General features: G+C 61.7%; 57 protein-coding genes and 1 other RNA gene (2 of these 58 cut by a window edge). 39 read left to right on the top strand and 19 right to left on the bottom strand.

The genetic code is table 11. The annotated features are described in order from the left end of the window. The 3 genes in view from ACQ4WL_RS16915 to ACQ4WL_RS16905 are tightly spaced (at most 33 nt apart) and all read left to right on the top strand, a layout consistent with a single transcriptional unit that may run on beyond the window. Window positions 1-2,405, top strand: partial view of a tubulin-like doman-containing protein gene (locus ACQ4WL_RS16915; protein WP_436510780.1) — the 3' portion only. The gene continues 1,294 nt to the left of window position 1, outside the view; only the last 2,405 of its 3,699 coding nucleotides appear in the window; its start codon lies off the left edge, out of view; it ends in the stop codon at window positions 2,403-2,405. Between the two features lie 33 nt (window positions 2,406-2,438). After that, the gene (locus tag ACQ4WL_RS16910; RefSeq protein ID WP_436510779.1) at window positions 2,439-3,677 is read left to right on the top strand and encodes a hypothetical protein; all 1,239 of its coding nucleotides are present in this window, start codon (window positions 2,439-2,441) and stop codon (window positions 3,675-3,677) included. Window positions 3,678-3,692: 15 nt separating this feature from the next. Continuing rightward, window positions 3,693-4,439, top strand: coding sequence for a hypothetical protein (locus tag ACQ4WL_RS16905; RefSeq protein ID WP_436510778.1), 747 nt, complete (start codon window positions 3,693-3,695; stop codon window positions 4,437-4,439). Here the strand turns inward: ACQ4WL_RS16905 and trmL are convergent, their stop codons facing one another. Further along, the gene (gene trmL / locus ACQ4WL_RS16900) at window positions 4,440-4,910 is read right to left on the bottom strand and encodes a tRNA (uridine(34)/cytosine(34)/5-carboxymethylaminomethyluridine(34)-2'-O)-methyltransferase TrmL (protein WP_436510777.1); all 471 of its coding nucleotides are present in this window, start codon (window positions 4,908-4,910) and stop codon (window positions 4,440-4,442) included. It lies immediately after the preceding gene. Window positions 4,911-4,952: 42 nt separating this feature from the next. After that, the gene (locus ACQ4WL_RS16895) at window positions 4,953-5,702 is read right to left on the bottom strand and encodes a double zinc ribbon domain-containing protein (protein WP_436510776.1); all 750 of its coding nucleotides are present in this window, start codon (window positions 5,700-5,702) and stop codon (window positions 4,953-4,955) included. Window positions 5,703-5,759: 57 nt separating this feature from the next. On the opposite strand from ACQ4WL_RS16895, the gene ACQ4WL_RS16890 reads away from it, so the two are divergent. Continuing rightward, the gene (locus ACQ4WL_RS16890; protein WP_436510775.1) at window positions 5,760-6,683 is read left to right on the top strand and encodes a methyltransferase domain-containing protein; all 924 of its coding nucleotides are present in this window, start codon (window positions 5,760-5,762) and stop codon (window positions 6,681-6,683) included. Between the two features lie 164 nt (window positions 6,684-6,847). Here ACQ4WL_RS16890 and ACQ4WL_RS16885 read toward each other — a convergent pair whose 3' ends face one another. Then, the gene (locus ACQ4WL_RS16885) at window positions 6,848-7,069 is read right to left on the bottom strand and encodes a hypothetical protein (protein ID WP_436510774.1); all 222 of its coding nucleotides are present in this window, start codon (window positions 7,067-7,069) and stop codon (window positions 6,848-6,850) included. Window positions 7,070-7,147: 78 nt separating this feature from the next. Here ACQ4WL_RS16885 and coxB point away from each other — a divergent pair, with 78 nt between their 5' ends. Genes coxB through ACQ4WL_RS16855 form a run of 6 tightly spaced genes read left to right on the top strand, consistent with a single transcriptional unit; the run spans window position 7,148 to window position 11,824 of the window. Next, the gene (gene coxB, locus ACQ4WL_RS16880; protein WP_436510773.1) at window positions 7,148-8,356 is read left to right on the top strand and encodes a cytochrome c oxidase subunit II; all 1,209 of its coding nucleotides are present in this window, start codon (window positions 7,148-7,150) and stop codon (window positions 8,354-8,356) included. A gap of 13 nt (window positions 8,357-8,369) precedes the next feature. Next, window positions 8,370-9,962: a cytochrome c oxidase subunit I gene (gene ctaD / locus ACQ4WL_RS16875; protein ID WP_071079424.1), complete on the top strand. Its 1,593-nt coding sequence runs from the start codon at window positions 8,370-8,372 to the stop codon at window positions 9,960-9,962. 54 nt (window positions 9,963-10,016) lie between these two features. Beyond that, a complete protein-coding gene (locus tag ACQ4WL_RS16870; RefSeq protein ID WP_216350353.1) occupies window positions 10,017-10,133 on the top strand; it encodes a cytochrome oxidase small assembly protein in 117 nt (38 codons plus the stop codon). 13 nt (window positions 10,134-10,146) lie between these two features. Next, on the top strand, window positions 10,147-10,707 hold the full coding sequence (locus ACQ4WL_RS16865) for a cytochrome c oxidase assembly protein (RefSeq protein WP_436510772.1): 561 nt from the start codon (window positions 10,147-10,149) through the stop codon (window positions 10,705-10,707). Window positions 10,708-10,716: 9 nt separating this feature from the next. Then, window positions 10,717-10,923, top strand: coding sequence for a DUF2970 domain-containing protein (locus ACQ4WL_RS16860; protein WP_034749002.1), 207 nt, complete (start codon window positions 10,717-10,719; stop codon window positions 10,921-10,923). A 40-nt stretch (window positions 10,924-10,963) separates the two neighbouring features. Next, the gene (locus tag ACQ4WL_RS16855) at window positions 10,964-11,824 is read left to right on the top strand and encodes a cytochrome c oxidase subunit 3 (protein ID WP_071079556.1); all 861 of its coding nucleotides are present in this window, start codon (window positions 10,964-10,966) and stop codon (window positions 11,822-11,824) included. A gap of 123 nt (window positions 11,825-11,947) precedes the next feature. On the opposite strand, the gene ACQ4WL_RS16850 is transcribed toward ACQ4WL_RS16855, so the two are convergent. Next, entirely contained in the window at window positions 11,948-12,148 is a 201-nt protein-coding gene (locus ACQ4WL_RS16850) for a twin transmembrane helix small protein (RefSeq protein ID WP_436510771.1), read from the bottom strand. Between the two features lie 36 nt (window positions 12,149-12,184). Between ACQ4WL_RS16850 and ACQ4WL_RS16845 the strand changes: the two genes are divergently transcribed. The 6 genes from ACQ4WL_RS16845 to ACQ4WL_RS16820 are packed head-to-tail and all read left to right on the top strand — an operon-like array spanning window position 12,185 to window position 17,356. Beyond that, window positions 12,185-12,940, top strand: a complete 756-nt coding sequence (locus ACQ4WL_RS16845; protein WP_436510770.1) for an SURF1 family protein — start codon at window positions 12,185-12,187, stop codon at window positions 12,938-12,940. Further along, the gene (locus ACQ4WL_RS16840; RefSeq protein WP_436510769.1) at window positions 12,921-13,550 is read left to right on the top strand and encodes an SCO family protein; all 630 of its coding nucleotides are present in this window, start codon (window positions 12,921-12,923) and stop codon (window positions 13,548-13,550) included. The genes ACQ4WL_RS16845 and ACQ4WL_RS16840 overlap by 20 nt, the downstream gene beginning before the upstream one ends. An 18-nt stretch (window positions 13,551-13,568) precedes the next feature. Further along, window positions 13,569-14,744: a COX15/CtaA family protein gene (locus tag ACQ4WL_RS16835; RefSeq protein WP_436510915.1), complete on the top strand. Its 1,176-nt coding sequence runs from the start codon at window positions 13,569-13,571 to the stop codon at window positions 14,742-14,744. Further along, the gene (cyoE, locus tag ACQ4WL_RS16830; protein ID WP_436510768.1) at window positions 14,745-15,644 is read left to right on the top strand and encodes a heme o synthase; all 900 of its coding nucleotides are present in this window, start codon (window positions 14,745-14,747) and stop codon (window positions 15,642-15,644) included. Next, entirely contained in the window at window positions 15,641-16,234 is a 594-nt protein-coding gene (locus tag ACQ4WL_RS16825) for an SCO family protein (RefSeq protein WP_436510767.1), read from the top strand. The genes cyoE and ACQ4WL_RS16825 overlap by 4 nt, the downstream gene beginning before the upstream one ends. Window positions 16,235-16,276: 42 nt before the next feature. Beyond that, window positions 16,277-17,356, top strand: coding sequence for an AI-2E family transporter (locus ACQ4WL_RS16820; protein WP_436510766.1), 1,080 nt, complete (start codon window positions 16,277-16,279; stop codon window positions 17,354-17,356). Here ACQ4WL_RS16820 and ACQ4WL_RS16815 read toward each other — a convergent pair. From ACQ4WL_RS16815 to nhaR, 3 genes are all read right to left on the bottom strand, one after another. Continuing rightward, entirely contained in the window at window positions 17,353-18,693 is a 1,341-nt protein-coding gene (locus ACQ4WL_RS16815) for a hemolysin family protein (protein ID WP_436510914.1), read from the bottom strand. The genes ACQ4WL_RS16820 and ACQ4WL_RS16815 overlap by 4 nt on opposite strands. Before the next feature lie 120 nt (window positions 18,694-18,813). Beyond that, on the bottom strand, window positions 18,814-20,148 hold the full coding sequence (locus ACQ4WL_RS16810) for an MFS transporter (protein ID WP_436510765.1): 1,335 nt from the start codon (window positions 20,146-20,148) through the stop codon (window positions 18,814-18,816). 124 nt (window positions 20,149-20,272) lie between these two features. Beyond that, window positions 20,273-21,187 (bottom strand): transcriptional activator NhaR, encoded by a 915-nt coding sequence (gene nhaR / locus ACQ4WL_RS16805; RefSeq protein ID WP_436510764.1) that lies wholly within the window; start codon window positions 21,185-21,187, stop codon window positions 20,273-20,275. Window positions 21,188-21,302: 115 nt separating this feature from the next. On the opposite strand from nhaR, the gene ACQ4WL_RS16800 reads away from it, so the two are divergent. The 5 genes from ACQ4WL_RS16800 (at window position 21,303) to ACQ4WL_RS16780 (ending at window position 24,778) form a co-directional block, all read left to right on the top strand. Beyond that, window positions 21,303-22,382 (top strand): DUF475 domain-containing protein, encoded by a 1,080-nt coding sequence (locus ACQ4WL_RS16800; protein ID WP_436510763.1) that lies wholly within the window; start codon window positions 21,303-21,305, stop codon window positions 22,380-22,382. Between the two features lie 131 nt (window positions 22,383-22,513). Then, window positions 22,514-23,089 (top strand): TerD family protein, encoded by a 576-nt coding sequence (locus ACQ4WL_RS16795; RefSeq protein ID WP_102292953.1) that lies wholly within the window; start codon window positions 22,514-22,516, stop codon window positions 23,087-23,089. Window positions 23,090-23,162: 73 nt separating this feature from the next. Continuing rightward, window positions 23,163-23,858 (top strand): TIGR00266 family protein, encoded by a 696-nt coding sequence (locus ACQ4WL_RS16790; RefSeq protein WP_131689886.1) that lies wholly within the window; start codon window positions 23,163-23,165, stop codon window positions 23,856-23,858. Window positions 23,859-23,897: 39 nt separating this feature from the next. Further along, window positions 23,898-24,479, top strand: coding sequence for a TerD family protein (locus tag ACQ4WL_RS16785; protein WP_436510762.1), 582 nt, complete (start codon window positions 23,898-23,900; stop codon window positions 24,477-24,479). An 80-nt stretch (window positions 24,480-24,559) separates the two neighbouring features. After that, window positions 24,560-24,778 (top strand): YqaE/Pmp3 family membrane protein, encoded by a 219-nt coding sequence (locus ACQ4WL_RS16780; RefSeq protein ID WP_086139074.1) that lies wholly within the window; start codon window positions 24,560-24,562, stop codon window positions 24,776-24,778. 70 nt (window positions 24,779-24,848) lie between these two features. On the opposite strand, the gene ACQ4WL_RS16775 is transcribed toward ACQ4WL_RS16780, so the two are convergent. The 5 genes from ACQ4WL_RS16775 to ACQ4WL_RS16755 all read right to left on the bottom strand — a co-directional run bounded on the left by ACQ4WL_RS16775 (window position 24,849) and on the right by ACQ4WL_RS16755 (window position 31,372). Further along, window positions 24,849-26,501: a patatin-like phospholipase family protein gene (locus ACQ4WL_RS16775; protein WP_436510761.1), complete on the bottom strand. Its 1,653-nt coding sequence runs from the start codon at window positions 26,499-26,501 to the stop codon at window positions 24,849-24,851. Between the two features lie 72 nt (window positions 26,502-26,573). Beyond that, window positions 26,574-28,892, bottom strand: a complete 2,319-nt coding sequence (locus ACQ4WL_RS16770; RefSeq protein ID WP_436510760.1) for a CPBP family intramembrane glutamic endopeptidase — start codon at window positions 28,890-28,892, stop codon at window positions 26,574-26,576. Next, complete coding sequence (locus tag ACQ4WL_RS16765) at window positions 28,889-29,620, bottom strand: ABC transporter ATP-binding protein (RefSeq protein WP_436510759.1); 732 nt, start codon at window positions 29,618-29,620, stop codon at window positions 28,889-28,891. Before ACQ4WL_RS16765 ends, ACQ4WL_RS16770 begins: the two co-directional genes overlap by 4 nt. Window positions 29,621-29,683: 63 nt before the next feature. Next, the gene (locus tag ACQ4WL_RS16760) at window positions 29,684-30,538 is read right to left on the bottom strand and encodes a DUF3667 domain-containing protein (RefSeq protein WP_436510913.1); all 855 of its coding nucleotides are present in this window, start codon (window positions 30,536-30,538) and stop codon (window positions 29,684-29,686) included. Window positions 30,539-30,676: 138 nt separating this feature from the next. Further along, a complete protein-coding gene (locus ACQ4WL_RS16755; protein WP_436510758.1) occupies window positions 30,677-31,372 on the bottom strand; it encodes an ArsR/SmtB family transcription factor in 696 nt (231 codons plus the stop codon). Between the two features lie 76 nt (window positions 31,373-31,448). Between ACQ4WL_RS16755 and ACQ4WL_RS16750 the strand changes: the two genes are divergently transcribed. Continuing rightward, window positions 31,449-32,564 carry a cytochrome P450 family protein gene (locus ACQ4WL_RS16750; protein WP_436510757.1) on the top strand — a complete coding sequence of 372 codons (1,116 nt, stop codon included), beginning with the start codon at window positions 31,449-31,451 and terminating at the stop codon, window positions 32,562-32,564. Then, window positions 32,561-32,929, top strand: a complete 369-nt coding sequence (locus ACQ4WL_RS16745) for an antibiotic biosynthesis monooxygenase family protein (RefSeq protein ID WP_436510756.1) — start codon at window positions 32,561-32,563, stop codon at window positions 32,927-32,929. The genes ACQ4WL_RS16750 and ACQ4WL_RS16745 overlap by 4 nt, the downstream gene beginning before the upstream one ends. Here the strand turns inward: ACQ4WL_RS16745 and ACQ4WL_RS16740 are convergent. Next, window positions 32,904-33,356 (bottom strand): hypothetical protein, encoded by a 453-nt coding sequence (locus ACQ4WL_RS16740; RefSeq protein ID WP_436510755.1) that lies wholly within the window; start codon window positions 33,354-33,356, stop codon window positions 32,904-32,906. The genes ACQ4WL_RS16745 and ACQ4WL_RS16740 overlap by 26 nt on opposite strands. A 178-nt stretch (window positions 33,357-33,534) precedes the next feature. Between ACQ4WL_RS16740 and ACQ4WL_RS16735 the strand changes: the two genes are divergently transcribed. Further along, window positions 33,535-33,801, top strand: a complete 267-nt coding sequence (locus ACQ4WL_RS16735; protein WP_071079406.1) for a hypothetical protein — start codon at window positions 33,535-33,537, stop codon at window positions 33,799-33,801. Between the two features lie 90 nt (window positions 33,802-33,891). On the opposite strand, the gene rpoH is transcribed toward ACQ4WL_RS16735, so the two are convergent. The 5 genes from rpoH to ACQ4WL_RS16710 form a co-directional block, all read right to left on the bottom strand. Further along, window positions 33,892-34,785: an RNA polymerase sigma factor RpoH gene (gene rpoH / locus ACQ4WL_RS16730; RefSeq protein ID WP_436510912.1), complete on the bottom strand. Its 894-nt coding sequence runs from the start codon at window positions 34,783-34,785 to the stop codon at window positions 33,892-33,894. Between the two features lie 422 nt (window positions 34,786-35,207). Next, window positions 35,208-36,128, bottom strand: coding sequence for a permease-like cell division protein FtsX (ftsX, locus tag ACQ4WL_RS16725; protein ID WP_436510754.1), 921 nt, complete (start codon window positions 36,126-36,128; stop codon window positions 35,208-35,210). Then, on the bottom strand, window positions 36,125-36,868 hold the full coding sequence (locus tag ACQ4WL_RS16720; RefSeq protein WP_426074516.1) for a cell division ATP-binding protein FtsE: 744 nt from the start codon (window positions 36,866-36,868) through the stop codon (window positions 36,125-36,127). The genes ftsX and ACQ4WL_RS16720 overlap by 4 nt, the downstream gene beginning before the upstream one ends. Before the next feature lie 8 nt (window positions 36,869-36,876). Further along, a complete protein-coding gene (gene ftsY, locus ACQ4WL_RS16715; protein ID WP_436510753.1) occupies window positions 36,877-37,935 on the bottom strand; it encodes a signal recognition particle-docking protein FtsY in 1,059 nt (352 codons plus the stop codon). 164 nt (window positions 37,936-38,099) lie between these two features. Then, entirely contained in the window at window positions 38,100-39,050 is a 951-nt protein-coding gene (locus ACQ4WL_RS16710) for a MerR family transcriptional regulator (RefSeq protein ID WP_436510752.1), read from the bottom strand. Window positions 39,051-39,252: 202 nt separating this feature from the next. On the opposite strand from ACQ4WL_RS16710, the gene ACQ4WL_RS16705 reads away from it, so the two are divergent. The 10 genes from ACQ4WL_RS16705 to ACQ4WL_RS16660 all read left to right on the top strand — a co-directional run bounded on the left by ACQ4WL_RS16705 (window position 39,253) and on the right by ACQ4WL_RS16660 (window position 48,934). Continuing rightward, entirely contained in the window at window positions 39,253-40,566 is a 1,314-nt protein-coding gene (locus ACQ4WL_RS16705) for an NAD(P)/FAD-dependent oxidoreductase (protein WP_436510751.1), read from the top strand. After that, window positions 40,556-41,353, top strand: coding sequence for a DUF1365 domain-containing protein (locus ACQ4WL_RS16700; RefSeq protein ID WP_436510750.1), 798 nt, complete (start codon window positions 40,556-40,558; stop codon window positions 41,351-41,353). Before ACQ4WL_RS16705 ends, ACQ4WL_RS16700 begins: the two co-directional genes overlap by 11 nt. Before the next feature lie 68 nt (window positions 41,354-41,421). Then, window positions 41,422-42,591: a class I SAM-dependent methyltransferase gene (locus ACQ4WL_RS16695; protein WP_436510911.1), complete on the top strand. Its 1,170-nt coding sequence runs from the start codon at window positions 41,422-41,424 to the stop codon at window positions 42,589-42,591. Between the two features lie 2 nt (window positions 42,592-42,593). After that, window positions 42,594-43,142: a chalcone isomerase family protein gene (locus tag ACQ4WL_RS16690; RefSeq protein ID WP_436510749.1), complete on the top strand. Its 549-nt coding sequence runs from the start codon at window positions 42,594-42,596 to the stop codon at window positions 43,140-43,142. Then, complete coding sequence (locus tag ACQ4WL_RS16685; RefSeq protein ID WP_436510748.1) at window positions 43,139-44,419, top strand: MFS transporter; 1,281 nt, start codon at window positions 43,139-43,141, stop codon at window positions 44,417-44,419. Before ACQ4WL_RS16690 ends, ACQ4WL_RS16685 begins: the two co-directional genes overlap by 4 nt. Beyond that, a complete protein-coding gene (locus ACQ4WL_RS16680) occupies window positions 44,407-44,967 on the top strand; it encodes a DUF3833 domain-containing protein (protein WP_436510747.1) in 561 nt (186 codons plus the stop codon). Before ACQ4WL_RS16685 ends, ACQ4WL_RS16680 begins: the two co-directional genes overlap by 13 nt. Continuing rightward, window positions 44,964-45,731 carry an SDR family NAD(P)-dependent oxidoreductase gene (locus ACQ4WL_RS16675; RefSeq protein ID WP_436510746.1) on the top strand — a complete coding sequence of 256 codons (768 nt, stop codon included), beginning with the start codon at window positions 44,964-44,966 and terminating at the stop codon, window positions 45,729-45,731. The genes ACQ4WL_RS16680 and ACQ4WL_RS16675 overlap by 4 nt, the downstream gene beginning before the upstream one ends. Continuing rightward, the gene (locus ACQ4WL_RS16670; RefSeq protein ID WP_436510745.1) at window positions 45,728-46,183 is read left to right on the top strand and encodes a nuclear transport factor 2 family protein; all 456 of its coding nucleotides are present in this window, start codon (window positions 45,728-45,730) and stop codon (window positions 46,181-46,183) included. Before ACQ4WL_RS16675 ends, ACQ4WL_RS16670 begins: the two co-directional genes overlap by 4 nt. A 974-nt stretch (window positions 46,184-47,157) precedes the next feature. Further along, a complete protein-coding gene (locus ACQ4WL_RS16665) occupies window positions 47,158-48,243 on the top strand; it encodes a porin (protein ID WP_436510744.1) in 1,086 nt (361 codons plus the stop codon). Between the two features lie 148 nt (window positions 48,244-48,391). Beyond that, the gene (locus tag ACQ4WL_RS16660; RefSeq protein WP_436510743.1) at window positions 48,392-48,934 is read left to right on the top strand and encodes a hypothetical protein; all 543 of its coding nucleotides are present in this window, start codon (window positions 48,392-48,394) and stop codon (window positions 48,932-48,934) included. Between the two features lie 73 nt (window positions 48,935-49,007). Here the strand turns inward: ACQ4WL_RS16660 and ACQ4WL_RS16655 are convergent, their stop codons facing one another. Then, window positions 49,008-50,711: a thiamine pyrophosphate-binding protein gene (locus tag ACQ4WL_RS16655; RefSeq protein ID WP_436510742.1), complete on the bottom strand. Its 1,704-nt coding sequence runs from the start codon at window positions 50,709-50,711 to the stop codon at window positions 49,008-49,010. Between the two features lie 221 nt (window positions 50,712-50,932). Between ACQ4WL_RS16655 and rnpB the strand changes: the two genes are divergently transcribed. From rnpB to ACQ4WL_RS16630, 5 genes are all read left to right on the top strand, one after another. Continuing rightward, window positions 50,933-51,287, top strand: an RNA gene (rnpB, locus tag ACQ4WL_RS16650) — RNase P RNA component class A. Window positions 51,288-51,949: 662 nt separating this feature from the next. Further along, a complete protein-coding gene (mraZ, locus tag ACQ4WL_RS16645; protein ID WP_436510741.1) occupies window positions 51,950-52,378 on the top strand; it encodes a division/cell wall cluster transcriptional repressor MraZ in 429 nt (142 codons plus the stop codon). A gap of 9 nt (window positions 52,379-52,387) precedes the next feature. Next, window positions 52,388-53,365, top strand: coding sequence for a 16S rRNA (cytosine(1402)-N(4))-methyltransferase RsmH (gene rsmH / locus ACQ4WL_RS16640; protein WP_436510740.1), 978 nt, complete (start codon window positions 52,388-52,390; stop codon window positions 53,363-53,365). Beyond that, the gene (gene ftsL / locus ACQ4WL_RS16635) at window positions 53,362-53,631 is read left to right on the top strand and encodes a cell division protein FtsL (RefSeq protein ID WP_034748894.1); all 270 of its coding nucleotides are present in this window, start codon (window positions 53,362-53,364) and stop codon (window positions 53,629-53,631) included. The genes rsmH and ftsL overlap by 4 nt, the downstream gene beginning before the upstream one ends. Continuing rightward, window positions 53,631-54,233, top strand: the 5' portion of a protein-coding gene (locus ACQ4WL_RS16630) for a peptidoglycan D,D-transpeptidase FtsI family protein (protein ID WP_436506255.1). The gene runs 1,176 nt beyond the window's last position; the window shows 603 of its 1,779 coding nt (coding positions 1-603); it begins with the start codon at window positions 53,631-53,633; the stop codon falls past the right edge of the window. The genes ftsL and ACQ4WL_RS16630 overlap by 1 nt, the downstream gene beginning before the upstream one ends.

Here is a 54,233-nt window from a genome sequence, read left to right as displayed (position 1 = left end):
AGGGCACTCCGTTCAGCGATTTCCCCGAGTTTTCCGACAAGAGCATCGAATTGAAGCGCTCCAGCGGCGACTTCATCGATTTCCGTGTCGTCGACGAATTGCTGGAAGACCGCCACGGCCACTTGCTGGCTGGCGTGGAAAACCGGGTCAATACGCGCATCAACGATATCCGCACGGGTTTCGACCGCAGCGAATGGCCGGCGCAGGTGCGCGATGCCATGAAACATCTGGAACGCGACGCCGTGCGCGACCAGGATTCCACGGCTGATACGACGGAAGACCGCATCAGCAAGCGCCGCCGCGAAGTGCTCGACGACGTCAAGAAAGTCGTGCGCGACCAGCTGTATGGCTATCTTGATAATAAAGAGTTCGGCGGCCTGGAGTACGTGCTGTCGCTGGTGGAGCAGATCAAGGACCGCATCGAGGCGCCTGGCAGCGGCTTGACGGCGCAGATCGGCAACAATGCCGAGCGCTACCGCGAAATCAAGGAAGCCGTGCGTTCGCGTGAATATGAGCGCCTGCTGAACAATCTGGAACAGACGCGCAGCACCTTCGGCTTCCTCAGCAATGGCGAAAAGCAGGCCGGCGTGGTGATGGACCATTTGCGCACGGAAATGGCGAACGCGCTGAAATTCCACTTGCGCGCCAAGGCGGCGGACGAGTCCGTCATCCTGCTGGGCGAACTGTCGCGCTGGCTGGGCAACCGGGTCGGCGTCGATGCGCAAGGCCGCGCGCAGTGGAATGGCCTGGTGGGCGAGCTGCAAACGGGCCGCGAAGGCGTGCTGGCCATGCTGGCGGAATTGAAAACGGCCAATACGATTTTGCAAAAGGACCTGGACAAGGAACATGCGACTCTGATCGTCATTCCCGTCACGGAAAAAGACATTGCGTTGCCATCGGCAGCCACCTTGCGCCAGTGGGCCGATGAAGCGTTCAAGGACATGGGCGGCTCGAAAGCGCTGTTTCCCATGCTGGGCGAACCGGCGCAACGTGGCTTGATCCTGGCCAAGGTCACGCGCATGGCCGAGAACATGATCGCCACGGCGGGCCTGGTGGAAGGGGCGACGAGCACGCCTGACCCCCTGTTCGAAGCGCTGGAACAGATGGATGTGTCCGAACGCCTGGACCGCTTCCGCAAGCTGCTGGCCTGCTCCATGCCATGGATCGACGCCAACATGGCGGGCGACTTCACGGTCGTGTCGGACCAGTTCAAGTGCGTGATCGGCGTGGCCAACGCGGCCGCCTTCAAGGCGAAATTCGGCGCCGAGCTCGAATCGTGCGTGCCGACCCAGGTGGGCATCACGGTGAGCCAGCTGGAAATCGTCGAGACGGGCATCCGCGGGCGCGCCGTCTGCTATTGCGAACTGGCCGGCGTGCCGATGACGGTGCTGCGCGGCCTGGAAGGCTGGCGCACCAGCTACCGCAAGGAAGGCGACAACGACAAGGCGCCGACCCACACGCATATTGATCCAACGCAATTCACGCACCCGATCGCGCCCAATACGGACGAGATGAAGCGCCTGGCGGAGGATTTCGGCGAATTCCTGCAAGCGATCATGCTGGGCGTGCTGACGCGCCACACGGGCCGGGTCGTGCCGCCGGGCCAGTACCAGTTTGCCGTCGAACCGGGCGACTTGCGCCGCATCGGCAACGAACGGGCCATCCGCCAGAACGGCATGCCGGCCTCGTACGAGAAAAATATCGCCCTGCGCATCGAGGAAAAACTCGCTGCGCTTGATGCCGTGCAGACGGCGGCCCTGGCGGCGCTGGCAAAATACTATGAACGGGGCGTGTATGCACCCAAGCTGGTGGCGCAGGCCGATGGCTCGCAGCTGCCGTATATCGGCTTTGGCAGCGCCATTTCCGCCGAAGTGGGCACGCGTTTGCGTGATTCTGCACGCCGCAAAGGCATGGCCAGCGATGAGCTCGACCGCACGGTGCAAGCCTTGCTGGGCCGCCTGAAGGAATGGGCGAATGTCATCGGCGACTCCGACAGCGATGCCTACGACTGGGAAGTGCGCGAGCCGGAAGCGGACGGCCAGCCGCGCCTGAAATATTCGATCAAGCCAGAAATGCTGGAAGCGGGGCGCCTGGAGCAATTGCTGCGCCCGGCCGGCGCGCCGGCTGCCCCTGTGGCACCGGTCTTCGGCATGGCGCCGCCACCGCTGGGCGGCATGCCGCCGCCGCTGGTGGAGCACCAGTATTTCCTGGGCATTAGTGGCCAGCAGCAGGGACCGTTCACGGCCCAGCAGATCGTGCAGTATGTGCAGGCGGGGCAGGTCGCACCAAGCACCACCAAGGTGTGGCGTGCCGGTTTGCCGGCCTGGGTCGATCTGGCCCAGTTCGCCGAGCTGGCGCCTTTGTTCCTCAGCGCGCCGCCACCGTTGATGCCGCCGCCCCTGTGAACACTGGAATGACGTTGGAATGAAGGATTAGTTTTGGATATCTGCATCAAATGTCAGGGCGGCCTGTGGACCGCTGTCAGCCATTGCCCGTACTGCGGTCACACCGTGGCTGGCGCTGCCCGGCCAGCGGCGGCCGTGCCGCCGCCGCTGCCGCCCGTGCCCGTGCCCGTGCCCGTGCCCGTGCCTATGCCAGTAGCGCCGCCCGTGGCGCCCAAGCCGCCGCCCATGCCGGTGACACCGGCGCCTGCGCCGAAAGCACCGCCGAAACCGGCGCAGCCGCAGCCGCAGCCGCAGCCGCAAGCCGCGCCGAAGCCTGTACCTGCCCCGGCGCCAGCCCCGGCCGCACCGGTGCCGCCGTCACCGCCACGCAAGTGGCTGCGCTGGCTGGGCGGCCTTGCCGTGCTGGCGGTCGTCATCGTCTACATGAATGGCAAGCCGGGCGGCAAGAACGATGCGGCTTGCAATGACGCCATCGATAGCGGCCTCAAGTTGGTAGCGAATGGCAGCCTGGACGGCGCCCGGCAGAAGCTGGCGACGGCGAAAAATGTATGCACGGGCAAGTCCAGCGCCAAGGCGGACGATTTGCAGGCGGCGATCAGCAAGGCCGGTGCCGCATCGGGCAGTTGCCAGCGCGGCGTGCGCGCCATCGAGCGCAATATCGATGGTCACCAATTGCAGAGCGCGGCCAGGGGCATTGCCGCGCTCGACGCCGATTGCGCGGGCGCATCCAGCGTGGCATCCTTGCGCAAGCAACTGGTGCGCCAGCAGGCGGCAGCCGCGTCCGTGCTGGTAGGCGTGCGCCAGGCGCTGGACGGCAAGGATGCCACGGCGGCAAGGAATGGCATTGCCAGGCTGGAAGCGATCGACCGCGAAGCGCAAGAATTGCCGCAGTTGAAGGCCGACGTGCAGGCGTTGTCGGCGGCGCCTGCGCCTGCGCCTGTTTCAGCAGCGGCGCCAGTGGAAACGGCACCGGTCCGCGTCGTGCCAACGGAACCGGCGCCTGCGCGCGCGGTCGAACGTTCAGCGGTGGCCGAACGCCGTCCGCTGGAAACGGCGCCCGCCGATAGCGGCGCGGCCATGCGCAGCGAAATGGCGCAATCGTTCTTGCGCGATGCCGAGCGGTCGTTGCTGGAAGGCAAGTTCGATGCGGCCAAGACGTATCTGGAAAGCGCACGCCGCGTCGATCCGGGCAATGCGCGCATCGACAATCTGTCGCGCCGCATCCGCGAACGCGAACGGCAAGTGCTGCAGACGGAAACGACGATCAATTAGTTATCAGGGGGCATCATGCTGAATCACACCACCTTGCGCGCGGCTGCTGCGCTGACCATCGCGGCCATGCTGGCCGGCTGCGCCACGGCGCCGATGAACCCGAACGGCGTGCGCCAGGACAGTTCCTATCCGCAAGGCGGCGTCCAGGCGGCCACGGATGAAGACCCGTGCAGCGTGGGCACGACGGCCGCAGCTGGTGCGGCCGTGGGGGCGCTGCTGGGCGCGCTGGCGGGCGGCAAGAATGGCGCGCTGAAGGGCGCGGCCATCGGCGGCGGCCTGGCGGCGGCCGGTTGCCTGGCGATTAATGTCAATTCGCGCCAGACCAAGACGGCGGCGCAGGCGGACCGCGACTACATCCGCGCGCGCGGCGCGCTGCCGCGCGAGCCGCAAGTTGTGTCGTACACGCCACAGCTGAGCGCGTCGACCGTCAAGCGCGGCCAGCCGTTCAAGGTGCATTCGGTGGTGGAGCTGGTCAATGGCAGCGCGCAAAGCGTCAACGACGTGCGCGAGGAACTGGTGGTGCTCGACCCGCAAGGCCAGCCGTTCAAGTCCGGCTCGAAAGCCCTGGCCAGCAGCAACAAATCGGGCGGGCGCTTTGAAAACTCGTTCGAGCTGACCTTGCCGGCCGGCGTGTCGCAGGGCGTATATGGCGTCAAGACGAATCTGTACGTGAACGGCAAGCTGGCCGCCACGCGTGACCTGCGCACGCAGCTGGTGATGCTGGATGCGGGCGACGCCGCACCGCAGATAGCGCAGCGTTAGTTAAGCTCCACCCTGATATCCATGCTGGCGCCACGCTTCATACACGACGACGGCCACCGTATTCGACAAATTCAGACTGCGGTTGTCGGGGCGCATCGGCAGGCGGATGCGCTGCTCGGCCGGAAAGCCGTCGCGCAGGGCCGGATCCAGGCCTTTTGTTTCCGAACCGAACACGAACACGTCGCCCGGCAAGAAGGCCACGTCGCCGAACGGGCGCGAGCCGCGCGTGGTCATGGCGAACATGCGCGCCGGGTCGGGCTGGGTGTCGGCCAGGAATGCTGCCCAATTCTTGTGCACCTTCATCTTCGCGTAATCGTGGTAATCGAGGCCGGCGCGCTTCATCTTGGCATCGTCGAGCGGAAAGCCCAGCGGTTCGACCAGGTGCAGCTGTGCGCCCGTGTTGGCGCACAGGCGGATGATGTTGCCCGTGTTGGGCGGGATTTCAGGTTCTACCAAAACAACGTGAAACAAAATGCTCTCCTTGGGTCTATCTGTATCTAATATATAGCGAATTCAATGCGGCGGCGTGCGCGCCACGACCAGGATGCTGACCTTCACCGCTCCCGCGCGCTTGCAGGCGGCGGCCAGGGCGTTGACGGTATGGCCGCTGCTCATCACGTCATCGACGATGCCGACATGGCATCCTTGCAATAACGGCGCGCATTCCGGCGCGATGGCGAATGCGTGCGCCAGGTTGGCTTGCCGCTCCTGCGGTGCCACGCCGCTTTGCGCGCGAGTTTCGCGCACCCGCAGCGCCAGGCGGGGCTGCAAATGTACGTCCAGCAGGCGCGCCAGCGGGCGGGCAATTTCCAGCGCCTGGTTGAAGCCCCGCTGGGCCAGCCGGGCCGGGCCCAGCGGCACGGGGCATAGCAGTTGCGGCGCTTCCCACGCTTGTTGTTGCTGAATGGCAACATGCAGCAGTTCTGCCAACAGGGGCGCCAGCGCCAGGCGCGCGCCAAATTTCAGCTGCAGCAGCAACTGGTCGACGGGCGCAGCATAATCAAACGCCGTGACGGTGGCGTCATACGCGGGCCTTTGGTGCAGGCAGCGTCCGCACAGCGTTGCCACGTCAGCGAGCGGATTGGCGCACTGGCGGCAGCGGGGCCGGATGTATCCCAGGTATTGCGTGCGGCAGGGTGGGCAAAGCACTTGCGAGCAGCCGATGCCGCACAGCGCGCATTGCGCCGGCAGCACCGTGGCGCCCAGCCACTGGCACAGCGCCTGCCAGGCGGCATCAAGGCGGTGCTGGGTGGCGATCCGCATCGCGATGGCGTCCTTCCATGTACACTGCCGACATTATCTCACCTCACCGGTTTCAACATGCCAGTTCCCACCAGTCCGCCCAAAATGAGTGCGCCCATCGATGCGGTGCAAGTACGCGATTTCTTTTCCCGTCCGGCGCGCATCGCGCCGTCGGACTTCCTGCGCCGCGAAGTATCAAAGCGCATGCACGAGCGCCTGGAGCTGGTGAAAATCACGCCCTCGCGCGTGCTTGATGCCGGCTGCGGCCCCGGCGCGGACCTGGCGCAGTTGCATAAGGATTATCCCGCCGCGCAGATTATCGGTCTCGATGCAGCGCAAGCGATGGTGCAGGCGGCGCGCGCGCCCGCGTCGAAACTGGCCGGCCTGAATCAGTTCCTCAGCAAGCTCCTGCCGGCCAAGGCGGGCGTGGATTTGTTGTGCGGCGACCTGGGCGACTTGCCGCTGGCGCAGGGCAGCGTCGACCTCGTGTGGTCGAACCTGGCGCTGCACTGGCATGCCCAGCCCGACCGCGTGTTCGCCGAGTGGCGGCGCGCGCTGCGCCTCGATGGCTTGCTGATGTTTTCCTGCTTCGGCCCCGACACCTTCCGCGAAGTGCGCGACGCCTTTGCCGAAGCGGATTTGACTCCGCACGCCTTGCCTTTTGTGGACATGCACGACTTTGGCGACATGCTGGTCGAGACGGGTTTTTCCACGCCCGTGCTGGACATGGAGATCATCACTGTCACCTACGATACAGCGGAAAAACTGCTGGCGGACGTGCGCGCCTTTGGCGGCAACCCCTTGACCACGCGCCGGCGCGGCCTGATGGGCAAGGCGGCCTGGCAGCGCATGCTCGATGCGCTGGAAAAGATGCGCCGTCCCGACGGCAAGCTGGGCCTGAGTTTCGAGGTCATCTATGGCCACGCCTTCCGTCCCGCGCCGCGCGTGACGCGCAATGGGGAAGCCATCATCCGATTTGATTTGCCGCGCAAACCCAAATAAAACGGCAAAGAAACCGAGACTTGGTCGCCATCCGCGCATGGATGTTGCAGCAATCGTTGCAAAGCGCGCGCGGCCAGCAGAAGGGCATGCACAAAGCCGATTATTGCTTGATGGATTCAAGTTTACTTGACTATAATCGTTGACTGTTTGTCAGCTTGCTAAGTCTAAAAAACAAGGGCAGCATACAAAATAAAAAAAACAAAGCAAGACTTATTCGAAGTTACTGCATTAGTATAGTAACCATCTTCCACACGAGGCCATTTCAAGGTGGGGAAGAAAAACAGGGTTCCAGCATGGTTGCGTGCCGCCGTTTTTGCTGCGGCAGCCAGCATGGAATTCGCTGGTGCTTGACGCACATGGCCGTATTCTGGCCGTGTTGCTTTCATGGAGGAGCGGCAGCGGTCCAGTACGGAGAAATCCGCAGCCGTTTAAAATATCATTATTTTTGGGTGGTTGGGGAAAACATGACACATGCAAAGCGACTTCAATCGTTGCTGCTCGGGCTGTCTTTGACAGCGTTTGGCATCGGGCGATGGGCCACGGCGGCACCGGCTGCCAGCACCTATCCCGGCACCGGCGGTCCCGTGCCGTTCGAAATGAATCTGCAACCGCCGGCGACACAGATCGCCCATGAAATCTACGATTTGCACACCCTGATGATGATCATCTGCCTGGTGATCTTCGTGGCAGTGTTCGGCGTCATGTTTTACTCCATCTTCAAGCACCGCAAGTCCCTGGGCCACAAACCGGCCACTTTCCACGAAAGCACCACCGTCGAGATCGCCTGGACCGTCGTGCCTTTCCTGATCGTCATCGGCATGGCCCTGCCTGCCACGCGCACCGTGGTCGGCATGAAAGATACCTCGAACGCCGACATCACCATCAAGGCCACCGGCATGCAGTGGAAATGGGGCTATGACTACCTGAAAGGCGAGGGCGAAGGCATTTCCTTCCTCTCCAACCTGGCCACGCCGCGCTCGCAAGTGGGGGCGCCCGGCGTGCCGCCGACGGAAAAACGCGGCGAAAACTACCTGATCGAAGTCGATAACGAAGTCGTCGTGCCAGTCAACAAGAAGATCCGCATGGTGCTGACGGCCAACGACGTCATCCACGCCTGGTCCGTGCCCGCCTTTGGCGTGAAGCAAGATGCGATTCCCGGTTTCGTGCGCGATACCTGGTTCAAGGCCGACCATATCGGCACCTTCCGCGGCAATTGCGCCGAGCTGTGCGGCAAGGAGCACGCCTTCATGCCCATCGTCGTCAAGGTCGTCTCAAACGAGGACTACAAGGCCTGGGTTGATGTAAAACAAAAGGAAATGGCGGCATTGGCTGATGATCCAAGCAAGGTGTGGACTATCGATGAGTTGAAGGTCAAGGGCGAGAAAGTGTATGCGGCCAACTGCGTGGTTTGCCACCAGGCGACAGGCAAGGGCGTGCCCGGTGCATTTGCGCCTCTGGACGGCTCTGCCGTGGTGAACGGTCCGAAAGCGGAACAGATGCATGTCTTGCTGAACGGGCAAAAGAGCGGCAAGTATCCAGCGGAAATGCCCGCCTGGAAACAGCTGTCCGACACGGAAATTGCTGCAGTGATCACTTACACGCGCAATTCCTGGTCGAACAAGGCCGAAGAGAACATCGTTCAACCAGCCGAAGTCGTGGCTGCACGCAAGTAATTAGGAGCCGCATATGAGTACTAGCACTAGCACCTTGGACCACGCCGGTCACGACCATGCCCACGACCACCCGACCGGCTACCGCCGCTGGCTGTTTGCCACCAACCACAAGGATATCGGTACCTTGTACCTGTGGTTCTCGTTCATCATGCTGCTGTCGGGCGGCGTGCTGGCCCTGATGATCCGTACGGAACTGTTTCATCCAGGCTTGCAATTCTTTCACCCTGAATTTTTCAACCAGCTGACCACCATGCACGGCCTGGTGATGGTGTTTGGTGCCATCATGCCGGCTTTCGTCGGCTACGCCAACTGGATGATCCCGCTGCAAGTGGGCGCATCCGACATGGCGTTTGCCCGCATGAACAACTTCTCGTTCTGGCTACTGCCGCCGGCCGCGCTGCTGCTGGCCACGTCCTTCCTCGTGCCGGGCGGTGCCACGGCTGCCGGCTGGACCCTGTATGCGCCGCTGTCGACGCAGATGGGTCCTGGCATGGACATGGCCATTTTTGCCATGCATTTGATGGGCGCTTCGTCCATCATGGGTTCGATCAACATCATCGTCACCATCCTGAACATGCGCGCACCCGGCATGACCCTGATGAAAATGCCGATGTTCTGCTGGACCTGGCTCATTACCGCGTATCTGTTGATCGCCGTCATGCCCGTGCTGGCCGGCGCCATTACCATGACCCTGACGGACCGCCATTTCGGCACGTCCTTCTTTAACGCGGCAGGTGGCGGCGACCCCGTCATGTACCAGCACATCTTCTGGTTCTTCGGCCATCCCGAGGTCTACATCATGATTCTGCCGGCCTTCGGCATCGTCTCGCAGATCCTGCCGGCGTTTGCCCGCAAGCCCCTGTTCGGCTACGCCTCGATGGTGTATGCCACGGCCTCGATCGCGATTTTGTCCTTCATCGTCTGGGCGCACCACATGTTTACTACCGGCATGCCGGTGACGAGCCAGTTGTTCTTCATGTACGCGACCATGCTGATCGCCGTGCCGACGGGCGTGAAAGTGTTCAACTGGATCGCCACGATGTGGAAGGGTTCGATGACGTTCGAGACGCCGATGCTGTTCTCGGTGGGCTTCATCTTCGTCTTCACCATGGGCGGCTTCACGGGCCTGATCCTGGCGGTCACGCCGATCGACATCCAGCTGCAGGATACCTATTATGTGGTGGCCCACTTCCACTACGTGCTGGTGGCCGGTTCGCTGTTTGCCCTGTTCGCCGGCTTCTACTACTGGTCGCCGAAATGGACGGGCCATATGTACAACGAGACGCGCGGCAAGATCCACTTCTGGCTGTCCTTGATCACGTTCAACGTGACCTTCTTCCCGATGCACTTCCTGGGCCTGGCCGGCATGCCGCGCCGCTACGCCGACTATCCGGCGCAGTTCACGGACTTCAACATGATCGCCTCGATCGGCGGCTTCGGTTTTGGCCTGATGCAGGTGTACTTCCTGTTCTTCGTGGTCTTGCCGACCATCCGCGGCGGCAAGGCTGCGCCAGCGAAACCATGGGAAGGCGCGGAAGGCCTGGAATGGACCGTGCCGAGCCCGGCGCCATTCCACACGTTTGAAACGCCGCCAACAGTGAAGTAATGCCAGTGTCACGAGCCGGCGCCGCTGCCGGCCCCCTTGAATAGAGTGCCTGCCATGACCGAAGTGAAAACTGAGCGTAAAAAGCCGAATAACCTGCGTACGGGACTGATACTGGGGGCCCTGGCGGCCTTTTTCTTCCTGTCCGTGTTCGTCAAGCGCATGTGGCTCTGACGTGACGACGCCGATGCAACAGGAAACACGCGGCCTGAACCGCAAGATGCTGGGCAAGCTGATCGTCATTGCGATTCTGATGTTTGGCTTTGGCTATGCCCTGATTCCCGTCTACAAGCAGATATGCGAAGTGATGGGCATCAACGTGCTGACGCAAAAAGATGGCACGGTAGCCTACGATAACAATACGCAGGTCGATACGACGCGCAGCATCACCGTCGAATTCGACGGCAATGCGCAGGGTCCATGGCGCTTCCGCCCGACCGTATCGAGCATGCAAGTGCATCCGGGCGAACTGGTGACCGTCATGTATGAAGTGGTCAACACGCAAAACCGCGTCGTCAACGCGCAAGCCATTCCCAGCTACGCGCCGCAGAGCGCCACGCCGCATTTCAAGAAGGTCGAATGCTTCTGTTTCAAGCAGCAGACCTTGAAGCCCAACGAAGCGCGGCAGATGCCGGTGGTGTTCTTCCTCGATCCGGCCCTGCCGAAAGAGGTGAAAACCATCACCCTGTCGTACACGTTTTTCGAGATTGCCGGTTTGAGCCAGGCTCAAATACCGGCCGTCCAATAGGAGAGTGCCATGGGCGAATCCAAGCAGCCTGAAAAAGCGTCGTTCCTGTATTCGCTGCGGGCCGTCGTCTGGTCATTTACGGGATTGCGCCGCAAGAGCGATTTCGACACGGATTCGGCCAAGCTCAATCCCGTGCACATCGTCATCGCCGGCTTCCTGGTGGTGGCTTGCCTGATCGGCATCCTGATTTCAATTGTTAAATTCGTCGTTTTATAAATTATAAAAAACCACCCTATAAGTTTTTGAGGAGATGATGATGAGTTCCAACCACGCCGCCGTACCTTATTATTTCGTGCCCGGCCCGTCGCGCTGGCCCATGCTGGGCGGCGCCAGCCTGCTGCTGACCATGATCGGCGCCTCGGCCTGGGTCAACGACGTCTCCTGGGGCCCATACGTGAATTACCTGGGCCTGGCCGGCATCCTGCTGGTGCTGTATTTCTGGTTCGGCGACGCCATCCGCGAATCGGAGCAGGGCCTGTACAGCGAGCGCATCGACCACTCCTTCCGCTGGAGCATGAGCTGGTTCATCTTTTCGGAAGTCATGTTCTTCGCCGCCTTCTTCGGTGCCCTGTTTTATGCGCGCAGCATTTCCATGCCGTGGCTGGCCGACCTCGACCACAAGGTAATCTGGCCCGATTTCGCCGCCCAGTGGGGTAATACTGGCCCGGCCGGCACGGTGCAAGAATTTACCACCATGACGCCGTTCTGGATTCCGACGATCAATACGGCCTTGCTGCTGACGTCGGGCGTCACCCTGACCATCTCGCATCACGCGCTGCGCGCTGGCCACCGCGCCATGACGGCTCTGTTTCTGTTCGCCACGATCTTGCTGGGCGCCATCTTCATGGGCTTTCAGGTCTACGAATACATGCACGCCTACAGCGAGCTGAACTTGAAATTGACGTCGGGCATCTACGGCGCCACTTTCTTCATGCTGACGGGTTTCCACGGCTTCCACGTGACCCTGGGCGCCATCATGCTGTCCGTCATCCTGTACCGCGTGCTGAAAGGCCACTTCACGCCCGATCACCACTTCGGCTTCGAAGGCGCCGCCTGGTACTGGCACTTTGTCGACGTCGTCTGGCTGGGCCTGTACGTGGTCGTGTATTGGTTATAATGGCGGGGCAGGGCGCGCGCCGTTGAAGGGCGCGCCTGCACCATAAAAAAAAGCCGTACCGGGAGATCCTGGGTACGGCTTTTTTCTTAGCATGAAGAATTTGCCAATCAGGCAAGAAGAAGCTTAATGTATGCCCGTCGGCTGGATGTAGCCCAGATAATGCGCCAGCAGGATCAGCAGGAACAGGGTAATCGACAAGCCCACGCGCAAGGCCAGTGCCTGCACGGTGCGGTTGCTCTTGCCCTTGTCGCGCATGAGAAAGAACAGGGCCGAGCCCAGGCTGCCCAGGATCAGGATGAAGGCAATGGCAACGAGGATTTTCATGGATGGTAGCGCCAGGCTTGAGGAGGTTTCATTGTAATGCGTATCCGCTTCCATTTTAGATGGATTCCATTTGTTGTAATGCTGCTACTGGTGGCCCTGGGGGTATCGCTGGCGCAATGGCAGCAGCGCCGTGGCGATGAAAAAGTTGCCCGCGCCGCCAGACTCGAGGCGGGCAACCAGGCCGCGCCCCTGGTCTTGAGCGCCGCGCCCTTGCTGCCGGCCGATGCGCAAGCGATCGAATATCGCCGCGTGACCGTCACGGGCCATTTTGTGCCCGCCTGGACGGTGTACCTGGACAACCGCCCCTACAAGGGCCAGGCCGGCTTCCACGTGCTCACGCCATTCCAGATCGACGGTTCCGCCATGCACGTGCTGGTGGCGCAGGGTTGGCTGCCGCGCAACAATGCCGAGCGCACGCGCATCCCCGATTACGCCACGCCCAAGGGCACGGTGACGATTTCCGGCATCGCGCGCCTGAATGCGGGCCACGTGATGGAGCTGGGCACGGCGCCGGCCCTGGCGCCGCAGGCCATCGTGCAAAATGCCGATATCGGTCAGCTGGCCCAGGCCAGCGGCCTGGCCTTGCAGCCTTTCATTCTCGAAGAAACAGTCAATCCAGTCGATTCAGCAGCGGTGCCAGCGTCCAGCCAGCTTCCCGTGCGCGACTGGCCGGCGCCCGACTTTGGGGCCGACAAGCACCGCGGCTATGCATTCCAGTGGTATGCACTGGCACTGATGGCTTTTTTATTTTTTGTCTTTACAGGATTTCGACGTGCAAACAAACAACCCTGAAGCAACGCAAGACAGCACTAATAAACAGGCACAAAATACGGGACGCTGGAAACTGCTGGCCGTGGTGGCCGTGTGCGCGTTTCCCATCATCGCCTCGTATTTCACGTATTACATCATCAAGCCCACGGGCCGCAACAATTACGGCTCCCTGATCGACCCGCGTTTGTATCCGATACCCGAAGCCCAGCTGCAGGTGACGGAACTGGATGGCAAGGCGTCACCGCTGGCGCAATTCAAGGGCAAGTGGGTGCTGCTGCAAACGGGACCGTCCGATTGCCAGGAAGCATGCAAGAAGCAATTGTTTGACATGCAACAACTGCGCCTCATGCAGGGCAAGGAACGCGAACGCCTGGAACGGGTCTGGCTGGTGACGGATGCCCAGCCGCTCGACACCCTCGTGATGCGCGAATTCGACGGCACCAGCATGTTGCGCGTGAACAGCGACGCATTGAAAGCTTGGCTGCCCGTGGAGGCGGGCGGCAAGACCAGCGACCATCTGTATCTGATCGATCCGCTGGGCAATTTGATGATGCGCTTCCCGAAAGACGCGGACCCGAACAAGATCAAGAAAGACATCGCCAAGCTGCTCAAAGCTTCGGCGATCGGTTGAGGAGTCTGCATGCCGACGATGCATCTCTCCGCGCTGGCCCAGTTGGGCTTGACAGGTTTGCTGGTGGCGCTGCTGCCGTTGACCATGGTGTGGGTGTCCGCGGACGCCAATAAATACCGCAAGCTGGTGTGGATCGCCGTCTTTTTGACGGTCGACCTGATCATGTTTGGCGGCTTCACGCGCCTGTCCGATTCCGGCCTCGGTTGTCCTGACTGGCCCGGCTGCTATGGCTCGGCCAATCCTTTCCTGGCGCACGAGCACATCGTGGCAGCCGAAACCCTGATGCCGACGGGACCCGTGACGGTGGTCAAGGCGTGGATCGAAATGACGCACCGCTACCTGGCCATGGCCATCGGCGTGCTGATCGTGGCGATGATGGTACAGGCGTGGCGCCAGTGGAAGAAAAGCAAGCGCGAGGAATTCGCCCCGGCGCTGCCGACGGCGCTGTTCTTGTTCGTCTGCCTGCAGGGCGCGTTCGGTGCCTGGACGGTGACCTTGAAACTGCAGCCGGTGATCGTCACCATCCACTTGCTGCTGGGCATGGGCTTGCTGGCCATGCTGACGTGGCTGGGCGGGCGTCAGGATCATGCCGTCAGACCCTTGCTGCGCGCCGATGCGGATGCGTCCGTGCTGCGCCCCGTGCGCGCGCTGGCCGTCATGTCGCTGATGCTCTTGACCGTGCAGATCGCGCTGGGCGGCTGGGTGAGCACCAACTACGCCACCCTGGCCTGCACGGATTTCCCCCTGTGCGGCGGCAAAGTCATTCCGGAGATGGATTTCGAACATGGTTTCCATTTGTGGCGCGAACTGGGCAAGACGGCCGCCGGCCATTATTTGCCGTTTTCCGCGCTGACGGCCATCCACTGGGTGCACCGCAATTTCGCCTTCATCGTGCTGGCCGGTGTCGGCTATACGGTGTTGCGCGCTTGGAAACTTCCAGCCTTGCGCGGCACGGCGCGCTGGCTTGCGCTGGTGCTGGTCCTGCAGGCTGGCACGGGCCTGGCGACGATTTACCTGAGCTGGCCATTGTCGATTGCCGTCCTGCATAACGGCGGCGCGGCGCTGCTCGTGTTGTTGCTGACCATGTTAAACTACAAGGCTAAATTCCAACTCGATGTTGCGCGCACTGTTCAGCGCGCTTGCGCCTCCGCGCCAGTGCCCACGGCACCAGCCAGTCCTTCCCGTATCGCATAAATGACTACTCAGACCATCCGCCGTAAACCATCCCCCCGCATCGCCCAGTACTGGGCGCTAACCAAGCCGCGCGTGACGCAACTGGCCGTGTTTTGCGCCGTCATCGGCATGTTCCTGGCCAGCGAGGAGTTGCCTGACTGGCGCGCTGTGGTGTTCGGCACCCTCGGCATTTGGCTGCTGGCCGGCGCCGCGTTTGCCGTCAACTGCCTGGCCGAGCGCGAAATCGATGCGCGCATGGCCCGCACGGCGCGCCGTCCTATGGCCATGGGCGACATCACCGTCAAGCAGACGGTGGTGTTCGCGCTGGTGATCGGCGGCCTGGGCATGGCGATTTTGTATAACCTTGTCAATCCGCTGACGATGTGGCTGACTTTTGTCACCTTTGTCGGCTATGCCTTGATCTACACCATGGTGCTGAAACCGGCCACGCCGCAAAATATCGTCATCGGCGGCCTGTCCGGCGCCATGCCGCCTGCGCTGGGCTGGGCCGCCGTGGCTAACGACGTGCCTATGCAGGCGTGGCTGCTGGTCTTGATCATCTTTGTCTGGACGCCGCCGCACTTCTGGGCGCTGGCCATGTACCGGCGCGACGATTACGCGCGCTCGGGCTTGCCCATGCTGCCCGTCACGCACGGCTTGAAATTCACGCAATTCCACGTCTGGTTGTACTCGATCGCGCTGGCCGCCACCACCTTGCTGCCATTTGCCGTGCGCATGAGCGGCCTGATCTACCTGGCCTCGGCCGTGGTGCTGAACGCCGGCTTCCTGTATTACGCGTGGAAAATGTACCGCCACTACACGGATTTGATCGCGCGCAAAGCTTTTACCTATTCCATCATTTACCTGGCATTGCTGTTCGCGGCCCTGCTGGTCGACCACTATATTCCCCTCGGCACATGAAAAAAACCCTGACCCTGTTGTTGGCGGCCGCACTGGTCGCCGTCCTCGCCGGCTGCGGCAAGCCAGCCGCGCCAAAGTTGGCATTCAAGAACACGGACGTGACGGGCCTGGGCTATGCGCGCGAGTTCGCGCTGACGGACCATACGGGCCACCCGCGCACCCTGGCCGACTACAAGGGCAAGCTGGTGCTGATGTTCTTCGGCTACACGCAATGTCCGGATGTGTGCCCCACGACCATGGCCGACATGGCGCAGGTGATGCAGGCAATGGGGCCGCAAGCAGAGCAGGTGCAAGTGCTGTTCGTCACCGTCGACCCCGAGCGCGACACGCAAGCCTTGCTGGCGCAGTACGTGCCGGCCTTCGACAAGCGTTTTGTGGGCCTGTATGGCGATGCGGCCGCGACGGCCAAGGTGGCCAAGGAATTCAAGGTGTATTACGCCAAGGTCGAGGGCGAAACGGATAGCAGCTACACGGTCGACCACACGGCCGGCACCTATGTGTTCGACCGCGAAGGCAAGATCCGCCTGTTCGTGCGCCACGGCGAAAAACCCGCCGCCATCGCGCACGATCTTAAACTTCTGCTATCCTGATCCGGTCGCGCCACCAGGCGCCATCTTCAGGATATGCAGTACATGGATAAACGTTTTGAGCCGCACGCCCGCCTGGCAGCCATCATCTTCTTGCTGATTGGCTGCTTTTTCGTCTTGCGGCCTTTCCTGGCTGCCATGCTGTTTGCCGCCTGCGTGGGCATTTCCAGCTGGCCCCTGTATATCCTTCTGCTCGACCGCCTGAAAGGCCGGCGCAATCTGGCGGCCGCCATCATGACCCTGTCCTTGATCCTGGTCATCGTGCTGCCGTTGGCCCTCGTCACCTACAACCTGGCCGACAATGTCTCGCGCATCTATGAACAGTTGCGCACGGCGCTGGAATCGGGCGGCCTGCATCCGCCGGCCTGGCTGGCCAGCATTCCCGTGGTGGGCGAAACCATCGACGGTTATCTGCAGCGTCTGCTGGAAGACCGCGAGGAATTACTGAATTTGGGCAAGACCATGCTGGAGCCGGCGCGCCATTTCCTCGCCTCCGGCGGCATCTTGCTGGGCACGGGTTTGGCACAGACCAGCCTGGCCGTGTTCGTCAGCTTCTTCCTCTACCGCGACGGCCAGCAACTGAGCCGTGTCCTGATGACGGGCGCTGGCCGCATCATCGGCGACAGCGCGCCGGGCGTGGCCCTGACCGTCAGCCGCACCGTGCGCGGCGTCATGTACGGCTTGCTGGGCACGGCGCTGGCGCAGGCGCTGGTGGCCGTGGTCGGTTTCCTGATCGCCGGCGTGCCGGCCGTGGCCCTGCTGGGCGTGGCCACCTTCATCTTTTCGCTGATCCCCGTGGGACCGCCCCTGATCTGGGGTGGCGCCGCCATCTGGCTGTTCAATGACGGCCAGACGGGCTGGGGCATCTTCATGCTGGTGTGGGGCGGTTTGCTGATCAGCGGCGTGGATAATGTGGTCAAACCCATGCTGATCAGCCGTGGCAGCAGCCTGCCCTTCTTGCTGGTGCTGCTGGGCGTGCTGGGCGGCGTGCTGGGCTTCGGCTTCGTCGGCATTTTTATCGGGCCGACCCTGCTGGCGGTGCTGTACAGCTTGTTGCAAACGTGGACGGTAGGGGAAACCACCGTGCCGCAGGGCAAGGATACGATTACCTTGAAAAAAGATTAATCGCGTAAGTCAGCATCGAGGTCCCGCTCCTGCTTCGGGATCACCTTGAGCAGCACGATGCGGGGCCCGTTCATCTTCTTGACGACGATGTCGAAGTCGACAAAGGTGATGCGCTGGCCCTGCTTCGGAATGTCCCCCAGCTTGACCATGATCAAGCCGCCCACCGATTCCACGTCGTCCAGTCCCAGTTCCTCGTTTTCGATATCGATGCCGAGGATGCGTTCGAGCGAGAAGATGGGCAGGCTGGCTTTGCCGATCAGGGTGCCGTCGCTTTGCTTGAGCCAGTCGTTTTCATTGCGGCGGAATTCATCACGGATTTCGCCGACCATGGCGCCGAGCAAGTTATCCAGCGTGATGAAACCCAGCGGGCGCTTGCCCTTTTCGCCGATCAGGGCGAAGTGGGGCGCGCCGTCGCGGAAGCGGCGGAACAGTTCCAGCGCCGGCGTGCGTGCAGAAATGATGTCCACGGGACGCAAAAACGGCGTGAGCGAGGTGATCGTCTTGCCCGCCTGCTGCGCGAAGAACAGGTCTTTCAAGTGCACCACGCCCAGCACGTCGTCTTCATTCATGTCGAAATACGGATAGCGGCTGAAGCGGTTGCGCAGCACCGTGTCGAGGTTTTCTTCCAGAGTATTCGAAGCGTGCAGGGCGATCACTTCATTGATCGGGCGCATCAGGTCCGACACCGTCATCTGTTCAAAATCAAGCGACTGCGCCAGGATGTTGCGCTCGTCGCGCGTGAATTTCTCGCCGGGCTGGCTGGTGCGCAGGATCAGTTTCAATTCTTCGGACGAATAATGGGCATCGTGGCCGCCCTTGCCGGACAGGCCCGCCATGCGCAGCACCCAGTTGGCGCTGGCGTTGAGCAGGTAAATGGCCGGATACATGGCCCAATAGAAACCATACAGGGGAATCGCGCTCCACAGGCCGACGGCTTCCGGGTTGCGGATGGCCATCGATTTGGGCGCCAGTTCGCCCACGACGATGTGCAGGAAGGAAATGACGCTGAAGGCGACGACAAACGAGACGCCGTGGATCAGTTCTTGCGAGGTGACGCCGATGGCGCCGAACAGCGGCTCGAGCAAGCCGGCAAACGCCGGTTCGCCGACCCAGCCCAGGCCCAGCGAAGCGAGGGTAATGCCCAGCTGGCAGGCGGACAGGTAGGCGTCCAGCTGGCCATGCACCTTGGCCAGGATGCGGCCCCGTAGCCCCTGTGTCCTGGCGATGGCGCGGATGCGCGTGCGCCGCAAGGTGACGATGCCAAACTCGGCGGCAACAAAAAAACCGTTCAGCGCGACCAGGAAGAGGGCGAGCAGGACTAGCAAGACATTGTGCATGGGGGCGCGGAAGATGGGCTGTAAAAACGTCATCTTAAACGACGAAAGGCGGCATAGCCTAATTTAGCCGCGCGCCCCGCCCGTGCAGGCGCGCGCGCGCGGCCGGTTTTTCACGCTTTTTCAGCCTTTGACCGCCGTTTGCGGTCCGCCGCGCATGGCGAAGACCATGACGGCCGAAACGATGGCGGGGATGGCGACGACGAGGAAAATCGTGCTGTTGGGCCAGTTCAGGCGAATCAGCTCGCCACCGAGCACGGGGCCGATGATAGAGCCGATGCGCCCGATGCCCAGGCTCCAGCCGATGCCCGTCGAGCGCAGGGTGGTCGGGTAATAGCTGGCCGCCAGGGCATTGACGGCCGGCTGGCCGCCCACCACGCAAAAGCCGGCGATGAAGATGGTGATGAACAGGAAGGCCAGCGACACGTCCGGACGGCCGATCAGGGCAATCGCTACGGCAGCGACTAAAAAGCATGGCAGCAGGATGCGGCGGAAGCTGGAGCGGTCGATCAGCTGGCCCATGACGAGGGTGCCGATGGTGCCGCCCACTTGCAGGGCCGTGCCGGCCAGCACGGCGTTGGCCGTGGACAGGCCCGCTTCCTTGGCGATCGTCGGCAGCCAGTTCGACAGGAAATATAAGTTGAGCAAGTTCATGAAGTTGATGACCCACAGCAAGATCGTCATCTTTGCGCGGCCGCCCGTAAACAATTGCAGCACGGGCGCGCCCTTGTGCTCCTTCTCATGCACGACGTATTGCGTCTCGGCCGTGATGTTGACGGTAGGATCAATGCGCTTCAGCCACTGCGCCACCTTGTCCAGCTTGCGTTGTTTCAATACCAGAAATTGCATCGATTCCGGCAGCAGGAAAAACATCAATATGCCGATCACCAGCGGCACCACGCCGCCCACGTAAAACACGGATTGCCAGCCGAATGCGGGAATCAGCGCGGCGGACAGCAAGCCGCCGAGCACGGCGCCCAGGGTAAAGCCGCACGAGACCAGCATCATCAGCGTGACTTTCTTGCGCAGGGGGCTGTATTCGCCGGCCAGCGCCATGGCGTTCGGCATCACGGCGCCCAGGCCCAAGCCCGTGATAAAACGGATCAGCTGCAATTGCTCGATGGTGGTGGCCAGCGGCGTGACCAGCATGCACAGCGAAAAGAAGATGGTCGAGCCGATCAGTACGGGGCGGCGGCCGAACTTGTCGGCCGTGATGCTGAAGACGAGCGAGCCAACCAGCATGCCCAACAGGCCCGCGCCAAACACGGGACCCAGGTTGGCCTTGCTGACGTGCCAGTCGGCGATGATGGCGGGCGCCACATAACCCATGGCCTGCACGTCGAAGCCATCCATGATGACGCACAGCCCGCACAGGATCAGCATGCCGATCTGGAAGGAGCCGATCTTGTTGTTATTGATGAGATCGGGAATATCGATCGTCTTGCCTGCCGTGGACATGGTGCCGCTCCTGTTTTTTTATGGTGGTCGCGCCCTTCCGGCGAGGGACAGGCGCGTGTTTGTCTCAGGCTTCATTACAATCGCTTTTGATTGATTATTCAAACGTTATTTTCGAATGGATTTATCAGGTTTCCTTGTGAATCTTCGGCGAGCGCTGGATGGCGGCCAGGATCACGTCCAGCGCCGGGTGCATGATCTTGCGTTCATTCGAGATGACGTAAAACTGCTCGCGCAGGGACGAGGCGTCGCCCACCAGCACGGCACCGAATTGCTCCTCGATATCGGCCGCCAGGCTGGCCGAGGCGAAGAACAAGCCCAGGCCCTTGCGGCCAAACGCGTTGAGCATGGCGTTGTCTTCGAATTCACCGACCACGTCGGGGCGCACGCCTTGCTGCACCATCCATTCGTCGATGCGCCCGCGCAAGGCATTGTTGCGCGCGGGCAGCAGAAATGGCGCGCCGTGCAGGCTGTGCGGGAAATTGTCGCGGTATTGTTCCGCCAGTGCGGGGATGCCGAACAGCTTCATGGCGCTTTCGCCCCATAAATGGCTGGAGACGCGCAGGCTGGCGCCGGCCGGCACGGCGCGGTCCGTCAACACCAGGTCCAGCTTGTGCAGGGCCAGGTCGGCCAGCAGGGACTCGAATTCATCTTCCAGGCAGACCAGTTTGACGGGCTTGTCCAGGCTGCGCGTGGCGTCGAGCATGCGGTAGGCCATCAGTTTTGGCAGCGAGTCGGAAATGCCCACCGTCAGGCGCATCTTTTCCGCGTCGGTGTCGGCCAGGGCTTCCTGCATCTGTTCACCGAGCAGGAAAATCTGGTCCGCGTAGCCGAGCGCCAGCCGGCCCGCTTCCGTCGGCACCAAACGCCGTCCCTGCGGCTGCAGCAGGGACTTGCCCAGTTCCTTTTCCAGCAGGGCCAGTTGGGTGCTGATGGTTTGCACTGCCAGGCCCAGGCGTTCGGCCGCGCGCGTCACGCCGCCTTCCTTGGCGACCACCCAAAAGAAGTATAAATGGCGGTAATTGAAACCGGTGGTTTTCATCGCACGGTCCTATCTTCTGTTTTTACGAAGCAATACTTCCATTATCTTCCATTTTTAAATGTGTCACATGTCCTTATACTACGTTGCATTGAATTTGGATAAAAGGGAACTATCGATGAAACATTTCAGAGTGTCATTTTTAGTGACATTTATCTGCCTGGGCATTTCCGCCTGGTGGGGTTATACGCACGGTGGCGTGCAGACGATGCTGGCAGCGCTCGGTATCGCGGTGATCCTGGGCGTGATGGAAGTGTCGCTGTCGTTTGACAACGCGGTGGTCAACGCCTCGGTGCTGAAGAACTGGGACAAGTTCTGGCAGGGCTTGTTCCTGGGCGTGGGTATCATCATCGCCGTGTTCGGCATGCGCTTGCTGTTCCCGCTGGTGATCGTGGCGCAAGCGGCCGACCTGGGCATGTTGGAAGTATGGAATCTGGCGCTGAGCGATCCCGAGCAGTACTCGATGCACCTGACGAATCACCACGCGGAAGTGGCGGCCTTCGGCGGCATTTTCCTGCTGCTGGTGTTCCTGAACTTCTTGCTGGACTCGGAAAAAGAAACGCACTGGCTGGGCCGTATTGAAGAAAAACTGGGCGCGCTGGGCAAGATCTCCTCGATTTCCGTGATGATCGCGCTGGGCACCCTGATGGCCAGCCTGTCGATGATCGAAGAAGGTCAGAAGCTGGTAGTCTTGACGGCCGGCCTGTGGGGTATTCTGACCTACGTGGGCGTGGATGTGGTCAGCGGCTTGCTGGAAGGCGATAACGGCGAGGGCAACGTGGGCGACATCGTCAAGCGCGGCGGTATTGGCGGCTTCCTGTACCTGGAAGTGCTCGATGCCTCGTTCAGCTTTGACGGCGTGATCGGCGCGTTTGCCATCACCAAGGATGTCGTGATCATCATGCTGGGCCTGGCTATCGGCGCGATGTTCGTGCGTTCGATGACGGTGTTCCTGGTGCGCAAGGGTACGCTCGACGAGTTCGTGTATCTGGAGCACGGCGCGCACTATGCGATCGGTATCCTGGCCGTGATCATGTTGGTCAGCATGAAGTTCCACATTCCCGAGATTTTCACGGGTCTGATTGGGGTGGCCTTCATTCTCGCCTCATTGTGGTCGTCGATCCGCTACAAGCGCAGGATGGCCCTCGAAGTAGGCAAGATGGAAGCGCTGGAACCAATCAAGGCAACAGCAGTGTAAAGAATGCGCGACAAACGACTACACCGGTTTGTCGGCAAGTTGTAGCAAGCGTCGCCGCCGGCCTGGGGAGTCAGGCCGGTGGAGGACGCCAGGTGTTTGGTCACACACAACCCACATAGGAGAAATACATCATGGCAATCAGTCTGCAAAAAGGCGGCAACGTCAACCTGAGCAAGGAAGCCCCTGGCATTTCGAAAATGATCATCGGCCTGGGCTGGGATGCCCGCGCCACCGACGGCGCCGCGTTCGACATCGACGGTTCGATCTTCCTGCTGAAGGCCGACGGCAAGGTACGTGCCGACGTCGACATGATTTTCTACAACAACCTGAAGTCGAGCGACGGTTCCGTCACCCACTCGGGCGACAACACTACCGGCGCCGGCGATGGCGATGATGAAACCGTCGTCGTCGACCTGGCCACGGTGCCAGCCGAGATCGACAAGATCGCCGTCTGCGTGACGATACACGATGCCGAAGCGCGCAAGCAAAACTTTGGTATGGTATCGAAGGCGTATGTACGCTGCGTGAATGCCAATGGCAACACGGAAATCGCCCGCTTCGACCTGTCGGAAGACGGTTCGGCGGAAACGGCCATGGTCTTCGGTGAAATCTACCGCAATGGCGCCGATTGGAAATTCAAGGCCATCGGCCAGGGCTACAAGGGCGGCCTGGGCCCCCTGGCAGCATCGTTCGGCGTCGGCGTATAAGTCGTCAATAGTAAGGGCGGTCCGCAGCGCGGGCCGCCGCCATCATCATCATCGTCAAGGAAGGAATAGTCAGATGCCAGTTTTTAGTATTACCGGGGACGTCGACCCGTTCCTGCATGTGTCGCTTGCCAAGGGCGAGAAGATTTATTGCGAATCCAACGCGATGGTGATGATGGAAACCAATCTTGAGCTGAAAGGCAAGATGACTGGCGGCATAGGCGCTGCGCTGATGCGCACCTTTGCCAACGGGGAATCGTTCTTTCAGCAGCATATCGAGGCCATGCGTGGCGACGGCGACTGTCTGCTGTCGCCCACCTTGCCCGGCGCGATGCGGGTGCTCGAGGTTGGTGCCCAGCAATACATGATCAGCGACGGCGCCTTCGTGGCGGCAAGTGCTGGCGTGGAATTGAAGGTGCGCACGCAAAGCCTTGGCAATGCGCTGTTTGCCCAGAGCGGTGGTTTTTTCATCACCGAGACGGCAGGCAGCGGCCAGTTGGCGGTGTCCGGTTTTGGCGCGATGTCGATACTGGAAGTGACGCCTGGCAAGGACGTGGTGATCGATAACTCGCACGTCGTGTGCTGGGATAACCGCCTGCAATACGAAATTTCCATGACGACCGGCAGCAGCGGCGGCTTTCTGGGGAACCTGATCAATAGCCAGACCAGCGGCGAGGGCATGGTATTGAAGTTTTCAGGCACGGGGAAAATCCTCGTGTGCTCGCGCAACCGCGCAGCCTTCCTCGCCTGGACGCAAAGCAAGCCGGCGTAACACGTAGTTGATGCAAGCAACCAAACAGGAGCAATGCGTATGTCTGTCAATTTGAGCAAAGGCCAGAAGATTTCTCTGGACAAAGAAGCTGGTACCACCCTGACCCGTATCACCATGGGCCTGGGCTGGGATGCCGTCAAGACCAAGGGTTTCCTGGGCTTCGGTTCGAAGACCGAAGCCGTCGACCTGGACGCTTCGTGCGTCATGTTCGATGAGAACAAGGGCACGTCCGACATCGTCTGGTTCCGCCAGCTGAAAAGCAAGGACGGCAGTGTCGTTCACACGGGCGACAACCGCACGGGCGCGGGCGATGGCGACGACGAACAGATCAATGTCGATCTGTCGACAGTGCCGGCGCACGTGAAAAGCCTGGTCTTCACCGTCAACAGCTTTACTGGCCAGAACTTCTCGCAGGTGGAAAACGCCTATTGCCGCATCTTGAATGCCAGCAATAACCAGGAAGTCGCGCGTTTCAACCTGTCTGTGCAAGGTTCCCACACGGCACAGATCATGGCCAAGCTGTACCGCCATAACGGCGAATGGAAGATGCACGCCATCGGAGAAAACGGCAACGGTCGCACCTTTGACGACTTGATGCCGCAAATTGCCGTGCATCTATAAGGAGCAGTACGCAGCGGGCGGGGGACGGACCGGATACCGGCCCTTGTCCGCTGCTCTATATTGAAGGAGAGTATGTCGTGATGCGATTGCTGATAGCCTTGCTACTTCCGTGTCTGACGTTTTTCATGCTGGGGCGCCCGCTGGCCGGTGCCGCCGCCTTGATCATGCAGTGCACTGTGATCGGCTGGGCGCCGGCGGCCCTGTGGGCCCTGTACACGGTGAACCAGCATAAAACGGAGCAGGAACTGGAAGGTGCGTTAAGCCGCAGCTACATGCGCAGGCGCAGTCGGTTGATCTAAGTCAACCGTGCGCTTGGAATCCTTGCGCTAAAGCCTGCACGAGCGATCGTGCGGGCTTTTTTGTGCGCGCTCACTTCTTGCAGCGTATGGGCACGTTCACGGAATTGCCATCCGAACTCAGGTTGCGGTACTGCAAATCTTCGCTTTCGATGGCAAAGCGGGGCACGGCGTGCACATAGCGCTGCTTGCAGACGGTGTCGTCATTGATCAGCTGGCCCGCCAGCATGTAGTCGCACAGGGCAAAGCGCGATTCCTCGTCGTCGAGGATCAGCACGCGCGCGGCGCTGTACAGGGCCGATTGCAATACTTCCGGGCTGCAATTTTCCGGCCCCGTCAGCTTCAGATGCGTTTTCGTTTGCGTAGCCAGGCGTTGCAGCTTGACGAGGGCGGCGCGCTCTTCCTTGCGTGCACCATCGACTTTCACGTCCTCGCTGGCCAGGCGCAGCGCCAGCGAGGCGATTTGGTCGATGGAAATATGCCAGGCAAAGCCTTCCAGCCGCGTGCGGATCTGGCCGGGCAAGGGATCGGCCGCATCGACTTCGCAGCGGTACTGGCCCAGGTGGGGGCGGCACAGCACGGGGATGGCAAAGGCCGAAGTACGCTTGCCCTTGACGAATTTCTGGCTCAGGTCGCCAAAGTTTTCATGCGTGATGGTATCGAAGCGGGCTTGCCCAAAGCCCATCTTGACGAGGTTTTCCTTGCGCTGGCGCGAAAACAGGGCGTCCACGGCATCGTAGATATTCTTGTTGAAGATGCGGTCCAGCGGCTGGCGCTCGTCCGACATCTTTTCGAATACGGCGCTGGAATTGGGCGCGTTGGCATCGATGGAAATCAGGATGAAAGGTTTGCTGTTCAGGCGCGGCGGCACGACGGCCATGTCGTTGCCATACAGCTGCGTCAGGGCTACGTCCCACAGGGTTTCCACGCCCAAGTTATCGGCCGCGCCGCCGTCGAACAGGTGCACGTAGGACGGCGATTCGCGTGACTCGGAACCGAGCTCCGGCACGAAACTGTTTTTCGGGCGGAAACGCTCGAAGGTGACGGAATCGAACACGCCGGGAAAGGCGGCCGAGGTTGCCACGGCCGTGGCCAGGCGGATATCCTGGATTGGCGAATGCAGGGTGCCGTAGAAATACTCATAGGAAAACACTACGCGCTTGCCGCCATCGGTGGCGTCCGTCGCGTTAGCCAGGAAGATGGGGCCGTCGTGCGGCAAGTCCTGGTAGGTTTTCTTGTCGTACAGCACATCGTCAAACACGTCGGACAGGAACGAGGTGCGCGTCTTGTTCGTCAACAACATCGTTGTCAGGTTGGCGGGTTTCAGGATGGTCTGGCCGAAGAAATCCGTTTTCAGCTTGCTGCGCAGCAAGGGCCAATCCGTTTGCTTGCCATGCAGCGCATAGTAGCCGCCCGCGATGGCGCCGCCCGAGACGCCGGAGATGGCCGAGGCGCCGCTGACGAGGCCGAACTGCTCCAGCTGCTCCAGCGAGGCGGCCGAGAAATTGGCCGCGCGGCTGCCGCCGCCGGACAGGGCGATGCCGATGAAATGGTCGCTGGGCATGGGATTCTGGATGCGCGCCTTGGGCGCGTCGATGCGCAGGCGCGGTGTTTCCTGCACGGTAAACGTGCGGTTTTCGACGCCGCTGTTGGGGCGCAGCGCGAGTACCGTGCAACCGCTCAGCAGTGCAAGGAGAATAAAGGGTACGAACAAGCGTGGATGCATGCGTGATCTGTGCGTAGTCATGGGTTGGGATACGGACGGAAACGTGTGCGATTCTAGCAAACTTGCCGGTGCTTAGAACTGCAACTGGTACGCGAGCATGGCGGCGTTGTAGAGCGCATGCGTGAGCATGGGCGCCAGCAGCGATCCGCTGCGTTCGTACGCGATGCCCGTGCACAGGCCCAGCACGAAGACGGGCAGCATGGCGGCGGGTGGCTGCACGATGGCAAACAGCGCGGCGGCGATGCCGATCGCCTGCCAGGCCGGCAGCGAACGGCGCAAGCCTCCCTGCAGCAAGCCGCGGAAGAGGAATTCCTCGCACAGGGGCGCGGCCAGCACGCTCACGGCCAGCAGCCACAGCCCGTTGCCATTGATCTGTATCAATGGCGAAGAGGCCGGTGGCAACAGGGCAGCGTAGCCGATGCCGAACAGGAGCGCGACACAGGCGCCCGCGACTCCCCGGCACCACGGCTGGCGGCCCTGTCCGATGCGCGGCACGCCGGCCGTCCTGGCGCGCCAATAGACCAGGCGCAGCAGTGCATACGTGAGTGCGCCGGCCGCGCCGAAGGCGATGGCCAGCTGCGCCAGCGGCGTCGCACTGCTACCTTTGAGCAGGATCAAGGCCAGTGTTCGCAGCATAAAAAACAGCATGGCGGCGATCAGGCCGTCGGCCGCCGCTACCGTGGCTGGCGGCGAGGCGGTGGGATCGAGCAGATAGGGCAGAGCGTCGCGTGCCTTTTGCCACAGGGCCACGGCCAGCGCGCCCGTGAGCATGACAAACACCAGTTGCTGCACCAGGCTGCCGGCGGCTAGCGCGGCGATGTACAGGCCGGTGAGCAGTAAATACAGGTACATATACGTGGGGCGCACCTTTGCCGTTGTTTCCGTGGCTAGCGGGTCGCTGGCAAACACGCCCAGCGCCACGGCGATCACCGCATACAAAGGGATGCCGGCCAGGGCCAGCAGCAGCAAGCCCGCCGTCTGCCACGACCAGGCGGGCAGCCAGGCCAGCGCGACGCCGAACAGGGTCAAAGGATACAGCAGTGCCAACACGGCCCACAGCTGCGCCTTTTGCCGCAGCGCCTGTTCGATGGCGACGGGAAACGTGTACAGCAGCCACAGCGCGCCACCTTCCTTGTTCAGCGTCTGGAAGGCCGACATCAGCAGCACATAGGCGCCGAGGAAAAAGCCGGTGGAGGCCAGCAGGACGGGATGCTCCAGCAGCGCGTGCATGTCGCGCGCCTGGCCCGTAAACAGGGCCTGGCCGCCGAGGATCAGCACGGGCATCAGCAGGCTCTGCACGAGAAAATTGCGGTCGCGCAAGAGTAACGTCAGCTCGCGCCGCTGGATCGCCGTGCCGATGCGCGGGCGCCACTGGCTTGTGGACGCCGCTGCCTGTTTGCGCGCGCTTTCGCGCTGGCCAGCGCCCACCACGCCGTGGCGCAGCTGGCGGCGCAGGATGGCCATGCCCAGCCACATCAACAGCAACACTTGCGCCAGCAGCAGGACGGCTGGCAGCAGCAAAGCCGTCGCACCATCGGCATTGAGCAGGCGCAGCAGCAAGCCCGGGGGCGTCCAGCTGCTCCAGGCGGGCATGGCCGCCGCCCAGGCATACGCGAAGCCGCCCGTGCCCATGCCGAAGGACATGCCCATATACATGGGCAACAGGCCCGCCAGCGAGATCACTGCCTGCAGGTTGCCCAGTTGGGACGGATTGAGCGACAGGCGCAAACCCGTGTCGACCAGGGTGCGCAGCATGGCGGCCAGGGCCAGCAGGACCAGGCTGGCGAGCAGGCCGGACAGTGGTGAAAACCAGTCCTGGCCCGAGTACCAGGCGATCACGGTCGTGCTGGGCCACAGGGCCAGCAAGCCGGCCGGATTGACGAGCGTGCGTTCAAGCACGCGCGCCCACAGCAAGGTGCTTTTCTCGACGGGCAGGGTGACCAGCCATTCCAGGTCCCAGTCCGGCTTGGCCAGTTCTCCCATGCCCAGCGGCAGCAAGACGCTGACCAGCCACAGCAGCGCCAGTTGCAGGGTCAGGCCGCCCACCAGCGCCGCGCTGAAGGGCGTGGCCATGAATTGCGCGATGACGGGGTCGAGCAGGTGGCTGCTCGTGTGCAGGCTGCCGCGCGCCTGGCAGGCGGCGACCTGGTCCAGAAAACAATGCATGTTCAGTACGCTATGGCGGGCAATGCTGCCGAAGGAAAACAGCATCGGCAGCAACAGCAGCGCGCCCAGCAGCCAGCGTCCGCCACGCTTGCCCGGCGTGGCGCGGCGGCTCTTATTGTTTTTCTTGAAGGGAAAGCCACGGCCGCCGACGTTGAGCAGGCGCTGCAGGCGCAAACGGGTCAGCAGCCAGACGGCGCGCCAGGCGGTGGGCGGCGCCGGTGTCATGCCGTGGACGTTTCATCGGTCAGTTGCAAGAAGAGCTCTTCCAGGCTGCCATCGCTGGACAGCTGCTGGCGGATATCGTCCAGGCTGCCCGTGGCGACCAGGGTGCCACGGTGAATGATGGCGACCCGGCTGCACAGCTTTTGCGCCATATCCAATAGATGCGTGGAAACGAAGATCGTGGTGCCGGCGGCAGCGCGGCGCAGCAAGCGTTCCTGCACGTCGCGCGAGGCACGCGGGTCGAGGCCGTTGATCGGTTCATCGAGGATCAGCACGGCCGGATCGTGGATCAGCGCGCAAGCCAGGCCCAGTTTTTTCTTCATGCCCAGCGAGTAATTGACGGCAAAATCCTCGCTCGCTTCGTCGAGGCCAAATTCCGTCAGCAGGCGCGCGGCGCGGGCGGCCGCTTCCGTGCGGGGAAAACCATGCATTTCGGCCACGAATTGCAGGATTTCACGGCCCCGCAAATAATCGTAAAAAATCGGATTGTCGGGCAGGTAGCCCAATTTGCGCTTGACGGCGGCGCCATCGCGGTGGCAATCGAGGCCATCGACCAGCACGCGGCCGGCGCTGGGCACGAGGATGCCCATCAGCATGCGAATGGTGGTGGTCTTGCCGGCCCCGTTCGGACCCAGGAAGCCGAAGACCTCTGCTTTTCCTACCTGCAAGGTCAGCGGCTTGACGGCCTCGAACGTGCCGTACTGTTTGGACAAACCTTCGAAGGCAATCATCGTGCATCCCAAAAAAGATAGCGTGCAGGATGATAGCCCGATACGGCGCCGCCAGAGCGCTCCTTAATGTCGCAACATCACGCCCATGGCGATGCAGGCCACGATCGCCAGGCTCATGGCGAGGCCGTAGGCTGTCATCAATAACAGCCAGCGGCAGACGGTAGCAAGTTTGCCGCTTGGATACACGCGCCACATGGCCCAGGGCAGATAGGCGAGCAGCCAGGCGCCGAGCACGAGGCGGACAAGGTCGATGGGGATCAAGCTCATCAGCGCCATCGTGATGAAGGCGAAGGCATTCGTATGCAGGGCGAACAGGAAATGCTCGCCATAGCGTCGTCCGCTGTCCAGGTAGAGGATTTTCAGGAACAGGGCGAACAGCGGCATCAGGCAAAACAAGGCGTATGGCGCGTAATGGAAAAAGCTGTCCACCACGAGTTTTTGTTTCTCGGTCGTGGGCAGTTGCTCAAAGTCTTGCCATTGGCGCGGCAGCGTGGGTGTCTGGCCCAAAATGCTGATGTGCATAGTCGATGGCTTGTTTTCCGCAATTTGACCGGGGCCATGGGCGCTCACCTGGGCTTGCTGGCTGTGGACGGTGAGGAATACGTCGGGGCTGCTGAACTTGAGGATGGCAAAGAACAGGATGCTGAAGGTCAGGTAGACGCGCAGCGGCTCGACATAACGCACGCGGCGTCCCGAGAGGTATTCATTGCTCAGTGCGCCCGGACGAAACAGCAGCAAGGCCAGGGTACGCCAGAGCTTGCCTTCGAGCGCCACATAATGGGCGACAAATTCATGCAGGAATTCGCGCGCGCTGGGCACGTGCAGGGTGGTTGCCTGGCCACAGGCGCTGCAGAAGTTGCCTGGCGCGTGGGTGTCGCAGTTATGGCAGGTGCTGGCGGGATGCTCACTGGATGGCACTGTTTTCAAGATGGACTCTTTCCATAGCCGAAAGGTAAAGTGATCGCTCAAGGGCGCAGCATATGATGAAGGAAAACAATAGTAGAAGGGCATTTTTCTGTCGGGAGTTGCTTCTGCGATACAAAATGCGGGCACTGTTTAGTCAGCGCAGGCGGCCAGCAGGCGCCGCTCGCCAGCGGGCGTGAGGCGCAGGGCGCGGCTGTCGAGTTCGCGCTCGGCCCAGCGCTGGCGCAGGGCTAGCTGCAGGATGGCGGCCCCCAGCGCGCCGCCCAGGTGGGCGCGACGTTCGCTCCAGTCCAGGCAGGCACAGGCGAAGCGGCGGCGCTGCTTGTGCAATTGCGGCACGTCAATGCCCAGGGCCGCCATGCCGGCCGCACCCGCTTCCGACAGGCGATATTCTCCGCCATCGTCCAGCAGCCAGCCTTGCGCGTGCAACTGGTCGTGCAGGGTGACGGCGACGGTGCCGGCCATGTGGTCGTAGCAGGTACGCGCATGGCGCAAGCGGTCCGGCGTGGTGGGCGTAAAGGGCGTTGCCGGCACGCCCGCCACCACCAGCAGCGCTTCCAGCGCCCGTGCCACTTCGGCATTGGCCAGGCGGTAATAGCGGTGCTTGCCCTGCGCCACCATCGACAGCAGGCCATCCACGCGCAGGCGCGCCAGATGGGCGCTGGCAGTCGAAGCGCCTGCCTCGGCCAGCGTCGCCAATTCCGTGGCCGTGCGCGCATGGCCATCGAGCAGGCTGCACAGCATGCGCGCGCGCGCCGGTTCGGCGATGGCACCGGCCAGCTGCGCCAGGCGTACATCGGCCGTGTGGGGAAGGGGGCTGTCATCCATGATTCGTTCGTGGGCGAAGTGTTGTAGTGGAAGGGGCAGCATACTCGTGTCCCCACTTCACTGCAATGGAATGCGCATGCCGCTCGATTATCCCACCGACCCTTTTTCTGCCGTCACCCACGCGGCGCCATATGACTACTATCGCCGCCTGGCGGATGGCCCGCCGCTGCGTTTCGATGCGTCACTCGATTGCTGGCTGGCGACGGGCGCAGCCGGCGTGCATGCTGTGCTGGCGCATCCCGCTTGCCATGTGCGCCCATTGGGACTGGCCGTGCCGCACAATCTGGCGGGCACGCCGTGCGGCGCGATCTTTGCGGAACTGGTGCGCATGAATGAGGGCGAGCGGCATGCCGTGCCAAAACAGGTGTTGGCGCACGCGCTGGGCCAGGTGGATCTGGCGCGCCTGCATGCGCGCACCCTGCATCTGGCGCAAGAGCCGCTGCCCGGCAGCGCTGCCGGGCTGAATGATGCGCTGTTCGAACTGCCCCTGTTCGCCATGGCAGACTTGCTGGGTTTTGCGCCAGCGCAATGGCCGGCGCTGGCCGCCTGGACGCGCGATTTCGTCGCCTGCCTGTCGCCGCTGAGCAATGGCGCGCAGCTGGCCGGCGCTCAGGCGGCAACCGAGGCGCTGTTGCAGCGCTTCACGGTGTTATTGCAGGACGAGGAGGCGCTGCCCGGCAGTCTGTTGCACGACGTCGTGGCCGGGGCACGGCAGGCAGGCTGGCATGCATCGGGTGGCGTGCTGGCCAATCTGGTGGGTTTGCTGTCGCAGACGTGCGACGCGACGGCCGGCTTGCTGGGCAATGCTGTCGTGGCCTTGCGCGTGCAGCCGGAGTTGTCCACGCAACTGAGTGCCGCGCCTGAGCTGTGGCCGGCCATGCTGCGCGAGGTCGGCCGGCATGATCCCTCCATCCACAACACGCGCCGCTACACGGCGCAAGACGTGGAGTTCAATGGCGTGCTCGTGCCACAGGGACAGATGATCGTGGTGGTGCTGGCCAGCGCCGTCCATGCGGAGTTAGGCTTTGGCCATGGCCGCCACGTCTGTCCGGGCCAGTCCATCGCGCACGCCATCGCCACGGCTTGCCTGCAGGCGTGGGCAGGTGCATTGGAACGCTTGCCGCTGGCGTGGACTTACCTGCCATCGCTGAACGCCCGCATCCCTGTCTTTAGCCCAGGAGAAATGAAATGATCGCCGTGATCTTTGAAGTCTGGCCCAGCGCCGAAGGGCGCCAGCAGTACCTGGACCTGGCGGCGGCGCTGCGGCCTTTGCTCGATGATATCGATGGTTTCATTTCCATCGAACGCTTCAGCAGCCTGAGCGAGCCGGGTAAATTGCTGTCGCTCTCGTTTTTTCGCGACGAGGCGGCGCTGGCACAGTGGCGGCAGCTGGAAGCGCACCGCGCGGCGCAATCGGCCGGTCGGCACGGCGTGTTTGACGATTACCGGCTGCGTATCGCCGGCGTGGTGCGCGATTACGGCATGCTGGACCGGCAACAGGTGCCGGCCGACAGCCGCCAACGTCACGCAGTTAGCGGGACAGTGCGCCCTGCGTGATTTTCACCTTGACCCGATACGCGGGCGCGGCCGCGTTGAGGGCGGGCGGCGTGGCCGGGTCGACGTCGAGCAGGGTGAACGTCAGGTGGTTGACGGTGACGGAACTGGCGGCACCGGGCATGGAATCGGACAAGACGATGTCGGTGGCGCCCGCGCTGTTGAGCAAACTGAAACTGTAGCTGACATAGCCTTTCCACACGCACACGGCGCCCTGGCGGCAGCGGCTGTCGTTGACACGCTCCAGTTTCAGGGTATCGGTGGCCGTGATGGCGACCTGTTCGCCCGGCGAGAGCACGTGGGTGACGCTGCGCGGCGTGTTTTCCGCGTCGCCGGCGCTGCCGGCCGCGCCGCAGCCAGCCAGCACGGCCAGGCAGGCGATGAGCAGGGGCAGCAGCAAGGTACGATAAGAGCGGTTCAGAGTAGACATGTTTTTCCTTTCAGGTAGAACGTCCCGGGCATGCTTGCTTACACGTGGGATAAAATGATGGTAACAAAATGATATTTTTTCGGCGCACTATTGGCGCGCTGCCGATGAATTGATGCGCCGGCCACGCGGCGCGCCGATTACTGCGTAAAATGACTGCTTTGAAAATCAGGAAACAACCATGAAAAAAACTGCCCTGGCGAAAAGCGATGCCAAGAAACTGATGGGAAAGATGAATGTTCCCGGCGCCGGCGCATTCGGTAAGGAAGCGGTGGTCGTCGACCGCCGCGAGCAGCGCAAGCGCGATCAGGCCCTGGGCCTGGTGCCCTTCGCCGTCAAGCTGAACAGCGATCTGGTCTTGCAATTACAGACCCTGGCCAAGGAGCGCGACGCGGATCTGAATGAATTGGTCGCCGAGCTGATCACCAAGGGCTTGGCTGCAGCGTAAGGGCTGACAATGTTTATCTGTTGATAAACATCAAACGGTAAAACGAAAAGGCGCCTTGCGGCGCCTTTTGCATTGCGGCCTTGCTTGTGCTTACACCCAGGCGGCCAGTGCGCCCTTCATTTTTTTCAGCGCCGCCACTTCGATCTGGCGGATGCGTTCGGCCGATACGCCGAACTCTTCTGCCAGCGCGTGCAGGGTGGCGCCGGAACCGTCATCGTTGGCCAGCCAGCGCGCTTCGATGATGCGGCGCGAACGGGCGTCGAGCTTGCCCAGGGCCGTTTCCAGGCCTTCCGATTGCAGACGCGTGACCTGTTCCGCTTCCAGCACCTTGGTCGGCTCGCTTTGCTCCGACGACAGGTAGGCGATCGGCGAAAACTTGTCGTCTTCATCGTCGGTCGGCGATTCCAGGGCGATGTCGCGGCCGCTCAAGCGCGTTTCCATCTCGATCACTTCTTCGCGTTTCACGTCGAGCAGCTTGGCCAGCGCATCGATCTGCTTGGGCGTCATCGCATCCAGGCCCGTCTTGTGGCTGCGCAGGTTGAAGAACAGCTTGCGCTGTGCCTTCGTCGTTGCGACCTTGACCAGGCGCCAGTTTTTCAGGATGTACTCATGCATCTCGGCTTTCACCCAGTGCATGGCGTACGACACCAGGCGCACGCCCTGGTCCGGATCGAAACGTTTCACGGCTTTCATCAAGCCGATATTGCCTTCCTGAATCAGGTCGGCATGCGGCAGGCCATAGCCCAGGTAGCCGCGGGCAATCGAGACCACCAGGCGCAGGTGAGACAGCACCAGTTCTTGCGCGGCGGCCAGGTCATTTTTTTCACGCAGGCGTGTCGCCAGCGAAATTTCTTCGTCGTGGGTCAACATGGGCAGGCGGTTCACGGCCGAGATATAGGCGTCGATATTGCCCAGATTGCCAGTGAACCCGAGGCCCAGCGCATTATTTTTGGTCGGAACCAATGCGGACGTTGCGGACATCATAGTCATGTTTTCTCCCTCGTAGTCTTGCTTTGTTCCAGTGGGCCATGTCACGCGACGTGGCCCGATTGTCTGTTCGGCTTTGCGTATTCGGTCTTGCACTTGCAGATCGCGTCGCCATCTATATCTGGCGCTCATGGCGGTTCTGCTGTTGGTATGTCCCTATATTAGCACTCTCTGCCCGAGAGTGCCAATCAGCACATTTAATCGTCCTGATAGCCTAAATACTATGGCGATTTAATGCTTGATAAATGTGTATGAGCGGCGATCTGAACAGCGCTACAGGCCGCTTCACGACAACATGGCTAGTCTACGGCCTCTGGCTGAAGCGAGCCTTAAGAATACTTGTTTAATATCAAGATAACAGCAGTAAAAGGATGACGCGGCGCATGGCGACGCCAGGAGCGCCGCCATGGAAAGGATGGTCAGTTCAGGCGCGCCAGGTGGCGCTGTACGCAGAGGAAGGCGCCGATCAGGCCCAGGCCGGCGCTGAGAGCCAGCAAACCGGCCATCGGCAGCGGTGCCAGCGGTACCAGCTGGAATTCGGACGCATACAGGCGGGCAAACTCGGCAATCGCTGTATTAAGTGGCTGCAAGGCCAGCGCCACGGCGCCCAGCGCCAGGGCCCCCGCGCACAGGCCCAGCAGGGCGCCCGTGTAATAGAAGGGGCGGTGGATGAAGGTGTCGGTGGCGCCGATCAGTTTAGAGATGCTGATTTCATCGCGCTGCTGCATCACTTGCAGGCGGATGGTATTGAAGACCACGGCGATGACGGCCACGCCCAGGGTAATGGCCAGCAGCAACAGTACCAGGCGCAGCACGCCCAGCAGGGCCGCCAGGCGCTTGACCCAGGCCGAATCGACTTGCGCCGATTCCACCCCTGGCAGGTGGCGCAACTGTTCCGCCACCGCATCGACATCCTGCGCTTCGCTGGCGCTGCTGAACGCATCGAGTTTCAGCACATAGCTGTCGGGCAGGGGATTGTCGCCCAGTGTGCTGAGCACGTCGGCCAGGCCGTTCTTGTTTTTCAGGGTGTCGAGCGCCTGTTCGCGCGGGATGAAGACGATCTTCGCCTTTTGCGCGCCCACGATCTTGCGCATGGCGCCCGCCAGGGCCACGGCTTGTTCGCGCGGCGTGTCGATCGTCAGGAAAACGCTGATTTCCGGGTCGACCGACATCTGTTCCGACATGGGGCGCACATTGTCGAGCATGGTCAAGCCGGCGAACGGCAGCGACAGGGCGATGGCGACGACGAGCACGTTCAATAAAAAGCCGCCCGGCGACTTGCGTAAATGAATCAGCGCCGAGCCCAGCGCGAAGCGGTGTTGACGGAACCAGCCTCTCATGCCTGTTCTCCTTGCGCATCGTCCGGGTCGGGGGAGGGCGCAAAATCTGGATCGGGCGGCGCGAAGACGGGCGCCTGCGTGGCCTTGTCGATGGCCACCAGCTGGCCGTTTTTCAGGTGGATCACGCGGGCGGCGGCGTCGAGCATCTGTTCGTCATGGCTGGAAATGAGGCAGGTCACGCCCACCGAATGAAACGCTTTCAGGGCGTCGAGCACCTTGTTGGCGCTGGCGCGGTCCAGGTTGGCCGTCGGTTCATCGGCCAGGATGATCTGCGGCCGGTTGACGATGGCGCGCGCGATCGACACGCGCTGCTGTTCCCCACCCGACAGCGACAGGGGACGCGCCATGGCGCGGTCCAGCAGCCCCACCTTGTCGAGGGCGGCGCGCGCGCGCTGTTCGGCGGCCGCTTTGTGGGCGCCGACGACGAGCAGCGGCAGCATGACGTTGGCCAGGATGGAGCGGTCGTTCAATAATTTTTGCTGCTGGAAGATCAGGCCCATGTTGCGGCGTAAAAAAGGCACGCCGGCCGGCTTGATCTTCGCCATGTCCTGGCCATTGACGATCAGCTTGCCTGAACTGGGGCGTTCCATGGCGGCGATCATTTTCAGCAGCGTGGATTTGCCGGCGCCGGACGGGCCGGCCAGAAACACCAGCTCGCCTTTGGCAATGCTCAGCGAAATGTCGCTGAGGGCCACGGCGTCGGCGGAGTATTGCTTGGAGACGTGCTGAAATTCAATCATGTATAGGCTTATCCGAGCAGCGCTTCGACAAATTCGGCAGCCACGAAAGGCTGCAAGTCTTCAATTTTCTCACCGATGCCGATGAAATACACGGGCACGGGGCGCACGCGGGCAATTGCCGCCAGCACGCCGCCCTTGGCGGTACCGTCCAACTTGGTGATCACCAGGCCGCTCAATTGCAGGGCATCGTCGAAGGCTTTCACTTGCGTCAAGGCATTCTGGCCCGTGTTGCCGTCGATGACGAGCAGGGTTTCATGCGGCGCGCCCTCCATGCCCTTGCCGATCACGCGTTTGATTTTCTTCAATTCTTCCATCAGGTGCAACTGTGTCGGCAAGCGTCCCGCCGTGTCGACCATGACCACGTCGATGCCGCGCGCTTTCGCCGATTGCACCGAGTCATAGGCCACGGCGGCCGGGTCGCCCGATTCCTGCGAAATCACGGTGACGTTGTTGCGCTCGCCCCACACCATCAACTGCTCGCGCGCGGCGGCGCGGAAGGTGTCGCCCGCGGCCAGCAGCACGGATTGATTGTTCGACTGCATGTGCTTGGCCAGCTTGCCGATGGTGGTGGTCTTGCCGGCGCCATTCACGCCCGAAATCATCATCACCAGCGGCTTGTGGCGGCCCAGCTCGAAGCGCTTTTCCAGCGGCGAGAGCAGGTCGATCAGCAGCACTTTCAGTGCGGCCTTGACGGCGGCGGCGTCGAGCAGCTTGTCTTCCTTGACCTTTTTCTTCAATTCCGTGAGCAAAAATTCGGTGGCGTCGATGCCCGCATCGGACATCAGCAGGGCCGCCTCCAGCTCTTCGTACAGGGCCTCGTCGATCTTTGCGCCGACGAACAACACGGACAAGGTATTCGAGGTTTTCGACAGGCCGGCCTTCAGGCGCGTCATCCACGATTTTTTCTCGGGTTCGGCGGCCACGATGACGGGCACGAGCTCGGCTGGCGCGCCGCTCAGGGGCGTGGCGGCAGGCTGCGGTGCAGGCGACGTGGCGGCGGGAAGGACGAGGGGCTCGGCTGGCGCAGCCTCGGGAGCGGTGGGTTTTTTCTTGAAGAAACTAAACATGGATGTGTGGTGGCGGGTGCTGACCTAAGGCCCGGCGGCGCCGGACACTGTGTTACGGGCTATTCTACCAGAGCGCGCCCGGCCCTTCATGCTTTACTGTTCGATTGGCAACATTGCACGGCTATCCACGGAGATCGCCGCAGTTGCCGCGCTTTCCAGCCGGTTCAGTGGGTTTGCAGGGCCAGCGCCTGATGGCGGCGACGCCAGTCGGCGATGCTTTCCTCGACTTGCCGCAAGTCCAGCACATGCAGGAACGCCGGCGGCTGCTTGGTCAGCACGGGGCTGCGTCCGCCAGCCCACAATTCCATGCTCGGAGGCAAGCTCGCATGCAGCTGCTGCAGGCTGTCGCGTGTCTGCCGTTGCTTGCTGGCGCTGGAAAACGACAGCGCCACGATGTCGGCCCGCTGCACGCGGGCGGCCGCGACGATGTCGGTCAGCGGCGTTTCCACCCCCAGCGACATGCAATGGGCGCCGGCCGCCGCGCACAGCGCTTCGGCCATCAGCAGGCCCAGACCATGACGCTCCTGCGGCAAGGTGCTGAGGACGATGCGCGGCGTGCGCGTGGACGGGCTGCTGGCTTGTGGCAGGGAAAAAATGGCATGGCGCATCACCGTTTGCAAGGTTTCGCTATACAGATGCTCTTCATACACAGCCAGTTCACCGCAAGCCCACGCTTCGCCCACCATGCCCGTCAGGGGAGCGATGACGTCGATGGTGAACGCTTTCAGTCCCAGCACGGCCAGCGCCTGGCGCAGGGCGTCGCCCAGTTCCGCCATCTGGTGGCCACGGCACAGGGTCAGGTAGTGCGCCAGTTGCGGTTGCGGCGCAGGTGGCGCCGTGCTGCCGGCGTTGGCCAGCTGCTGCAATTGCACGGTGCTGTGTTGCATGATTTTGCCCGGACGAAATCCGAGGTCCAGCAGGCGCTTGACCATGCGCAACTTCTGCACTTGCTCGGCCGGGTAGCTGCGCTCGCCAAAGGCATCGCGCTGGGGCTGGGGAAAGGCGTAGCGGCGTTCCCAGACACGCAAGGTTTCCTTGGCCAGCCCGGTATCGCGTTCGACATCGCTGATGCTGAAGGCGGAAGGGGATTGCAGCGCTTGCAAATCAGTATCCATACAGGGGGCTTGCTCGCATGCCAAAAGAACGTGGGATGCATTTTACGCCTTCCGCCGCCCCGGACCAAATAGCTGAATCCGATTGAAACTTGCCTGCGTATAAGTTTGTGAGCGGCTCGTGCCCTCATTGACATAGATCAATATTTGACTGACTATGCAGAAAGCTTATTTTGTCCAGGACAAACATGAAACGGGTACAGCCATGAAGATCGCCGTCGTCGGAGCAGGAATTGCCGGTTTGTCGTGTGCCTATCGGCTGGCGCAGGCGGGCCAGGACGTCACCTTGTATGAGGCGGGGGACTATTTTGGCGGTCACAGCCATACGGTGGATGTCACGCTCGACGGCGTCACGCATGGCGTCGACACGGGGTTTCTCGTATTTAACCACGCCACCTATCCGCACCTGGTGCAGCTGTTTGACGAACTCGGTGTCGAGGCGGCCGACAGCGACATGTCGTTTTCCGTGAAAATGCCCTTGGGCACCACGCCAGATGCCCGCGTGCTGGAATGGGCGGGTGCCAATTTCGATACCGTGTTTACCCAGCGCAGCAATCTGCTGCGCCCCGCCTTCTTGCGCATGCTGCGCGACATCCTGCGCTTCAACCGCCAGGCCAGCGCCCTGGCCAAGGCCAGCTTGCCGGCGCCGGCCATGTCGCTGGGCGAGTTTCTCGACCTGCACGGCTATGGCGATGAATTCCGCCACTGGTATTTGCTGCCGATGGCCGCCTGCATCTGGTCGTGCCCGGCGCGCCAGATGCTGGCCTTTCCGCTGGCCACCTTTATCCGCTTTTGCCACAACCATGGCTTGCTGCAAGTCAGTGACCGCCCGCAATGGCGCACGGTGCGCGGTGGTTCGCGCGTGTACGTGGAAAAACTGCTGGCGGGCATTGCGCAGCAGCGCCTGGCGTGCCCCGTGCTGGCCGTGCGCCGCCAGGCTCATGGTGGCGCGCGCATGGTCGAGCTGCACACGGCCGCCGGCGTCGAGCATGTCGATCATGTGGTGCTCGCTTGCCACAGTGACCAGTCGCTGGCCCTGCTGGGAGATATCCGCGACGATGAGCGCTCCGTGCTCGAAGCCGTGCGCTACCAGCCGAACCGGGCCGTGTTGCATACGGACGCGTCTTGCCTGCCGCAGCGCCGCCGTGCCTGGTCGGCCTGGAATTACCAGGGCCGGCCGGCGCAAGGAGACGGCGAGGCGCCGCAGGTATGCGTGCATTATTTGCTGAACCAGTTGCAGCCGCTGCCATTCACCACGCCCGTCATCGTCTCGCTCAATCCCCTCGACGAGCCCGATCCGGCCAAGGTCATCGACGCATTTTCGTATGCCCATCCCGTGTTCGATGGCGCGGCCATTGCCGCCCAGGCGCGCCTGGCGGGCTTCCAGGGCGCGCAGAACACGTGGTTTGCAGGTGCCTGGACGGGCTATGGCTTTCATGAAGACGGCTTGAAGTCGGGCCTGGCCGTGGCAGAAGCGTTGAACGGCATGGCGTCGGCGGAGCTCGGTCATGCCGCGTGATCGCTCGCCGCCCGTGCCGCCGCAGCCCCAGCTGTGCCTGGGACGGGTGCGCCATGCGCGGCTGCGCCCGCGGCCGCATGCTTTCAGTTATGGCATGTTTTATCTGCGCTTGCCCTTGCGCAGCCTGGGCGTGCAGGATTTCCCCGCCCGTTTGATCTCGCGCAACCGGGCCAATGTGCTGGCCTTCCGCGACAGCGACCATGGCGATGGCACGACACCGCTGCTGGAGTGGATCGATGGCTTGCTGCGCCAGCAAGGCGTGCTGGACGCGGGTGGCGAAATCTGGCTGCAAGCCATGCCGCGCATGTTTGGCTATGTCTTCAATCCCGTCAGTTTCTGGTTTTGCCACCGCCCGGATGGCGCGCTGCGCGCCGTGCTGTGCGATGTACGCAATACCTTCGGCGAGCGTCATCTGTACTTGCTCGAGCAGGGCGGCGCCATCGCGTATGGCAGCGAACTGGTCGCCAAGAAAATTTTCCACGTGTCGCCGTTTTGCAAGGTGGAGGGCCAGTACCGCTTCCGTTTCCTGCGCAACAGCGAACAAGACGGTGAGCGCCACCTGGCTCGGGTCGATTACGACGACCTCGACGGTCCGCTGCTGCAAACGAGCTTGTCCGGCACGGCGCAGCCGCTGCGCGATGGCGCCATCGCCTGGGCCTTGCTGCGCTACCCCCTGATGACGTTTGGCGTGATGGCGCGCATCCATTGGCAAGCCCTGCGCCTGTGGCTGCGCCGCGTGCCGTTTTTCAGCAAACCCATTCCTCCACAAGAAAAGGTGTCCCGATGAGCTCCGACTCCCTGCCGACCGGCCTGCATGCGCGCAGCAGTGTATGCCTCGACCACACGCACCTGGACATGCCCGCTACCGCGCGCATGATTGTGCGCCTGCTGCAAAAATTGCAGCATGGCGCTTTGCGCCTGCGTACGCCTGACGGCAGCGTCCTGCTGTACGGCGACGGCAGCACGCCCGTTACGCTGGACTTGCATAACTGGCGTTTGTGTTCGGCCGTCCTGCGCTCGGGTGACATCGGCTTTGCCGAAACGTTTATCGCGGGCGATTGGCGCACGGACAATTTGCCGGGCCTGATCGAATTGATGATACGCAACCGCGCGCAGATCGAATCGCTGATCTACGGTAACTGGTGGGGCAACCTGGTCTACCAGGTCAGGCATTTGCTGAACCGCAATTCGCGCGAAGGCAGCAAGAAAAATATCCACGCCCATTACGACATCGGCAACGCCTTTTATCAGTTGTGGCTGGATCCGTCGATGACATATTCGAGCGCCCTGTTTACTGAAGGCGCCAGCCTGGAACAGGCGCAGGGCGCGAAATACGCGCGCATCGCCAGCCAGCTGCAACTGCAACCGCTGCTGGGCCAGCGCGTGCTGGAAATCGGCTGCGGCTGGGGCGGCTTTGCGGAAACGGCGGCGCGTGACTATGGCGCCCACGTGACGGGCCTGACCTTGTCGACCGAGCAGCTGGCCTATGCGCGCCAGCGCCTGCAGGACGCGGGACTCGCAGGGCAGGCCGACCTGCAATTGTGCGACTACCGCGACAGCCACGGCCAGTACGACGCCATCGCCTCGATCGAGATGTTCGAAGCCGTGGGGCAAAGCTACTGGCCCGGTTATTTCGCCTGCGTGGCGCGCAACCTGAAGCCGGGCGGACGGGCCTGCATTCAGACCATTGTCATCGCCGACGAACTGTTCGAGCGCTACAGCAAGAGCACGGATTTTATTCAACAGTACATTTTCCCGGGCGGCATGCTGCCATCGCCGGCCGAGTTTCGCCGCGCCGCCGAGGCGCAGGGCTTGCGCGTGGCGGACGCCTTCAGCTTTGGCCTCGATTATGCGGAAACCCTGCGCCTGTGGCGCGCCAGCTTCCTGACCCAGCGCACGGCGCTGGAAAAACAGGGTTTCGACGGCCGTTTCCTGCTGACCTGGGAGTTTTATCTGGCGTATTGCGAGGCCGCCTTCCAGGCGCACAACACGGATGTGATGCAATTTACCCTGATCAAGGAGTGACCATGCGCCGTTTGCTTGCCGCTGTCGTGCTGTCGTTGAGCATGTTCGGTGCCGTGGCCGCGCCGCCTGCCTTTATCGCTGTCGACGTGCCCGAGGCCCGGCTGGCGGGGGAGGGCGAATACACCTGGTTCGGCATGCGTATTTATCGGGCGCAACTTTGGGTGGGCGCGAACGGTTACCAGGGCGCGGCGTCGGCAACGGCGCCGTTCGTGCTTGAATTGCGCTACGCGCGTGCGCTTGACGGCAAGAAGATCGCCGAAGCCAGCCATGAGCAGATGCAAAAGCTGGGCGTCGGCACGCAAGCGCAGCGCCTGGCGTGGCTGGCCACCATGCAGCGAATCTTTCCTGACGTCAAGGAAGACCAGCGCATCGCGGGCGCCTACCGGGCCGGCATCGCGCCCGGCGTGCGCTTTTATCTCGATGGCAAGGTGCTGGCCGACGTGAGCGATGGCGATTTCGCGCGCGCCTTCTTCGCCATCTGGTTGTCGCCCGATTCGACGGCGCCGAAGCTGCGCGGCGCGCTGTTGCAGCATGCGGCGCCGCTGCCATGACTGCCGGGGCCAGCGCTTTGACCTTGCCGGCCTTGTTCTACTATGGCCTGTTTGGCTTGCCGCTGGCCATGCTGGCGCTACCCATCTATATATATGTGGCGCCGTTTTATGCGCAGCGCAGCAGTCTTGATCTGGCGCAGATCGGCGCCGTGCTGCTGGCGGCCCGTATTGCCGCCGCCTTCATTGACCCGGCCCTGGGGGCCTGGATGGCGCGCGGCGGGCGCAGCTATGCCGTATATATCGGCGCCGCGCTACCGCTGCTGCTGTTGGGTTTTGGCGCCCTGTTTCATCCGCCATCCCTGTCGCATGGGGCTGTCCTGGCCTGGTTCCTGGCTGCCTTGCTGCTCGTCTACACGGCCTATGGCCTGGCCGGTATCGCGCACCAGAGCTGGGGCGCGGCGCTGAGCCAGGCGCCCACGCAGCGGGCGCGGGTGGCGGCCGTGCGCGAAGGCTGCGGTTTGCTCGGCGTGATCCTGGCGGCGGCCCTGACCTCCGTGCTGGGCTATGACGGCTTGTCGCTGGCCTTTGCCGTTTGCCTGCTGGCGACGGGTGCGCTGCTGCTGGCGCGCGCGCCGCGTCCGGCCTTGCGCAGTGCCGGGGACGTGGTCGCCGGCAGTGGCTGGAAAGTCCCTTTGCGCCAGCGCGCGTTTCGCTGGCTGTTCGCCGTCTTGCTCGTCAATGGGGTGGCCGCCGCCATTCCCGCCACCCTGTTCCTGTTCTTTGCCGGCGATTATCTGCGCCTGGGGCATTACGCCGGCCCGTTCCTGATTGTGTATTTTTGCGCGGCCGCCGCTTCGATGCCGCTGTGGGTGGCCGTGGCGCGCCGCTTTGGTGAAGCGCGCGCCTGGGGTGGCGCCATGCTGCTGGCCGCCAGTGTGTTTGTCTGGGCATATGGCCTCGACGCAGGCGCCGCCTGGGGCTTTGCCGCGATCTGCCTGCTGTCAGGCCTGGCGCTGGGCGCCGACCTGGTCTTGCCGCCGGCTCTGCTGGCAGGGTTGATCGGCGCGGCCGGCCATGCCGGGCGGCACGAGGCAGCATATTTCGGCTGGTGGAACTGGGGCGTGCAAATGAGCCTGGCACTGGCGGCCGGCATCGCCTTGCCCCTGCTGGCCTGGCTTGGTTATGTGCCGGGTAGCAGCAAAGGCTTGCCGGCCCTGTCGGCGGCCTACGCCTTGCTGCCCTGCGCCCTGAAACTGCTGGCGGCGGCGCTGCTGTGGCGCGCGCCCTTGCAACATATATATAGTGAACATCGGGAGAACCACGCATGCGCCTCATGATATTTTATAAACGTGGCGTGACGGCGGCGGCCTTGCTGCTGGCGCTGGCCGCCTGCTCCACGCCGCCCACGCCGGCCACGTACGCGCAGGAACTGCCCGTGCTGGACCTGCAACAGTACTTCAACGGCACGCTCGATGCCTACGGCATCTTCCAGGATCGCTCGGGCAAGGTGGTCAAGCGCTTCACGGTGGTGATGCGGGCCAGCTGGGTGGGCGAGACGGGCACCCTGGACGAGGATTTCACATACGCCGATGGCAGCCGCCAACGGCGCGTATGGACCTTGCGCAAGACGGCGCCCGGGCGCTTCATCGGCACGGCGCCCGATGTGATAGGCGAAGCCATCGGCGAAGTGGCGGGCAATGCGCTGCGCTGGAAATACGTGCTGGCGCTGCCCGTCGATGGCACGGTCTACCACGTCGACTTCGAGGACTGGATGTTCCTGATGGATGACAAGGTCATGCTCAACCGCGCCGCCATGAGCAAATTCGGCTTCAGCCTGGGCGCCGTCACTTTATCGTTCAGCAAGCGTCCACAGGCGGCTCCATGAATCGCAAGATCACCAATTGGGCCGGCAAGCGCGTGTGGATAATCGGCGCTTCCAGCGGCATCGGCGCCGCGTGCGCCACCTTGCTGCTGGAGCAGGGCGCGTGCGTGGCCTTGTCTGCCCGCCATCGCGCCAGCCTGGAACTGCTGTGCCAGGGGCAGCCGCTGGCGCAGGCATTGCCGCTCGATATCACACAGCCCGCGCAGTTGCGGGCCGTCTGCGCGGACTTGCAGCAGCAGTGGCCGCATATCGACCTGATACTGGTCGTCGCTGGCGGCTATCAGGCCATGCGCGCCGATAGTTTCGACCTGGACGCGGCGCAGGGCTTGCTGGCCCTGAATGTGGGCGGCGTCTTCAATTGCCTGGAGCAGGCCTTGCCGTGGCTGTTGCGCCAGGGCAGCGGCGGCATCGGCATCGTCGCCTCGGTGGCCGGCTATGGCGGCTTGCCCAAGGCGCTCGCGTATGGCGCCAGCAAGGCTGCGCTGATCAACCTGACAGAGTCGCTGTACCTGGATTTGCATGGGCGCGGGATTGATGTGTATCAAATTAATCCCGGTTTTGTCGCCACGCCCCTGACGGCGGACAATGATTTCAAGATGCCTGCCCTGATGACGGCGCACGACGCGGCGGCCGCCATGCTCGACGGCATCGAGCGGGGCCGGTTTCACATCCACTTCCCCAAACGCTTCACGAATACCCTGCGCCTGGCGCGGCTGTTGCCGTACCGAGCCTATTTTTGGCTGATCCGCAAGGTGACGGGCCTATGAGCGCAAGCACGCAGGATACGGGGCAGATGGAAGGCGCACTGGCGCGCCTGGTGGCGTTTTACGAGCACCTGAGCATCGAAAGCCTGGCCCAGCTGGGTGCCGTGTACGCGCCGGACGCCCGTTTCAAGGACCCGTTCAACGAGGTGGTGGGGCATGCCGCCATCCTTGCCATCTTCGAGCACATGTTCGTGCAGGTCGACGCGCCGAGGTTTGTCGTGCTGGAAAGCCTGGGGCAGGGGGCACAAGCCTTCCTGACGTGGGAGTTTCGTTTCCGCATGAAACGCCTGGTATCTGGCGAACAATGTATTCGTGGCGCCACACATGTGCGCTTCGATACGCAGGGGCGGGTGGTCTTGCACCGCGACTATTGGGATGCCGCCGAAGAATTGTATGAAAAACTGCCTCTGCTGGGCGGTTTCATGCGCGTGCTCCGGCGCGCAAGCCAGCGCTAAGCGTGTTTCTTGATGCTTTTCAGAAAAAAATCAAAAAAAGAAAAAGTAAATTGCGTGAAATTGAGCAGTGAAAAACTTGACTTCGATCAAAATGTCGTTTTTTTGACACATATTTGTCAAAATATTGAGAAGGCAACATTGTAAGAAATTGTTTCAACTGATGCGCAATTTGCAAGCAAGAGTCGTCCTCATCCGTTGCTATCGGGTCGCTGGCGCATGCATGGCAAAACATGGAAAACATTTATATGTGAGCAATTTAAATTACCGCAAAGTCAGTAATTGTATTGATACTCTGCCTAGTTTTTCGACGCGTGCGACGACGTCGGAAATCGCTCCTACGCCCCTGAATAATGCGGCAACGCACCAAAATAGGGCGCATTATTTCCCGTTTTTGGGCATCCGGCAGCAAACATTGGCGATGCCGTGTATGCTTCGTCCCGTTTATCCATTATCACCTGACAAATTGCGCGCTTTGTCGCGTAAGTCTTGGAGGGAAAATGAGGGGTAAAGCATGTTGACGTTTTAATCACTCGCCGGATACTGTTGCACTTATACAACGGGTGCCAGCAAGCCATGCGTTATGATGGAATGGTCAATCAGGCCAATGCATTGGTTGGCAAGGGGCACTGGCTCTGTCGCGTAGTACGGTTGGCGATGGCCGGGATGCCTGAAAAAGCACCTGGCCTGGTACCGGAAGTAACATGTTGGAACTTGATGGAATGTGAAACGGTCGTTATAGTGCCGACTCCGGTGCCTTTTGAGCACCGAACCGGCGCACGAATGACGGTCGTTATGCAGCCTTCAAGCTTATTGGTGCAATAGCGTGCCGATACCGATATGAATGTTCCCCTGACCGGAACAGCAATGTGGCAGGTGGAGACCTTGCCCTCACTCATAAAAAGCGCTCTGCTAGAGCGCAGCTCGAGATGCATAGGCTGTATTACTTTTTGCTTCAAAAATTAAAGGAAATCGCAATGAAAAAAACTCTGATCACCCTGGCAGTCCTGGCAGCAGCCACTGGCGTAGCCCAAGCTCAATCGAGCGTCGTTATCTACGGTACCGTTGACGCTGGTTTCGTCAGCGAGCGCGGCGGCGTTAACGGCAACGTTAACAAACTGGACAGCGGTGTTGGTTCGGCTTCCCGTCTGGGCTTCAAAGGCACCGAAGATCTGGGCAGCGGCCTGTCGGCACTGTTCGTTCTGGAATCGGGTTTCAACGTTGACAGCGGTACGCAAGACAAAACCGGTTCGATCTTCAACCGTCAAGCCTACGTTGGCCTGAGCAGCAAAACGACCGGTACCCTGACCCTGGGTCAACAATACACGCCTTGGTACAACACCCTGTCGAAAGTTGCTGATCCATTCGCAGCTGGCTACGCTGGTACCGCTAAAAACTTGTTCCCAGCGAACACCCGCACCAGCAACACCGTGCTGTACACCTCGCCAAGCATCAACGGTTTTGACGGCGATGTTGCTTACTCGTTCGGCGAAGCTAAGGAATCGAACAAAATCGGTCGCAAAATCGGCGCGTCGGTTGGTTACAGCAACGGTCCTCTGAACGCACGTCTGGCTTACAACAACACCAGCAACGAGAACGTGGTCGCAGCCCAGTCGACTGGTAGCGGCCGTAACTGGTTGGCTGCAGCTAACTACGACTTCGCAGTTGCTAAAGCTTACGTCGCATACGGCGCAAACAAAGGCCTGAACAGCGCCAAGCTGAATAACAATGGCGTTGATGCTGACGGTAACAACTACTACAGCTACGATCCAGCTGCAGCTAGCACCGACAGCAACAACATCCTGGTTGGCGCAACCGTACCTGTTGGCCCAGCTGGCACCGTGATGGCTTCGTTCATCCGCACGAACGACAAAACCGCTGCTAACGCTGATGCTGATCAATGGGCAGTGGGCTACTCGTACGCTCTGTCGAAGCGCACCAGCACCTACGCTTCGTACGCTAAAATCAAGAACAAAAACGGCGCTACCTACACCGTTGGCAACAACAGCAACTTTGGTTCGGGCGACAAAGCCTTCAACGTTGGCGTTCGTCACTCGTTCTAATATTCGCGCAAGCGAAGCTTAGTACCGCTAAGGCATTCCTTCGGGGATGCTGCAGGCAAAAAACGCGTCTCCAGGCTAGTCCTGGCGGCGCGTTTTTGCGTGGGCGGCACCAGTTATAATGGCGTCGTTACTCAAGTAAAGGAATGCCATGTCTTCATACACCTCGCCACGCCTGGCTGCCATGTTGGCCGCGCTGCTGCTTGCTGGCGCCACGGGGGCCGCTGTCGCTGCCGTCAAGGGCAAGAAGCCGGCCGGACTGGAGCGCTACGGTGTGGCCGTCTACTCGGACCTGTGCCTGCAAAAAGATAGCGGTGAAATCGGTGGCCAGCGCGTGACCCTGCACCGCTTTGCCGAGGCCGATTCCGTCATCTACGAATTCACGGCTGGCGCCCTGAGCTGGCCTATCGTCGCCAACGACGTCAACCTGGACGCTGCCACGGGCGCCTTCGACTTCACCATCGCCGGTGCCGACAGCGAAGAACGCACTATCGTCGGCAAGTTTTCCAAAGATGGAGAGATCTTGACGCTGGAAGGCGATTACTGCGGCGGCAACGTGCGCATGCCCATGAAACTGAGCCGCGTGCGCGATTTCGGCCGTCCCCTGAAGCATTGCACGCCATGCCCGCCGATGCCGGAGGCGCCCGCCGAGGCAGTGCCTGCCGAGGAAAGCGCGCCAGTGCCTGCTGTCTGAGCGATTGCCGCTGTCAAAAAGAAAAAGGCCCGGTATCGACCGGGCCTTTGTTGTTTGTCGCGCTGAAACGGGCCTATTTGGCTGCCTGCGCCTTTTCCGCCGTGGCGCGGATGGTGGCGAGTGTCGCGTTCGGCGTGATCAGGTTGCCGTCGTAGCGCAGCTCGATCAGGGCCGGCAAGTTGTGTGCCTTGGCGTGCGCCAGGGCCCGCTGCAGCGCAGGGGCGAACTCTTCTGTCGTATTCACCACTTCGCCATGCGCGCCATACGCTTGCGCCAGTGCCGCAAAATCCGGGTTGTGCAGGGTCGTGCCCGAGACGCGGCCTGGGTAATCGCGTTCCTGGTGCATGCGGATGGTGCCAAACATCTGGTTATTGAAGACGATAATGACCACGCCCGCCTGGTATTGCACGGCGGTGGCCAGTTCCTGGCCATTCATCATGTATTCGCCATCGCCGGCAAAGGTAATGACGGTGCGCTCCGGATGCACGATCTTCGCCGCCACGCCGGACGGCACGCCATAGCCCATGGCGCCGTTGGTTGGTGCCAGTTGCGTGCGCATGCCGCCGTAGCGATAAAAACGGTGCGCCCACGAGGCATAATTGCCGGCGCCGTTCGTCAGGATGGTGTCAGGGGGCACCTGTGCCATGATCTCCTGCGTCACTTGCCATAGGTCCAGCGGCGCCTGGCCATCCTGGAAGATGGGCGGCTGCTCTTGGTAGGCGGCCAGCTCGGCCTTCGCTTCGGACGGCGTATGTTTCCATGCGGAAGCGTCGACGGGTGTCATGGCGGCCAGCATGGTGCAGACTTGGGGCATGCCGCTGTTGATCATCAGCTCGGCCTGGTAAACGCTGCCCAGTTCCTCGGCATCCGTATGGATGTGCACCAGGCGCTGGCGCGGTACGGGCGAGTCGAACAGGGTATAGCCGCCCGTCGTCATTTCACCGAGGCGCGGGCCGATGGCGATGACCAGGTCGGCATTTTTCACACGCGCGGCCAGTTTCGGGTTGATGCCGATGCCGACGTCGCCGATGTAATTGGGGTGGGCATTGTCGAGCAAGTCCTGGAAGCGGAAGGCGCAGGCGACGGGCAAGTGGTTGCTTTCCGCGAACTGTTGCAGATCGGCGCACGCCTGCGGCGTCCAGGTGGTGCCGCCCAGCAATACCAGTGGCTGCTTCGCGGCGGCCAGCATGGCGCGCAGTTGCTGCAGCTGGGCGTCTGATGGCGCCGCCTGCACCGGCTGGTAAGCGCGCGTGTCGGCGACAGTCGCCATGGAAATGAGCATGTCTTCCGGCAGGGCCAGCACGACGGGGCCGGGGCGCCCGCTGGTGGCGACCTGGAAGGCGCGCGCCAGGTATTCGGGGATGCGCTCGGCGCGGTCGATCTGCGCCACCCATTTGGCCATCTGGCCGTACATGCGTCGGTAGTCGATTTCCTGGAACGCTTCGCGGTCGACGAAATCATTGCCCACCTGGCCGATGAACAGGATCATCGGGGTGGAATCCTGGTAGGCCGTGTGCACGCCGATCGAGGCATTGGTGGCGCCCGGTCCCCGCGTGACGAAGCAGATGCCCGGCTTGCCCGTCAGTTTGCCGTAGGCTTCGGCCATGAAGGCGGCGCCGCCTTCCTGGCGGTTGATGATGAAGCGGATGCCCGAATCGTGCAGGGCGTCGAGCACGTCGAGGTAGCTTTCGCCAGGCACGCCAAAAGCGGTGTCGACACCGTGGATCTGCAGGGCATCGACCAGGATCTGGCCGCCGGTACGGGATTGTTGCGTCATGTTCGGCTCTTTATATTCTAGTGGGGTGGCAAAGAAGTGGGGCAAGCGGTGCGCATGCGCTTGCATGCAAGCAGCTTGCCTCATTCTATGTGAGCCGATTTGGCCCGGCTTTTGAAATGGCGACACCGAATTACACAATCCCCCGGGCCGGGGGGGCGACGACGAGGGGCCTGCACAGGCCTTTTTGCAGAAACATGCTGCGGCGCGGTACAATGGGGGGTGAAGCAGGCCAGACAGTCGCTGGCCGGCGCAGCAATGCGCTGGCGGGAGGAAGGTCCGGACTCCATAGAGCGGGGTGACGGTTAACGGCCGTCCGCTGAAAGCCGCAAGCGCAGTTAGCCCATGGTATAAGGCGAGGAATAGGGCCACAGAGACGAGCGTATTAAGTTACGGTGAAACGCGGTAACCTCCACCTGGTGCAATTTCAAATAGGCACGCGATGATGCTGCTCGCGGAGCGTGCGGGTAGAAAGCTTGAGCGCCCGAGTAATCTGGCGCCTAGAGGAATGACTGTCATAGCGCCAACCTGCAAGGGAAGGCGCCGTAACAAAATCCGGCCTACCGGCCTGCTTCACTTGAATTCTTGCTCCCTGGCCTGCCGGGGAGTGTATCGGCCGCAGCGGTTTGCCTGCTACGCGCCGCCAAAAAAGCCCCCGCAACGGGGCTTTTTTTGTTTCTAAAAGTATAGCAGTTAAGATAAAGTTGTATATACAATTAAAAGTGAACAATTGGTTAAAGTTTCTTCATTCCAATTAATTGCTGCATTGCAAAAATAATTTGCCTGCGTCAGGCCAGCCCCTGAAAACAGGGGCGGTACGCGCCAAGGGCGAAATTTTTTTGCCTTGAACCAAGGCTTTTGCTGTGGCTGCTTGCCGTTGTGCCTGGATGGCGAAAGTATTGTCATGTGTCAACTAACTGTAAAAAATTCAATTTTTACATTTCGTCTTTTTCGATGTTTACGGTAGGAAAACACATGTGTGCAGATGAGGTAGCACATTCACTATCTTTCATAAGTATCTAATTTATCGATATATTTTTATTTGAGACTGCTTCAACGATATGCGCTAAGTCCTTAATTTCATTAATAAAATTCCTGTTTTGCCAATCGGAAACCGCTTGACCACTATCTTTGCTTACTCTAAAGTGGGCAACTGTGTGAAAAAGTGTGTTTTTGTGGGAAATTTCCCCTTTTCATCATGATGCGCAAGCGTCGCAACCCAAGCTCAAAAAAGGTCTTCCGTGTTTCAAGGCGCGTCCGCAATCAATCTCGATGCCAAAGGCAGGATGTCTATCCCTGCCAAGCACCGTGACGCGCTGGCGATTCAATGCGAAGGCCGTCTGACCCTGACCAAGCACCCCGACGGCTGCCTGCTGTTTTTCCCCCGTCCCGTGTGGGAAAGCCACCGCCAGCAAATCGCCGGCTGGCCCATGTCGGCGCGCGCCTGGCAGCGCATCTTCCTCGGCAACGCCGTCGACGTCGAACTGGACTCGGCCGGCCGCGTGCTGATCTCGCCCGAATTGCGCAACGCCGTGGGGCTGTCGCGCGAAGTCATGATGATCGGCATGGGCAGCCACTTTGAAATATGGGATGCCGCCAAGTTGGCCGACAAAGAACAGCAGGCGATTGATGCCGGCACCCCCGATGTACTTTCCAATTTTTCTTTCTAAGGCTCCGTAATGACACAACTCACGGTGCCGGAATTTCAGCATCGCACGGTGCTGCTCAATGAAGCGGTCGATGCGCTCGACCTGACGGGCGAGCGCGCGCATGGCATTTACGTCGATGGCACGTTTGGCCGCGGCGGCCATAGCCGATTGATCCTGTCGCGCCTGGCGCTTGACGCGCGCCTGATCGGCTTCGACAAGGATTTGCAAGCCATCGCCACGGCCGAACAGATCGGCGACCCCCGCTTTGAAATTGTCCATGACAGTTTTGCCACCATGACGGCCAGCCTGGCTGCACGCGGTGTGCAGCAGGTGGACGGCATCTTGCTCGACCTGGGCATCTCGTCGCCGCAGGTTGACGATGCGGCGCGCGGTTTCAGCTTCCGCAACGACGGACCGCTGGACATGCGCATGGATACCACGCGCGGCATCTCCGCAGCCGAATGGCTGGCGGTGGAAACCGAGCAGAATTTAGAGAAAGTGATACGCGATTATGGGGAAGAACGGTTTGCTTTTCAGATTGCAAAGGCGATTGTTGCTGGCCGGGCAATCCAGCCAATTTCAAGCACACGACAGCTTGCCAGCATCGTGGCAGGCGCCGTCAAGACCCGCGAGAAGGGTAAGGACCCCGCTACCCGCACCTTTCAGGCCATACGCATTTTCATTAACAAAGAGCTCGAGGATCTCGAGATCGGGCTGAACCAGGCGTATGCCTGCCTGGCGCCCGGCGCGCGCATGGCCGTGATCAGTTTTCATTCGCTGGAAGACCGCATGGTCAAGCGCTTCTTCGCCTCGAAGGCAAACGTGGAGCAGCCTGACCGTCGCCTGCCGATCCGTGCGGTCGACTTGCCGCAGCCGGAAATGAAGCTGATATTGAAGATGAAGCCGTCCGATGCCGAGATCGAGGGTAATCCCCGTTCGCGTTCGGCCGTGATGCGCGTGGCGCAGCGCCTGCCGCTGGTCGTCCCTGCCAATGGCGGCTCGCGATGACTGGCAAGCTGTGTGTCGTGCTGTCGGCCCTGCTGGTGTGCTGCGGCCTGTCGCTGGTGAACGCGCAGTATCAGTCGCGCCACCTGCTGATCGACCTGGAACGCGCACAAGCGTTGTCGCGCCAGCTCGACATCGACTGGGCGCAGCTGCAGCTGGACCAGTCGACCCTGGGCAAGCACGAACGCATCGAATCGATTGCACGGCGCGATCTGAGCATGACGCCGCTGACAGCGGCGCGTACGCAATACCTGACGGAGGGTGAATAATGAAGCTGGGCGGTAACAGCAACGGCCGGGTGGCGGCATCGAAAGGCGTGCCATTCTCGAAGAACCCCGTACTGGCAGTGCGTCTGCCCGTCTGGCGTTCGCGCGTCGTGCTGTTCCTGCTGTTCTTCGCTTTCGCCGGCCTGGGCGCGCGCGCCTTGTGGCTACAGGGCGTGTCGACGCAGTTTTTGCAAAAGCAGGGCAAGGCGCGCTATGAGCGCACGCTGGAGCTGCCGGCCACGCGCGGCAAGATCACTGACCGCAACGGCCAGGTGCTGGCGTCGTCCGTGCCCGTGAAAGCCATCTGGGCCATTCCCGACGACGTGCTGCAGGCGTCGCCCGAGAAAATCAATGCGCTGGCCGGCCTGCTGGAAATGAACGTCAACGAATTGCGCAAGAAGCTCGATTCGGACCGCAGCTTTGTTTACCTCAAGCGTCAGGTCGAGATGGACGTGGCCGACAAGATCTCCAAGCTGGGCATCGACGGCATCGACGAACGCAAGGAATACAAGCGCTTTTATCCACAGGGTGAAGTGATGACCCACGTGGTGGGTTTTACCAATGTGGAAGACGTGGGCCAGGAAAGCATGGAACTGGCGCAGCAG

The sequence above is a fragment of the Janthinobacterium kochi genome (assembly GCF_051380715.1).
Classification (GTDB): domain Bacteria; phylum Pseudomonadota; class Gammaproteobacteria; order Burkholderiales; family Burkholderiaceae_D; genus Janthinobacterium.
The sequence above is the reverse complement of the archived record's forward strand: the minus strand, read 5'-3'. Positions and strand labels throughout refer to the sequence as shown.

What these genes read in the sequence shown, in the direction of transcription:
- ACQ4WL_RS16905 (WP_436510778.1), top strand. Translation starts at nt 3,693, where the DNA reads ATGCTGAATCACACCACCTTGCGCGCGGCTGCTGCGCTGACCATCGCG.
- ACQ4WL_RS16895 (WP_436510776.1), bottom strand. Translation starts at nt 5,702, where the DNA reads ATGCGGATCGCCACCCAGCACCGCCTTGATGCCGCCTGGCAGGCGCTG.
- ACQ4WL_RS16890 (WP_436510775.1), top strand. Translation starts at nt 5,760, where the DNA reads ATGCCAGTTCCCACCAGTCCGCCCAAAATGAGTGCGCCCATCGATGCG.
- ACQ4WL_RS16885 (WP_436510774.1), bottom strand. Translation starts at nt 7,069, where the DNA reads ATGAAAGCAACACGGCCAGAATACGGCCATGTGCGTCAAGCACCAGCG.
- coxB (WP_436510773.1), top strand. Translation starts at nt 7,148, where the DNA reads ATGACACATGCAAAGCGACTTCAATCGTTGCTGCTCGGGCTGTCTTTG.
- ctaD (WP_071079424.1), top strand. Translation starts at nt 8,370, where the DNA reads ATGAGTACTAGCACTAGCACCTTGGACCACGCCGGTCACGACCATGCC.
- ACQ4WL_RS16870 (WP_216350353.1), top strand. Translation starts at nt 10,017, where the DNA reads ATGACCGAAGTGAAAACTGAGCGTAAAAAGCCGAATAACCTGCGTACG.
- ACQ4WL_RS16865 (WP_436510772.1), top strand. Translation starts at nt 10,147, where the DNA reads ATGCAACAGGAAACACGCGGCCTGAACCGCAAGATGCTGGGCAAGCTG.
- ACQ4WL_RS16860 (WP_034749002.1), top strand. Translation starts at nt 10,717, where the DNA reads ATGGGCGAATCCAAGCAGCCTGAAAAAGCGTCGTTCCTGTATTCGCTG.
- ACQ4WL_RS16855 (WP_071079556.1), top strand. Translation starts at nt 10,964, where the DNA reads ATGAGTTCCAACCACGCCGCCGTACCTTATTATTTCGTGCCCGGCCCG.
- ACQ4WL_RS16850 (WP_436510771.1), bottom strand. Translation starts at nt 12,148, where the DNA reads ATGAAAATCCTCGTTGCCATTGCCTTCATCCTGATCCTGGGCAGCCTG.
- ACQ4WL_RS16845 (WP_436510770.1), top strand. Translation starts at nt 12,185, where the DNA reads ATGCGTATCCGCTTCCATTTTAGATGGATTCCATTTGTTGTAATGCTG.
- ACQ4WL_RS16835 (WP_436510915.1), top strand. Translation starts at nt 13,569, where the DNA reads ATGCATCTCTCCGCGCTGGCCCAGTTGGGCTTGACAGGTTTGCTGGTG.
- cyoE (WP_436510768.1), top strand. Translation starts at nt 14,745, where the DNA reads ATGACTACTCAGACCATCCGCCGTAAACCATCCCCCCGCATCGCCCAG.
- ACQ4WL_RS16825 (WP_436510767.1), top strand. Translation starts at nt 15,641, where the DNA reads ATGAAAAAAACCCTGACCCTGTTGTTGGCGGCCGCACTGGTCGCCGTC.
- ACQ4WL_RS16820 (WP_436510766.1), top strand. Translation starts at nt 16,277, where the DNA reads ATGGATAAACGTTTTGAGCCGCACGCCCGCCTGGCAGCCATCATCTTC.
- ACQ4WL_RS16815 (WP_436510914.1), bottom strand. Translation starts at nt 18,693, where the DNA reads ATGCACAATGTCTTGCTAGTCCTGCTCGCCCTCTTCCTGGTCGCGCTG.
- ACQ4WL_RS16810 (WP_436510765.1), bottom strand. Translation starts at nt 20,148, where the DNA reads ATGTCCACGGCAGGCAAGACGATCGATATTCCCGATCTCATCAATAAC.
- nhaR (WP_436510764.1), bottom strand. Translation starts at nt 21,187, where the DNA reads ATGAAAACCACCGGTTTCAATTACCGCCATTTATACTTCTTTTGGGTG.
- ACQ4WL_RS16800 (WP_436510763.1), top strand. Translation starts at nt 21,303, where the DNA reads ATGAAACATTTCAGAGTGTCATTTTTAGTGACATTTATCTGCCTGGGC.
- ACQ4WL_RS16795 (WP_102292953.1), top strand. Translation starts at nt 22,514, where the DNA reads ATGGCAATCAGTCTGCAAAAAGGCGGCAACGTCAACCTGAGCAAGGAA.
- ACQ4WL_RS16790 (WP_131689886.1), top strand. Translation starts at nt 23,163, where the DNA reads ATGCCAGTTTTTAGTATTACCGGGGACGTCGACCCGTTCCTGCATGTG.
- ACQ4WL_RS16785 (WP_436510762.1), top strand. Translation starts at nt 23,898, where the DNA reads ATGTCTGTCAATTTGAGCAAAGGCCAGAAGATTTCTCTGGACAAAGAA.
- ACQ4WL_RS16780 (WP_086139074.1), top strand. Translation starts at nt 24,560, where the DNA reads ATGCGATTGCTGATAGCCTTGCTACTTCCGTGTCTGACGTTTTTCATG.
- ACQ4WL_RS16775 (WP_436510761.1), bottom strand. Translation starts at nt 26,501, where the DNA reads ATGCATCCACGCTTGTTCGTACCCTTTATTCTCCTTGCACTGCTGAGC.
- ACQ4WL_RS16770 (WP_436510760.1), bottom strand. Translation starts at nt 28,892, where the DNA reads ATGACACCGGCGCCGCCCACCGCCTGGCGCGCCGTCTGGCTGCTGACC.
- ACQ4WL_RS16765 (WP_436510759.1), bottom strand. Translation starts at nt 29,620, where the DNA reads ATGATTGCCTTCGAAGGTTTGTCCAAACAGTACGGCACGTTCGAGGCC.
- ACQ4WL_RS16755 (WP_436510758.1), bottom strand. Translation starts at nt 31,372, where the DNA reads ATGGATGACAGCCCCCTTCCCCACACGGCCGATGTACGCCTGGCGCAG.
- ACQ4WL_RS16750 (WP_436510757.1), top strand. Translation starts at nt 31,449, where the DNA reads ATGCCGCTCGATTATCCCACCGACCCTTTTTCTGCCGTCACCCACGCG.
- ACQ4WL_RS16745 (WP_436510756.1), top strand. Translation starts at nt 32,561, where the DNA reads ATGATCGCCGTGATCTTTGAAGTCTGGCCCAGCGCCGAAGGGCGCCAG.
- ACQ4WL_RS16740 (WP_436510755.1), bottom strand. Translation starts at nt 33,356, where the DNA reads ATGTCTACTCTGAACCGCTCTTATCGTACCTTGCTGCTGCCCCTGCTC.
- ACQ4WL_RS16735 (WP_071079406.1), top strand. Translation starts at nt 33,535, where the DNA reads ATGAAAAAAACTGCCCTGGCGAAAAGCGATGCCAAGAAACTGATGGGA.
- rpoH (WP_436510912.1), bottom strand. Translation starts at nt 34,785, where the DNA reads ATGATGTCCGCAACGTCCGCATTGGTTCCGACCAAAAATAATGCGCTG.
- ftsX (WP_436510754.1), bottom strand. Translation starts at nt 36,128, where the DNA reads ATGAGAGGCTGGTTCCGTCAACACCGCTTCGCGCTGGGCTCGGCGCTG.
- ACQ4WL_RS16720 (WP_426074516.1), bottom strand. Translation starts at nt 36,868, where the DNA reads ATGATTGAATTTCAGCACGTCTCCAAGCAATACTCCGCCGACGCCGTG.
- ftsY (WP_436510753.1), bottom strand. Translation starts at nt 37,935, where the DNA reads ATGTTTAGTTTCTTCAAGAAAAAACCCACCGCTCCCGAGGCTGCGCCA.
- ACQ4WL_RS16710 (WP_436510752.1), bottom strand. Translation starts at nt 39,050, where the DNA reads ATGGATACTGATTTGCAAGCGCTGCAATCCCCTTCCGCCTTCAGCATC.
- ACQ4WL_RS16705 (WP_436510751.1), top strand. Translation starts at nt 39,253, where the DNA reads ATGAAGATCGCCGTCGTCGGAGCAGGAATTGCCGGTTTGTCGTGTGCC.
- ACQ4WL_RS16700 (WP_436510750.1), top strand. Translation starts at nt 40,556, where the DNA reads ATGCCGCGTGATCGCTCGCCGCCCGTGCCGCCGCAGCCCCAGCTGTGC.
- ACQ4WL_RS16695 (WP_436510911.1), top strand. Translation starts at nt 41,422, where the DNA reads ATGCCCGCTACCGCGCGCATGATTGTGCGCCTGCTGCAAAAATTGCAG.
- ACQ4WL_RS16690 (WP_436510749.1), top strand. Translation starts at nt 42,594, where the DNA reads ATGCGCCGTTTGCTTGCCGCTGTCGTGCTGTCGTTGAGCATGTTCGGT.
- ACQ4WL_RS16685 (WP_436510748.1), top strand. Translation starts at nt 43,139, where the DNA reads ATGACTGCCGGGGCCAGCGCTTTGACCTTGCCGGCCTTGTTCTACTAT.
- ACQ4WL_RS16680 (WP_436510747.1), top strand. Translation starts at nt 44,407, where the DNA reads ATGCGCCTCATGATATTTTATAAACGTGGCGTGACGGCGGCGGCCTTG.
- ACQ4WL_RS16675 (WP_436510746.1), top strand. Translation starts at nt 44,964, where the DNA reads ATGAATCGCAAGATCACCAATTGGGCCGGCAAGCGCGTGTGGATAATC.
- ACQ4WL_RS16670 (WP_436510745.1), top strand. Translation starts at nt 45,728, where the DNA reads ATGAGCGCAAGCACGCAGGATACGGGGCAGATGGAAGGCGCACTGGCG.
- ACQ4WL_RS16665 (WP_436510744.1), top strand. Translation starts at nt 47,158, where the DNA reads ATGAAAAAAACTCTGATCACCCTGGCAGTCCTGGCAGCAGCCACTGGC.
- ACQ4WL_RS16660 (WP_436510743.1), top strand. Translation starts at nt 48,392, where the DNA reads ATGTCTTCATACACCTCGCCACGCCTGGCTGCCATGTTGGCCGCGCTG.
- ACQ4WL_RS16655 (WP_436510742.1), bottom strand. Translation starts at nt 50,711, where the DNA reads ATGACGCAACAATCCCGTACCGGCGGCCAGATCCTGGTCGATGCCCTG.
- rsmH (WP_436510740.1), top strand. Translation starts at nt 52,388, where the DNA reads ATGACACAACTCACGGTGCCGGAATTTCAGCATCGCACGGTGCTGCTC.
- ftsL (WP_034748894.1), top strand. Translation starts at nt 53,362, where the DNA reads ATGACTGGCAAGCTGTGTGTCGTGCTGTCGGCCCTGCTGGTGTGCTGC.